We start from the raw sequence: 55,039 nt of genomic DNA on the forward strand, positions 1-55,039 counted from the left end.
AGACGAGTTCAAACTTGAGAATCATCTGTCGGAGAAGGATTGGGCTAATAGCTCCGCCGCTCTAAGCAGGCTCAAGCTTCAAGATGATAGGATTCTTGATACTCTGACGGCGGCGGAGGGTGTTGGTCGCGAAGTTGCTAATTCGATCTTCGATTTTGCCCACGATCGCCAGCAAATGGATGCGTTAGCGCGACTGCTGGATGAGATAACGGTGCTTGCATCAGAACGGCCTAGTCATGTTCAATCTGCAATTTCCGGCAAAACCGTCGTCTTCACCGGCACGCTGGAAAAGATGACCCGCGCCGAGGCCAAGGCGCGGGCCGAGGCGTTGGGGGCCAAGGTGGCGGGTTCGGTGTCGAAAAAGACCGACCTGGTGGTGGCCGGTCCCGGCGCGGGGTCCAAGGCAAAGAAGGCCGAGGACCTGGGTATCGAGACCGTTGACGAAGATGGCTGGCTGGCCCTGATCGGCGACGCATGAGCGGACGGCCAGACATCCTGTTTCCGCTGTTCGGCGCGTTGGAAAAGCTGGACGGCATCGGGCCCAAGACCGCACGCGCGCTGGCCCAGATCGACATCGAGAAACCGCGCGACCTGCTGTTGACGCTGCCCCATTCCGGCGTCGACCGCCGCCGCCGGGCGACCCTGCGCGAGGTGCCGCCGGGCGAGGTTGCGACCGTCGAGATCGAGGTCTTGCGCCACGATCCGCCGAAAACGCGCGGCCGGCCCTGGCGGGTGCAGGTGCAGGATGCCGAAACGACCTTCACGCTGGTGTTCTTTCACGCCAAGGGCGACTATCTGCGGCGGCTCTTGCCCGAAGGCGCGCGCCGCGTGATCTCGGGCAAGGTGGAACATTTCGACGGCATGATCCAGATCGCCCATCCCGACCACGTCCTGCCCCCCGACGAGGCCGAGGCGATCCCCGAATACGAACCTGTCTACCCGCTGACCGCGGGCGTCAGCCTGAAGGTGATGGCCAAGGCGGTGCACTCCGCTCTTGACCGGTTGCCCGACCTTCCGGAATGGATCGACCCGGCATTGCGCGCGCGCGAGGGCTGGCCGGGCTGGGCGGCGGCGCTGAGGATGGTGCATGAACCGCTGAGCGCGCGCGAGATCGCCGCCACCGCCCCGGCACGCCAGCGGCTCGCCTATGACGAATTGCTGGCCCACCAGCTGACGCTGGCGCTGGCCCGCGCTTCGGTTCGGCGTGGGAAGGGCCGTGCGACCACGGGCGATGGCCGGCTTCGGCGCAAGGTCCTGGCCGCGCTGCCCTACACCCCGACCGGCGCGCAGGCCCGCGCGATGGACGAAATCGCCGCCGACATGGCCCAGCCCACGCGCATGACGCGGCTTTTGCAGGGCGATGTCGGTGCGGGCAAGACGCTGGTCGCGTTCATGGCGTTGCTGGTCGCGGTCGAGGCGGGCGGGCAGGGGGTGATGATGGCGCCCACCGAAATCCTTGCGCGCCAGCATCTTCAGAGCCTGCGCCCGCTGGCGGAAGAGGCGGGCGTTGTGCTGGAGATCCTGACCGGCCGCGACAAGGGCGCCGAGCGGCGGGCCAAACTGGCCGCGCTGGCTGCCGGTGACATCCATATTCTCGTGGGCACCCACGCCTTGTTCCAGAAGGACGTGGCGTTTCAAGACCTGCGCCTTGCCATCGTCGACGAACAGCATCGCTTTGGCGTGACCCAGCGGATGGAACTTTCATCCAAGGGGCACGGCGCGGATGTGCTGGTGATGACCGCGACGCCGATCCCGCGCAGCCTGGCGCTGGCCACCCATGGTGACATGGACGTATCGGTGCTGGACGAGAAACCGCCGGGCCGCACACCGGTCAAGACGGCGCTGGTCTCGGCCGGCCGCATGGACGAAGTGGTCGATCACCTGAAACGCGCCATTACCGAGGGGCGTCAGGCCTATTGGGTTTGTCCCCTGGTCGAGGAATCCGAGGCCGTCGACCTGACCGCCGCCGAGGACCGGTTCAAGCGCCTGCGCGCCGCTCTCGGCGAGGGTCGGGTGGGGCTGGTGCATGGCCAGATGCCCGCGCCCGAAAAGGATGCCGCCATGGCCCGGTTTCAGGCAGGCGAAACCGCGGTGCTGGTCGCGACCACGGTGATCGAGGTGGGCGTCGACGTGCCGAACGCCTCGATCATGGTGATCGAACGGGCCGACTGGTTCGGGTTGGCCCAATTGCACCAGTTGCGCGGCCGGGTGGGGCGGGGCGCGGCGGCGTCGACCTGCCTGTTGATGTATCAGCCGCCGCTGACCGAAACCGCCCGTCGCCGGCTGGAAATCCTGCGCGAAACCGAGGACGGCTTTCGCATCGCCGAAGAAGATCTGGCGATGCGTGGTGCGGGCGACCTGATCGGCACGGCGCAATCCGGCCTGCCGCGGTTCCGCATCGCGGATCTGGAACGCCAGTCCGCGCTTATGGCGCTGGCGCAAAGCGATGCGCGAAAGCTGCTGGTTGACGATCCAACGCTGGAAAGCGACCGCGGAAAGGCGGCACGCATCCTGTTGTGGCTGATGGAACAGGACCGCGCGATTCGCCTGATAAAGGTCGGTTAAGGCCGTTCGTGCCCGAACGTTCGCGAATGTTCTTAAAAAGTTCTTTACAATTGTCTCGAAAAGGAGAACAAAGAAGGAACATTCCGACGCAGCAGGAGGTTGCCCCCATGATAAGCGAACTGACCGACGCCCTGTCCCGCACCCGTGCCACGCTCTGGCAGGACGCACTGGGGGCCGCTGCGCTGATGGTCACGCTGTTCGCGGGGCTGCACCTGCCCGCGCTGTTCTAAGGTTTCACTGCCCGCTGTCTGTGCCTTCGCCCCGCCCCAAGGGGGTAAGGAACCTGCCTCTTCCTGTCCTGATGCACGGACGCATACCTGCCGCCGCCTCCGACCACGGAGCGCGGCGGTTTTTTTGTCTGAAACGAAAAACGTCGTCAGGCGCAGGCCGCGGCCTCGGCGGCATCGAACGCCTCCAGCGTCGCCTCCAGCGCAAGCAGGATCGAGGCATGGCGGTTCTTGTAGTCGCGCGCGGGGGCCAACACTTCCAGCCCGTCAAAGGGCGGTGCAGGTGGCGGCCCGTTTTCCTTGAGCATGGCGCGCAACTGATCGCGCGCGGCTTCGACTTCGGCGCGTGTGCAGCCAATGACATTCGCACCGACAACTGCGGCGGCCGCCTGCCCCAAGGCGCAGGCCTTGACGTCCTGCCCGAACCGGGTGATCCGTCCGTCCTCGACATCCAGGTCCACGCTGACTGTCGACCCGCAGAGAGGCGAGCGTTTGCGCGCGCTGGCCATTGGCGTGTCGAGCCGTTCGAGATGCGGAATATCGGCCGCCAGCGCCAGGATGCGCTGGGAATACAGCTTGATCAGGTCGGTCTCGGCGGTCATGGCGTTCCCTTCAGCCCGCGTCTGGCATAGATAACGCGGACGCATCCGATTTTCAAAGGAGTTCGGCCCATGTCCTTCGATCCGGCAAGCCTGACCTATAACGACGCCGGGCTGATTCCCGCGATTGCCCAGGACAGGGACGGCACGGTGCTGATGCTGGCCTGGATGAACGCCGAAAGCGTGACGCGCACGCTGCAGACCGGGCGCGTCACCTACTGGTCGCGGTCCCGGGCGGCGTTCTGGGTCAAGGGCGAGTCCAGCGGCCATGTGCAGCGCCTGGTCGAGATGCGCGTCGATTGCGACCGCGATTGCCTGTTGGTGATCGTGGAGCAGACAGGCCCGGCCTGCCACACCAACCGGCGCAGTTGCTTCTACACCGCGATCCGTGACGGCGCCGAGGTTGAGATCATGGCGCCCGAGCCGGACTGAGGCCGACAAGCGCGCGAATATCCGCGGGCGTGGCCCCCTCTTCGCGATAGCGCGCGATGGCGCGGGCGTCGTCGCGTTTGGCAAGCCGCTTGCCGGTGTCGTCGGTGATCAGGCGGTGATGGTGGTAGGTGGGTGAGGAAAGACCAAGAAGATCCTGCAAAATAATGTTAATCGGCGTGACTTCGAACAGATCCTCACCGCGGACCACCTCGGTGATGCGCTGGAACGCGTCATCCACCACGACAGCGATGTGATAGGATGTGCCGATGTCGCGCCGGGCCAGCACGACGTCGCCCACCTCGTGGATCAGCGCCGCTTCGGACAGGTGGTGGCGGCCTTCATGGGCGGGGCCGGTTTCGGTGAACGCGGGCAGGGCATCCAGCCGTGCAAGCGCCCGGGCCATGTCCAACCGGATCGCATCTTCCGGCCCGGCCTCGGCCATGGGCCGACCACGGCAGGTGCCCGGATAGACCAGCCCATCCGGTCCCAGAACCGGTGCCCCGGCTTGCGGCGCCGACAACGCCGCGCGAATGTCGGACCGCCGACAGCGGCAGGGATAGACCAGCCCCATTTCCGCCAAACGGTCGAGAGCCGCGCCATAGGCCGGCAGGCGCGTGGATTGACGCAGCACGGGCCGTGACCAGTCGAGCCCCAGCCAGGCCAGGTCGTCCAGGATCATGGCCTCCCATTCTGGCTTGCAACGGGCGGTGTCGATATCCTCGATCCGCAGCAGCATCTCGCCCCCCACGGCCCGCGCCCGCTCGAACGCGGTCAGCGCCGAGAAGGCGTGGCCCAGGTGCAGCGGCCCCGTGGGCGAGGGGGCGAAACGCGTGCGCGCACGCGGCTCAGCCATGGCCAAGCCAGACGCTCCAATCGGTCTTGGCGCGGTCGGTATAGGCCTTGTAGCGGTCGCGGCGTCCGCGCCGACCACCGCGCAGGCCCTCGACCGGGGGAAACAGGCCGAAATTGACGTTCATTGGCTGAAAGGTCTTGGCCTCGGCACCGCCCGTGATGTGGCTGACCAGGGCACCTGTCGCCGTGGTCGCCGGCACAGGGGGTAAGGTGCGGCCCTGCATCTCGGCCGCGGCGAGGCGCCCGGCCAGCAAGCCCATCGCCGCGGATTCCACGTACCCTTCCACCCCGGTGATCTGGCCCGCGAACCGGATATTCGGGCGCGACCTTAACCGAAGCTGGTCGTCCAGCAGGGTCGGCGCGTTCAGGAAGGTGTTGCGGTGGATCCCGCCAAGGCGTGCAAACCGCGCCTGTTCCAGGCCGGGTATCATACGAAAAACATCAACTTGCGCGCCATACTTCATCTTGGTCTGGAAGCCGACGATATTGTACAGCGTTCCCAGCGCGTTGTCGCGGCGCAGTTGCACCACGGCGTGGGGCTTGACCTCGGGGGCGTGCGGGTTGGTCAGTCCGACCGGTTTCATCGGCCCGTGGCGCAGCGTTTCGCGGCCGCGTTCCGCCATCACCTCAATCGGCAGGCAGCCATCGAAATAGCCGGCCGTCTCACCCTCGTGAAAGGTGGTCTTGTCGGCGGCCAGCAGCGCGTCGATGAACGCGTCGTAGGTGGCGCGGTCCATCGGACAGTTCAGATAGGCGGTGCGCTCCTCCTCGGTTTCGCCCTTGTCATAGCGCGACTGGAACCAGGCCTTGGTCAGGTCCACGCTGTCGGCATAGACGATGGGCGCGATGGCATCGAAAAAGGCCAGGGCATCGGTGCCGGTCTCGGCGGCGATCGCCCGGCCAAGCGCGTCCGAGGTCAGCGGCCCGGTCGCGATGATCCAGCGGCCTTCGGTGGGAAGTGACGTGATTTCAGTTCGTTCTAACGCGATCTTCGGATGGGAAAGCAGCCGGTCCGTCACCGCCCGGGCGAACGCATCTCGGTCGACAGCCAAGGCGCCGCCCGCCGGCAGGCGGTGAGCATCGGCCATTTCCATGACCAGCCCGCAGGCCGCACGCATTTCCCAATGCAGCAAGCCGACCGCGTTCTGTTCGTCATCGTCGGAACGGAACGAGTTCGAGCAGACCATCTCGGCCAGCTGATCGGTTTGATGGGCAAAGGTGCCGGTTGCCGGCCGCATTTCGTGGATGACCACGTCGATCCCGGCGCTAGCGGCCTGCCAGGCGGCCTCGGCCCCGGCCATGCCGCCGCCGACGATGTCAAGGATGTTGTCCGTCATGGCCCCGATCTAGCGGGCGCGGCGGGCAAAGGAAAGGGTGCTCAGGCGGACTTTCGCAATGCCGCGGGGGCGTATGAGATCACGGTTTCGCTGGCCTGGATCTCGGCCAGCGCAGCGCGCGTCGCCGCCAGTTCCAGCCGGGTCCGCGACAGTTCATCGTCGCGGTCGGCCTGGGTCCCCATCCCGTCGCGCGACAGGGGGCATTCCGAGATCCGGGCGGTCAGCGCGATCAGGCTGAGCGCGCCGACCATCGCGATCTCGACCCATAAAGTCTGGTGCGCGATGGGGGCGGCAAACAGGCCGGCATGGGACACCAGCGCGGAAACGACCGTGTAAAGGCCAAGGATCAATGCCGCGGGCCGGACGATCCGCCCCACGAAAAGCGCCACACCGGTCAGCCAGACGACGGTGATCGTCGCCCAGGAGGCGACCGTCGCCGTGTCGGTTCGCGGCACGAAGTCAATCCCGTCGGGAACGACGATCACGCCCGTTGCGTGGGCGATGAAATACGAGGCGACCAACATGCGTGCCGCGGCCAGCGCGCGGCACGAGGTCGCCTGCACAAGGGGTGGTTTGCCAGGCAGCATGGCAGCAATCCCTTCCATGGCAGTCGAGATGTTCGCTCGGAGTCGAACTAGGCAGAGAATTCCGGCTTCTTCTTGACAGAATCCTGACGCCGCATCGCAACATGCGTCGAAAACCGCGCGATGGCGTGAATTTCTGGTGCCGTGGTAAAGGAAGTCTTTCGCGCGGGCGTTACTCGCCCGACGGTTCGCCCGCGCCCTGTGCCTCGTCCTCGCCCTGATCGGCGATCCAGGCGACCGAGACCACTTCCTCGCCCTTCGCGGTGTTGAACACCCGCACCCCGCCCGCGCTGCGCGAGCGGAACGAGATATCCTCGACCGGGCAGCGGATCGACTGGCCGGTCGAGGTGACCAGCATGATCTGGTCGTCGATCTCGACCGGGAAACACGCCACCAGTGGCCCGCCCCGCAGGCCCTTGTCGATCGCCTGCACACCCTGGCCGCCACGCCCGCGCACCGGATAATCGTGGCTGGACGACAATTTGCCAGTGCCGCGAGTGGTGATCGTCAGGATCAGGTCCTCAGCCGCCGACATCTCGGCATAGCGCTCGGGCGACAGCTGGCCGCCGGCAATCGCCTCGTCCTCGTCGTCGGGCTCTTCCTCGTCGGTCAGCCCGGCCATCAGGCGCCTTTGTTTCAGATAGGCGGTGCGTTCCTCGGAACTGGCCTCGAAATGGCGGATCACCGACATCGACACCACGCGGTCGCCCTCGGCTAGGCGGATGCCGCGCACGCCCACGGAACTGCGGCTGTTGAACACGCGTACATCGGTGGTGGGGAAACGGATCGCCCGGCCAAGCGCCGTCACCAGCATCACGTCCTCGTCCTCGGAACAGATGCGTGCGTTGATCAGCCTTGTATCCGCGTTTTCGTCCTCGAATTTCATCGCGATCTTGCCGTTGCGCATCACGTTGGTGAAATCCGACAACCGGTTGCGCCGCACGCTGCCCGCAGACGTGGCGAACACGATCTGCAATTCGTCCCAATCCTTTTCGGGGCGGTCCACGGGCATGATCGCAGCGATCGAGACGCCGGTCGCAATGGGCAGGATGTTGACGATGGCCTTGCCCTTCGAGGTGCGCCCCCCCTGCGGCAGGCGCCAGCATTTCAGCTTGTAGACCATCCCGTCGGTCGTAAAGAACAGCAAGGGCGTGTGGGTGTTGGCCACGAACAGCGTGGTGACCACGTCCTCTTCCTTGGTTTGCATCCCCGACAGGCCCTTGCCGCCGCGCCGCTGGGCGCGGAATTCGACCAGGGGCGTGCGCTTGATATAGCCGGACTGGGTGATCGTCACGACCATGTCCTCGCGCTCGATCAGGTCCTCGTCCTCCATGTCGCCGGACCAGTCGGCGATCTCGGTACGGCGGGGCACGGCGAACTGGTCGCGGACCTCTTTCAGCTCGTTCGCGATGATCTCCATGATCCGGTCGCGCGACCGAAGAATATCGAGGTAATCCTTGATCTTGGCGGCCAGGTCTTCAAGTTCGTCGGTAACTTCCTTTACGCCCAGCTGGGTCAGGCGTTGCAGGCGCAGATCGAGGATTGCACGGGCCTGCGTTTCGGACAGGTTATAGGTGCCGTCCTCGTTCATCTTGTGGGTCGGGTCGTCGATCAGGCGGATGTAATCGGCGATGTCGGCGGCGGGCCAGCGCCGGCCCATCAGTTTTTCCCGTGCCTCGGCGGCATCGGCAGAGGCGCGGATGGTGGCGACCACCTCGTCCACGTTCGACACGGCCACGGCCAGACCGCACAGGATATGGCTGCGTTCGCGCGCCTTGCGCAGTTCGAACGCCGTGCGACGCGCGACAACCTCCTCACGGAAGTCTATGAAAGCGGTAAGGAATTTCCGCAGCGTCAGGGTTTCCGGCCGACCGCCATTCAGCGCCAGCATGTTGCACCCGAACGAGGTCTGCATCGGCGTAAAGCGGAACAACTGGTTCAGCACGACATCGGGTGTGGCGTCGCGTTTCAGTTCCACCACCACGCGCACGCCGACGCGGTCGGATTCGTCCTGGACGTGAGCGATGCCTTCGATCCGCTTGTCTCGCGCGGCCTCGGCGATCTTTTCGATCATCGTGGCCTTGTTCACCTGGTAAGGGATCTCGTCGATGACGATGGCATACCGATCCTTGCGGATTTCCTCGATCCGGGTCTTTGCGCGGATGATGACCGAACCGCGCCCTTCCAGATAGGCCTTGCGCGCGCCGGACCGGCCCAGGATCAGCCCGCCCGTCGGGAAATCGGGGGCGGGGATGTATTCCATCAGCTGTTCGACGGAAAGGTCCGGGTCTTCGATCAGCGCCAGCGTGGCGTCGACGACTTCGCCCAGGTTGTGGGGCGGGATGTTTGTGGCCATGCCGACCGCGATGCCGCCCGCACCGTTGACCAGCATGTTCGGGAATCGCGCGGGCAGGACGGTGGGTTCCAGGTCCTTGCCGTCGTAATTGTCCTGAAAATCAACGGTATCCTTGTCGATATCGGCCAGAAGTGCGGCGGCGGGCTTGTCCATGCGCACTTCGGTATAGCGCATGGCGGCGGGGTTATCGCCGTCCATCGAGCCGAAATTCCCCTGACCGTCCAGCAAGGGCAGGGACATCGAGAAATCCTGCGCCATGCGCACCAGGGCGTCGTAGATCGCGGAATCGCCGTGCGGGTGGTATTTCCCCATCACGTCGCCTACCGGGCGGGCGGATTTCCGATAGGGCTTGTCGTGGGTATTGCCGGTTTCGTGCATCGCGTAGAGGATGCGACGGTGCACGGGTTTCAGCCCGTCGCGCAGATCGGGGATCGCGCGCGAGACGATGACGCTCATCGCGTAATCGAGATAGGAGGTCTGCATCTCCTGCTCGATGGCGATGGTCGGCCCGTCATAGGCGGGCCGCTCGGGCGCGCCGCTGGGGCCATTTTCGTCTTTGTTCTCAGGGGGTTCCGGCGTTTCGCTCACGTTGATGCCCGGCCTTTCGCGCCTGCTCAATATCTAGTTGGCGTCAGTCTATCAGAACCTTCATGTGGGGTGCAATGGCCCAGGCGCCAACACGTTGGCAGCCCCCACACCAGAGTGCCAACATACTGTTTTCATTGAAAATCAACCGCGGTTTGGCATCATCGAGTCGTTAACGCGACCAGGAGGTTCCAACCGTGCACCAGTCCGAGACGGAATTGATGCTGAAGGGCTATGGCCTGACGACGGCCGAATTCTTTTACCGGATGCCCGATTACCAGAGCGTTCTGAACAGTTTCATCTGGCAGGACTACGACATCGCGCCCGATCATCCGCGGCTATTCAAGTTCATCGAGTTCTGGCAGGAGCAGATCGAGGGGCCGCTGCACTCGGTGCGGTTCACCCATCGCAAGATGATCTCGCCCGGGGAATGGCGCAACGTGGTGGGCGAGTTCACCCTGCACTGAGACGCCGTTTCGCGGCATATGAATCGCATATGAATTCCATATGAATTCCATATGAGTTTTTGACGGAGTCCAAACCGCGCCCCGCGACGCGATCCGGGGTCAAAACCTATGCCCCCGGGCGGTCAAACGGCCGGGGCGCGCGCGGGCCGGCGGACCGGGCGCCGTCAGCGCCCCGGGTGGCTGTTGGCATAGGCCCACAGCCAAAGCCCGACCAGCGCGGCGGACATCAGCGCGTTGTAGCTGGCCATCGACAGGCCGAACAGCGTCCACTGCACCTGGTCGCACAGCACGACCGGCTGGACCTGCGTGGGGTCGAGCAGCTGTTCCGGGGTCATCCCGCGGAACGCCGCCACATCGCCCGAACAGGACGAGGGGCCGGGCCACCATTTCCGCTCGACCCCGGTGTGATAGGCCCCCAGCCCGGCCGAGACCGCCATCGTGACCAGGCCCGCCACCGGCAGCATCCGCCCGCCGATGGCGATCGCGGCCATGCCGAGGATGGGCGCGACGGCATGCGGCCAGCGCTGCCACAGGCACAGCTTGCAGGGCGCAAGGCCGACAACATACTGGAACCAGTACCCCGCGAGCAGGATCGCCAGCGAGGCGAAGGCGGCGAGGAAGATCGCCTGGTTCCGGGTCGGTCTCACAGGAATTTCACCGCGTAGAAGCCGCCGATCAGCAGGACGACGAACAAGGTGAACAACAACCCGAGATAGCGTTCGATGAAGGCGCGGATCGGGGCGCCGAGTTTCCACAACAGCGCGGCCAGCACGAAGAACCGGATCCCGCGCGCGATCACGCTGGCCACCATGAACACGCCCAGGTTCAGCCCGGTCGAGCCCGACAGGATCGTGATGACCTTGTAGGGAAACGGCGTGATCCCGGCGATCAGCACCGCCCAGGCGCCGTAGTCGTTGTAGCGCGCCGAGAAGTCGTCGAAATAGGCGTCCTTGCCGTAGAATTCCAAAACCGGGCGGCCCAGCGTTTCGAAAAAGCCCCAGCCGATGACATAGCCCATCAGCCCGCCCAAGACCGAGCCGACCAGCGCCACCCCGGCGATCAGCCAGGCGCGCGAGGGGCGGGCCAGGATCATCGGGATCATCAGCACGTCGGGCGGAATCGGGAAGACCGAGCTTTCGATGAAGGCGACCACGAACAGGGCACGCAACGCGTGCGGGCTGTCGGCCAGCGACAGGGTCCAGTCGTACAGGCGGCGAAGCATCGTCGGGCGGCCCCTTGTTCGGTCCCGGCCCACAAGCCACGGGCCGCGCCCCGCGTCAAGACGCAGGGGCCCTGCGCCGCCGCACCGATTGGTGATGGGGCGGGTGCGTGACGGGTATGATTGACCGGCGCGCGGACGCGCGCTAAGGGGGGCGCGTGGCCCGAGTGGCGAAATGGTAGACGCAGGGGATTCAAAATCCCCCGCCGCAAGGCGTGTCGGTTCGAGTCCGACCTCGGGCACCAGCCATCCCAAGTGACCCTGTGATTCGCTGGCCGGGCGGGGCGGATCGGTTCCGGCCCGGTATGCAATCACCGCTTTTCCACGCCATTGGTGCGGCCCCAAGCGACGGCGGCGGCCCGCGTTCGCCGAACGGTTAACGTGTGGGCCGGGACGGTGGGGTGGAAACAATCCCGCCGGTGATCGGGTCGGCAGGCTGCAACGATGGGTCGAACCCGGCGCGGTTTGTTGCCAGCTGCGAAACGGTCGGGGTCCGGGCCGGTTCCGCCATGGCAACGATCGCCATCAGCGCCGGTGGCCGGAGGGCGCGAAATGTGGCGGGCACGTCCGGGTCTTGCCGTGATTCCGCCGGATTTTCCTTTGGTGCGCCCGGGGCATCCCATATCCTGATCGTGCCTTGCTGGGGGCAGGGGCATCGGGTGCGGTCCAATGGGGGTTGGCCGCATGAAAGGCCGGGGCATCGTTCCGCATCGGAACCTGCGTATTGTGGCAGGCGTCCGGGCGGGTGAAACGCGGTGTTCCGGCCGATTTTCGAAGGGGAACGGGGCTTTCCCGCCGGCGCGGCCCCAGGGCGGCCCATAACGTCGCACCGTCTGGACAGCCGGGCAGCCTTGGGGGCAGGCTGGGGCGACGGCCATGGGCCAGCACGGGGACGGCGATGAGCGACGAGACGGAGACCTGGCACCTGATGCCGGTGGCGATCCTGGCGATCCTCTGGAACCTTGCGGGCTGTGCCGATTACGTGATGACGCAATATGGCGCGGCGTCTTACCTGCAGATCTTCACCCAGAGCCAGGCCCAGTATTTCAACGCGCTGCCCGCCATGGTGGACGGCGCCTGGGCGACCGCGGTCTGGGGCGGGTTGGCGGGGTCGGTGATGCTGTTCCTGCGGCTGGGCGCGGCGCCCTGGGTGCTGGGCGTCGCGGCGCTGGCGATGCTGGGCTGCGCGGGCTGGCTGATCGTTTTGGCCACGCCGCCGCTGATCGCGGTGTCGGGCGCGTTCGGCGTGGCGATGATCGCGGGCGCGGCGGCGATGTCGGTGGTGTTCTACCTGTATGCCCGGCAGATGCGGGTTGCCGGGGCGTTGAGCTAGGGCGCCCGGGCGTGCCAGGCGGCCCAGTCTTCGGGGGTATCCAGATCGGTCAGCGCGCGCCGGCCCGGCAGCGGGCAGGGGCGGACGGTCTCGCCGGCCAGAACGGCGCGGCCCCCGGTATCGCCCGTGACCGCCGCCAGCGCGTCGAAGCAGCGCGCGGGAAAGATCACCGGGTGCCCCGGCTCGCCGGTCTCGGCGGTGGCGCGCAGCGCGGTGTCGGGCGCCTCGTCGAACTGGCGCAGCATCAGTGCGATGTCGGCCGTGACGATCTCGGGCATGTCGGGCAGCAGCACCATCAGCCCCGCGGCCCCCGCGGCGCGCGCCGCCTGCGCCCCGGCGCGCAAGGACGCGGCCATGCCCTCGGCCCCGTCGACATAGGTGGCGCGAAAGCCTTGCAGCCCCTCCAGAATCTCGGCGCGGGGTCCACCCGCGTGCCGGGGCAGGGTCACCAGCACCGGCGCGTGGGTGGCCAGCGCGGCGCACATCTGACGGCGCAACAGTGCCTCGCCCTCGACTGGTTCCAGAAGCTTGTCGCGCCCGCGCATCCGGGACGATGTCCCGGCCGCGGGCACGAGGATCAGCACCTTGCCCATGGTCCCAGACTAGGCCCTGCGCGGCGCGGGTGCAAATCCGCCCCTGCGGCGCCCCCGTCTAGCGTTCCGGGATCAGCCCGCGCGGGCTGAAGCGCAGCACCAGGAGCAGGATCACGCCCATGGTCAGCAGCCGCATATGGGCAACGCTGTCCAGAAGATGCGCGCGCAGCGCCGAATCCTCGGCCATGCCGCTGGTCAGCACGCCCATCAGGAACGCGCCCAGGGGTTCGACCTGCACCCAGAGGAACCAGATCAGGAAGCCGCCCAGCACCGCGCCCCAGTTGTTGCCCGACCCGCCCACGATCACCATCACCCACACAAGGAAGGTAAAGCGCAGCGGCTGGTAGGAGGACGGCGTCAGCTGGCTGTCATAGGTGACCATCATGGCGCCCGCGAGGCCGCAGATGGCAGAGCCGAGGATGAAGACCTGCAGGTGGCGGCGCTTGACGTCCTTGCCCATGGCCTCGGCCGCGACCTCGTTGTCGCGGATCGCGCGCATCATCCGCCCCCAGGGCGAATTCAGCGCGGTCTGCGTCAGCCAGATCAGCGCGATCAGCACGGTCGCGAAGAGGCCGGTATAGGCAAGCTTGACGAAAAGCGTCGAGGCGGTGACCGGGTCGAGGCCCAGCGCATCGGCCCGTGCCACGAAGGCCGCGCTTTGCTGAAGGTCGACCTCGTAGGGGACGGGGCGGGGAACGCCGATGACGTTCTTGACGCCGCGGCTGAGCCAGTCCTCGTTCTTGAGCACGGCGATGACGATCTCGGCGATGCCCAGCGTGGCGATGGCCAGGTAGTCCGAGCGCAGCCCCAGCGCGGTCTTGCCGATCACCCAGGCGGCCCCGGCGGCCAGCAGCCCGCCCACCGGCCAGCCGATCAGCACCGGCAGGCCGAGACCGCCCAGATAGCCGGTCGCGGCCGGGTTCACGGCCTCGATCGCGGCGACGCCCGGGTCGAACACGGCGCGGAAAAGGAAGAAGCCCGCCACCAGCCAGCCGATCATCGCCAGCGCCCGCACCCGGCCGCGGCCGAGGCGCCGCCAGATCAGGACCGCGCCCAGGATCACGCCCAGCCCCAGCGCCAGACCGCCGAGCGCGCGCAATCCGCCCGCGGCCCAGGCCTCGCCCACGGGGGGCATGGCGACGATCACCGCGCCCAGCCCGCCCAGCGCGACGAAGCCCATGACGCCCACGTTGAACAGGCCCGCATAGCCCCACTGCATGTTCACGCCCAGCGCCATGACCGCCGAGATCAGCCCGTAGTTCAGGATGAACAGCGCCGCGTTCCAGCTTTGGACCACGCCGGTGCCCAGGATCAGCAATGCCACGAGGGCGAACAGGCCCATTTCCCTGAGTGTCATACCGCTTTCCCCCGGAACAGGCCCGTGGGCCGGAACAAAAGCACGATCACGAGGATCACGAAGCTGACCGCGAACTTGTAATCGGTCGACAGAAGCTGCACGAGCCCGTCCGGTTCAAGAGAGTCGGGCAGCAGGTAGACCAGCACCTTTTTCCAGGCATAGGTGATCGTCACCTCGGAAAACGCGATCACGAAGCCGCCGGCGATGGCGCCCAGCGGGCTGCCCAGCCCGCCGACGATGGCGGCGGCAAAGATCGGCAGCAGAAGCTGGAAATAGGTGAAGGGTTTGAACGACTTGTCGAGGCCGTACAGAACACCGGCCACGGTCGCCAGTACCGCGACGATGATCCAGGTGATCGCCACCACACGTTCGGGGTTGATGCCGGACAACAGCGCGAGATCCTCGTTGTCGGAAAAGGCGCGCATCGATTTGCCGGTGCGGGTATAGGTCAGGAACCAGAACAGCGCGGCCACCACGATGATCGCGGTCACGATGGTCAGCCCTTGCGTGCTGCGGATCGCCAGCCCCTCGGCCAGGCCCGTCATCTCCTTGAAATCGCGGGCCGAGACGATGAACCGTTCGCCATCGGCGAAGCGCTGGTCGTCGGGCCCGATGATGAAGCGCACAAGCCCGTTGAGGATGAACATCACCCCCATCGAGACGATCACCAGGATCACCGGTTTCGCCTTCTGCTCGCGGTAGAAGCGGTAGACCACCCGGTCCGTCGCCAGCAGCAGCAGCGCGGTTGCCGCGATCCCCGCGGGCAGGGCCAAGAGCGCGGTCGGCAGCGGCCCCAGCGTGACACCCAGCGATTGCAGCCACCAGGTCACGAGGATCGTCACCATCGTGCCGAACGCCATCGTGTCGCCATGGGCGAAGTTCGAGAAGCGCAGGATGCCATAGATCAGCGTCACCCCCAGCGCGCCCAGCGCCAGCTGCGCGCCATAGGCGGTGGCGGGGATCAGAACGAAATTGGCAAAGGCCACAAGGGCGTTCAGCAGGTCCATCACTCGCAGGTTCCGAAATAGCTGACAGAGGCAGGCCCGGCGGCCAGGTGAACGGTATAACGCGCAGCACTGCCGGCGACCGCCAGGTAATGGCGCACGGCGCCGTCGCCGCCCTGCAGGAACAGCGCCCCGGCGCCCCGGGTCCCGAAGGTGTCGACATCGCCCGAGACCGAGCTGAGCGTGGCGCGCGCCAGCATCACACCGGCACCCAGCCCGCCGACCCGGCCCTCGACCGACAGCGCGAAATCGGTGTCGGCGCAGGGCTCGGTTTCATAGCATTCCTGCACGAAGCTGCAGGACAGGGTGAAATCGTTCCCGGTGGTCCCGGCCTCTTGCTGGGCCAGGGCCGGATGCGATGCGGTGACCAGCAAGGCCACGACGAGGGGCAGAAAACGGTCAGTCGGCATGGGCAGTCCTCCTGGGCGCAGCGCGCCGGGCCCGGCCTGCGGGATGTCGCGGGGTTCGGGGGGCGGGGCGGGGCTTGCGGCTCATTCCGCCTCCTCGCAGCGGCCGTGAATGGAAATCGAGACGGGCATCCTCTCGTCGGGATCGGCCGCGCCGGGCAACAGCGCGTGGCGCGTCAGCAGGAAGGACAGGTCGTCGAAAACCGTCATCGCGCCCGCGCCCTGTCCGGCCTCCAGCGCGCCGCCCGCGCCCTGCACGCGCACCCCCTCGGCCTTGGGCAGCCGCCGGAATTCATAGGACCGCTCGCCCTCCTCGGTGGTCATCACCAGCTTGTCGCCGACCTCCTTGCCGGGATCGAGGGAATAGACCACCTCGATCGCCTCGCAGGTGGCCTCGAACCCGGCCAGGCAGACCCGCTCGGCCGTGCAATCCAGCGGCGCGGCACCGGCAAGCGCCGGCCAGGCCAGAAACAGCGCGCTCCAGATCCGCATCCTACCCCCCCAGGAATGTCCGGCGCACCTCGGGGTCCGCCAGCAAGGCCTTGCCGGTGTCGGTATAGGCGTTGCGCCCCTGCACCAGCACGTACCCCTTGTCCGCGATCTCCAGCGCCTGGCGCGCGTTCTGTTCCACCATCAGGATGGAAATGCCGGTGCGCGCCACCTCGATGATCCGGTCGAACAGCTCGTCCATCACGATCGGGCTGACCCCCGCGGTCGGTTCGTCCAGCATCAGAACGCTGGGCCGGGTCATCAGCGCGCGGCCGACGGCGACCTGCTGGCGCTGCCCGCCCGACAGCTCGCCCGCCGCCTGGCGGCGCTTTTCCTTCAGGATCGGGAACAGGTGATAGACCTCGTCCATCGTACCCGAAATGTCGTCGCGGCGCAGGAAGGCGCCCATCTCCAGGTTCTCCTCGACACTCATCGAGGTGAAGATGTTGTTCGTCTGCGGCACGAAGGCCATGCCCTTGGCCACGCGGGCCTGGGGCGTCAAGGCGGTGATATCCTCGCCATCCAGTCGAACGCTTCCCGAATGGATGTTCAGCATCCCGAACACCGCCTTCATCGCGGTGGATTTTCCCGCGCCGTTCGGACCCACGATCACCGCGATCTCGCCCCGGTCCACCGACACGGTGCAGCCATGCAGGATATCCGCGCCGCGCCCGTAGCCGCCGGTCATCCGGTCGCCGATCAGAAAGGGCTCTGACATGCCCGCGCCCCTGTCTTTTTCTTGGCAAAAATACTCAAATCCCGCCCCGTCCATCGGCGCCCACGCCCGCTCAGGCGTGCCCGGCCTTCATCTTGTTCTTCAGCCCCGTGCCCAGATAGGCCTCGATCACCGCCTCGTTCTGCATGATCTCGTCGGCCTTGCCCCTGGCCAGTACCTTGCCCTCGGCCATCACGATCACCGGGTCGCACAGCCGACCGATGAAATCCATGTCATGCTCGATCACGCAAAAGGTATAGCCGCGCTCGCGGTTCAGCCGCACGATGGCGTCACCGATGGTGTTCAGCAGGGTCCGGTTCACGCCCGCGCCCACCTCGTCGAGGAACACCACCTTGGCATCGACCATCATCGTGCGGCCCAGTTCCAGCAGTTTCTTCTGCCCGCCCGACAGGTTCCCGGCCTTTTCGTCGGCCAAATGGTCGATGGTCAGGAACTCCAGCACCTCGTCGGCCTTCGCGGCCAGCGCGCGTTCCTCGGCCGCGATCCGGCGGCGGGCGAACCAGGCATGCCACAGCGCCTCGCCCGACTGGCCCGAGGGCACCATCATCAGGTTCTCGCGCACGGTCATCGAACTGAACTCATGCGCGATCTGGAAGGTGCGCAACAGCCCCTTGTGGAACAAGTCATGCGGCGGCAGGCCGGTGATGTCCTCGCCGTCCATGGTCACGCGGCCGCTGGTCGGCGGCAGCACGCCCGCGATCACGTTGAACAGCGTCGACTTGCCCGCGCCGTTCGGCCCGATCAAGCCGGTGATCGACCCGGTCTCGATCTCGATCGAGGCGCCGTCCACCGCGTGGAAGCCGCCGAAATGCCTGTGAAGGTTCTCTACCCGGATCACGTGTCGGTCCCCAACAGTCTGGCCCCGCAAATCCGGCGCCTGCGTTCTGGCGCGCGTCCTTAGCGGAAAGAAACGGCCCGGAAAAGCCCCGGGCCGCCCTTTGGTTCGAAATGGGATGCCAGGCCGCGGCCTAGCGGTAGCCCACCACTTTCAGTTCGCCGCCCTCGAAGGCGACTTCGCGATAGGCACCCGCGCCCTCGCCGGGGCCGATCAGTTCCACCGCCGAGGCGCCCACGTAATCCACGTCGCCCCCCGCCGCGAGGATTTCCAGCGCCTTGGCCAGTTCGCCGGGCAGGATCGGCTCGCCCGGGGCGTTGGCCACGTCCATGATCTTGTCCTTGTAGACCTGCGGATCGGCCGACCCGGCCGCCTGCATCGCCAGCACCATCAGCGCGCCCGCGTCATAGGCCTCGGCCGAGAAGGCCGAGCTGCCGTCGAACCCGGCCTCGGTCGCCATGGCGGCGAACATGTCGCGGCCTTCGCCCGGCGCGGCGGGGTTCTGGCCGAACGAGCCGTCGATATCGGCACCGAAATTCGCCACCAGCGCGTCGCCCACCATGCCGTCGGGGAACACGAAGGTGTCGAAGGCGCCGGTATCCAGCGCGGCCTGCACGATGCCCGACCCGCCCTGGTCGACATAGCCCACCACGACCAGCGCGTCGCCGCCCGCAGAGGCCAGCGCGCCGACCTCGGCCGCGTAATCGGCCTTGCCGTCCTCATGCGCGGCGTTCAGCGTCACGGTGCCGCCCTTCTCGGCGAAGGAGGCGGCAAAGCTGTCGGCCAGGCCCTTGCCGTAGTCGTTGTTCGTGTAGCTGACCGCGACCGTATCGATGCCCTTTTCCAGGATGATGTCGGCCATCACCTCGCCCTGGCGGGCATCCGACGGCGCGGTGCGGAAGAACAGGCCGTTATCCTCGATGGTCGACAGCGCCGGCGAGGTCGCCGAGGCCGAGATCGTCACGATGCCGTTGGGCACCGACACGTTCTGCACCACCGCGCCCGTCGCGCCCGAGCACATCGGCCCCAGAAGCCCCGCGACCCGGTCCGAGGTCACAAGCCGTTCGGCCGCGGCGGTGGCGGCGGCGGCATCGACGCAGGTCGAGTCGCCGCGGATCGCGGTGATCGTGCTGCCGCCGAGGAACAGGCCCGACTCGCTGGCCTCCTTCAGGGCCAGTTCATGCCCGTCGGCGATCGGGGGCGCGAGCGATTCCAGCGGCCCGGTAAAGGCCGCGAGCACGCCGATCTTGACCTCTTCGGCCGTGCCCGCGCCGGCCATCAGGCCAAGGGCCGCGGTGGCCATAAGCAGCTTTTTCATGGTTCAACTCCCGTGTTGGAACGAAATCCGCGGCGCAGCCTAGTGGCGGCGACCGGAAAAGGGAAGGGCATCCGCGCGGCGCCGGGGGCGCGCGGGCTTGGCTCTGTGCGGGCCCGCCCTAGCTTTGCCACCATGACACCTGTTGCGACATCCGCCCTTGCCCGCGTTGCGATGGCGGCCCTGCTGCTGGGCCTCGCCGCGCTGCCCGTCCGCGCGCTGGACAGCTCGGCCGGACCGCTGCGGATCGAGACCCTGGCCAGCGGGCTGAACGAACCCTGGGCGATCGGATTCCTGCCCGGCGGCAGGGTGCTGGTGACCGAGCGCGGCGGGCGGCTGTTGCACCTGTCGGACGGCCGGGCGAGCGAGGTGGCGGGCGTGCCCCGGGTGGCGGCGGTCGGGCAGGGCGGCCTGCTGGACGTGATGGTGCCGCGCGATTTCGCCGAAACCCGCGAGGTCTTCCTCAGCTACGCCAAACCACAGGGCCGGGGCGAGGGCACCGCGCTGGGCGTGGGCCGGCTGTCGGCGGACGCCACCCGGCTCGAGGGGTTCCGCGAGATCTTCGAGATCGCGCCCGGATCGTCGGGGGGGCGGCATTTCGGCTCGCGCATCGTCGAGGGACCCGGGGGATACCTGTTCCTGACCGTGGGCGACCGCGGCGACCGGCCCGCGGCGCAGGACCTGGCGCGCCACGAGGGATCCGTCTTGCGGCTGAACCGCGACGGGTCGGTGCCGGCGGACAACCCCTTCGTCGGCCAGCACGGCGCACGGCCCGAGATCTGGTCCCATGGCCACCGCAACCCGCAGGGCGCGGCGCTCGGCCCCGACGGCACCTTGTGGGTGAACGAACATGGCGCGCGCGGCGGGGACGAGGTGAACCGCATCGAGAAGGGCGCCAATTACGGATGGCCGGTGATTTCCTATGGCCGGCATTACTCGGGGCGCAAGATCGGCGAGGGCGCCGTCAAGCCGGGGATGGAACAGCCCGCGCATTACTGGGACCCGTCGATCGCGCCCTCGGGGATGATGGTCTATTCCGGCGCGCTCTGGCCCGACTGGCGCGGGGATATCTTCTCGGGCAGCCTGAAATTCGGCCTGATCTCGCGGCTGGACCCCGAGACCGGCTTCGCAGAAGAGCGCCTGAAGGCGCCCGAAACCGGCCGCGTGCGCGACATCGCCGAAGGGCCCGACGGGACGATCTGGTTTCTCAGCGTGACCAACGGCGCGCTCTACCGGCTCCTGCCCGACTAGGTGCCTGGATATTTTCAGCCAGAAGAAGCAGCATCCTCCTTCTTCTGGCGTGAAATATCCCGGGGGGCGGCCGAAGGCCGGGGGGCAGCGCCCCCCCCTGGCGACATCGCTACACGGGCGTGCCCCGAAAATCCCGGATCACGCCCCGCCACGCCCGCCCCGGCTGCCGCGTTCGCGATAGGGGGTGGTGTTGTAATGCGCCCGGTAGCATTTCGAGAAATGGCTGGGCGAGGCGAAGCCGCAGGCCAGCGCCACGTTGATCACGCTCATGTCGGTCTGCATCAGCAGGTTGCGCGCCTTGGACAGCCGCAATTCCATGTAATAGCGTTTCGGCGAGCGGTTGAGGTAGCGGCGGAACAGCCGTTCCAGCTGGCGTGTGGACATGCCCACGTCGCGGGCCAGGATCGCCGGCGAGATCGGGTCCTCGAGGTTTTTTTCCATCACCTGGATCACCTGCGACAGCTTGGGGTGGCGCACCCCGATCCGGGTCGGGATCGACAGCCGCTGGGTGTCCTGGTCAGTGCGGATCGAGGAATAGATCAGCTGGTCGGCCACGGCATTGGCCAGGTCCTCGCCATGGGTCTCGGCGATCATCGTCAGCGCAAGGTCGATCGAGGCCGTGCCGCCCGCCGTCGTCATCCGGTTGCCGTCGACCACGAACACCGACTTGGTCAGTTCGATCTCGGGGAACTCCTCGAGGAAACTGTCCTGGTTTTCCCAGTGGATCGTGGCGCGCCGCCCTTCCAGAAGCCCGGCGCGGGCCAGCGCATGGGCGGCGGTGCACAGCCCCGCGATGGCGCGGCCCTTGCGGGCCTCGCGCCGCAGCCAGCCCACCAGCCGCCGGGTCGTCGCCGCCTGCACGTTCAAGCCGCCGCAGACCAGAACGATCTCGTCGCGGCCGAGATCGCCCAGGTCGATATCCAGCGCCACCTGCGTGCCGTTGGAGCAGGTCGCCCATTCCCCGCCTTCGCCGGCCAGGCGCCAGCGATAAAGCGTCTTGCCCGACATGCGGTTGGCGATGCGGAACGGTTCGATCGCCCCCGCGAAACTGAGCATGGTGAACTGGTCGAGCAGCACGAACACCAGATCCTGCGGGCGGCTGCCATCGGCGGCCACCTCGATGAGGTCGGATTCCCGGGCGCGTTCCGCCAAATGTCCCTCCGCGCGTGCTGTCCGGACAGCGAAAACAGGTTTGCCCGGACGGATCAAGGCCAAGCGGACGCCGGGGCCGGGATTTGCGGTGGCAGGCGCGGGCGCTTGCCCCTATAAGGCCGCATCGAAAGACGACGACCTGCGGAGCGAGAACGATGACCACGTGGCAGAAATCGGATTGGCGGTCCCGGCCCCGGGTGCAGATGCCCGATTACACGGATGCCGAGGCGCTGGCCGCCGTCGAGGCGCAGTTGGCCAAGTATCCGCCGCTGGTCTTTGCCGGCGAGGCGCGCAAGCTGACCGCCAAGCTGGGCGAGGCGGCCCAGGGCAAGGCGTTCCTGCTGCAGGGCGGCGATTGCGCCGAGAGTTTCAGCGAGTTCTCGGCCGACACGATCCGCGACACCTTCAAGGTGCTGTTGCAGATGGCCGTCGTGCTGACCTATGGCGCCAAGCTGCCGATCATCAAGGTGGGCCGGATGGCCGGGCAGTTCGCCAAGCCGCGCTCGGCGCCGACCGAGGTGGTGAACGGCGTGGAACTGCCCAGCTATCGCGGGGACATCATCAACGGGTTCGAGTTCACGCCCGAGGCGCGCATCCCCGACCCGAACCGCATGTTGCAGGCCTATACCCAGGCCGCGGCCTCGCTGAACCTGTTGCGCGCGTTCTCCAAGGGCGGGTTCGCCGATATCCACCGGGTGCATTCCTGGACGCTGGGATTCACCGACAGCGACGAGGCCGAGAAATACCGCGACATGGCGAACCGGATCAGCGACACGCTGGCCTTCATGACGGCCGCGGGCGTGAACGGCGACACGATGAATTCACTGTCGGTGGTGGATTTCTTCACCTCGCACGAGGCGCTGCTGCTGGAATACGAAGAGGCGCTGTGCCGGGTGGATTCGACATCGGGCAACTGGATCGCGGGGTCGGGTCACATGATCTGGATCGGCGACCGCACCCGGCAGATCGGCGGCGCGCATGTGGAATTCTGCAAGGGGGTGATGAACCCGATCGGGCTGAAATGCGGCCCCTCGATCAGCGAGGACGACCTGAGGACGCTGATCGAGACGCTGAACCCCAAGAACGTGCCGGGGCGGCTGACGCTGATCTCGCGGTTCGGCGCGGGCACGGTGGGCGACCACCTGCCGCGGCTGATCAAGGTCGTGCGCGACATGGGCGCGAACGTGGTGTGGACCTGCGATCCGATGCACGGCAACACGATCAAGTCGGCGAGCGGATACAAGACGCGCCCGTTCGAGTCGGTGCTGCGCGAAGTGCAGGAATTCTTTGCCGTCCACGCGGCCGAGGGCACGATCCCGGGCGGCGTGCATTTCGAGATGACCGGCAAGGACGTGACCGAATGCACCGGCGGGGTGCGGGCCGTGACCGACGAGGACCTGTCCTCGCGCTATCACACCGCCTGCGACCCGCGGCTGAATGCCAGCCAGGCGCTGGAGCTGGCCTTCCTGGTGGCCGAGGAACTGGCCAACCGGAATGGCGATGCGGCCGCCGCGGCGGCGCTTTGATCTCTGACTGCGTGAAGAAGGCGGCCTAACCGCCTTCTTTTGCCTTGTCTTTTGCTGGATGATGACGGGTCACGCGCGGCCCGAAAGCCCGCCTTCGATCACCTGCAGTTGCGGCCGGCCGGTCACGGTGGCGGTCGGACGGTCGCTTTCGGCGGCGCCGAGGATGCGGAACCGGCGCGGTGCGCGGCCCGGCTTGCCCACGGTGGCGAAGCCGCCCAGCATGCGCTGCGGGGCGCCCGCCTCGTTGCGCAGCGGCAACAGCACCATGCCGCCGTAAAGCGCCGGATGGCCGAAACGGGGCGGGGCGAACAGGTTGATCCGCAGCGGCGTCGCCTGGCCGGCCAGCGCATCGCCCAGCATCCGTTCCAGAAGCGGCCGCGAGTCGGGCAGGATCAGCGCCGAGAGCGGCATGCCGCGCATGTCCATGCCCATCACCTCGCCCAGGTGCTGGCCGGTCAGGCGCAGGCGCAGGTGGCGGGGCGTGATCGCCTCGGCCACGAAGCAGTTCGACAGGGCCTTGGAGAAGCCGCGCGGGTCGAGTTCGGCCCGGCTGGGCGCGACGCCCTGCTGTTCCAGAAGGCCGCGCCAATAGGATTCGATCACGTCCAGTGCGGCCAGGCCGCTGCCCCCGCGATACCCCGCCAGCGCGATGACGGCGGCTCTCAGACTCTTGTCGTTCTCGGACATCTCGTCACCTCGGTCCACACCAACCCAAGCCGTCCGACGCCGCCGCCGGGCGTTGTCGACCCCGGCGGGAAGTGCTAGTGCGGAACAGCCCCTCACGGGCACGACAATGCCACAAAATCGCCACGAGTCAGAGGAAAGTCTTTACCGATGGTTAACGACGATGCCTAACTCGATGACCGCGTTCGCCGCGCAAAGCGGGCAGGGGCACGGCCATGCCTGGACCTGGGAGCTGCGGGGGGTCAACGGCAAGGGGCTGGATTTGCGGTTGCGCCTGCCCGACTGGCTGCCCGGGCTGGAGCAGGCGGCGCGGGCGGCGGTGCAGCGACGCATCGCGCGCGGCAGCGTGACGCTGGGGCTGAAGATCGCGCGCGAGGCGGGCGCGGGGGGCGCGGTGGCGCTGGACCCGCGGGCGCTGGAGGCGGCGATCACCATGATCAAGCAGGTCGAGGCCGCGGCGGCGGAACACAACCTGCGCCTGGCCACACCGACGGCGACCGATATCCTGTCCCTGCGGGGCGTGGCCGACGCGAGCCTGCCCGAGGCCGAGACCGAGGCGCTGATCGCCACGCTTCTGGCCGACCTCGATGGGGTGATCGACGCCTTCGTGGCGATGCGTGCCGCCGAGGGCGAGGCGCTGGAGGCGGTGCTGCGCGACCACCTGGCCGAGATCGCCGAACTGACCGGGGCCGCGCGCGACGAGGCCGAAGCGCGGCGCGCGCAGGTGGCCGAGACGCTGAAGGCGAACCTTGCGCGCGTGCTGGACAATTCCGAAGGCGCCGACCCGGACCGGGTGGCGCAGGAGCTGGCGATGCTGGCGGTCAAGGCGGACGTGCGCGAGGAGCTTGACCGGCTGGCCGCCCATGTCGAGGCCGCGCGCGCGCTGCTGGACGCGGACGGGCCGGTGGGCCGCAAGCTGGATTTCCTGATGCAGGAGTTCAACCGCGAGGCCAACACCCTGTGTTCGAAATCCCAAGCCACCCCGCTGACCCGCATCGGGCTCGATCTCAAGCACGTGATCGACCAGATGCGCGAGCAGGTGCAGAACGTGGAGTAGGCGATGGACGACCGCCGCGGCCTTTTGATCATCCTGTCCTCGCCGTCCGGCGCGGGGAAATCGACGCTGGCGCGCCGGTTGCGCGACTGGGATCCGGGCATCGTGTTCTCGGTATCGGCCACCACGCGCCCGCCGCGCCCGGGCGAGGTGGAGGGGCAGGATTACCATTTCCTGACCGAACCCGCCTTCAAGGCCGAGGTGGCCAGGGGCGCGATGCTGGAACATGCCTTTGTCTTCGGCAATTTCTACGGCTCGCCCGAGGGGCCGGTGCGCGCCGCCATCGAGGACGGGCGCGACGTGCTGTTCGATATCGACTGGCAGGGGGCACAGCAGATCCGGAACTCGGCGCTTGGGCAGCACACGCTGTCGATCTTCCTTCTGCCGCCGTCGATCGCGGAGCTGCGCCGCCGGCTGGAGGCGCGCGGCCAGGACAACGCGGATACCATCGCCAAGCGGATGCAGAAAAGCTGGGACGAGATAAGCCACTGGGATGGCTATGATTTCGTGCTGGTCAATGACGACCTGGACGCCACCGAGGAAAAGCTGAAGACCATCCTGACCGCAACCCGCCTGCGGCGCAGCCAGCAGCCCGGCCTGACCGAGCATGTGCGCGCATTGCAGGCCGAATTCGAGGCCCTGCCATGACTTTGTACACGCTTGACGGCATCGCACCGGCCCTGCCCGAGGATGGCGATTTCTGGGTCGCGCCCGACGCCAACCTGATCGGCAAGGTGATCCTGGAGGCGGGCGCGTCGGTGTGGTTCGGCGCGACGCTGCGCGGCGACAACGAGCCGATCACGGTGGGGGCGGGGACGAACATCCAGGAAAACACCGTCTGCCATACCGATATGGGCTATCCGCTGGTGATCGGGGCGGGCTGCACCATCGGGCACAAGGCGATGCTGCATGGCTGCGTGATCGGGGAGAATTCGCTGGTGGGCATGGGGGCCACGATCCTGAACGGGGCGAAGATCGGGAAGAACTGCCTGATCGGGGCCTGTGCGCTGATCACCGAGGGCAAGGAGATCCCCGACGGCTCGCTGGTGATGGGCAGCCCGGGCAAGGTGGTGCGCCAGTTGGACGAGGCCGCCATCGCGAGCCTGCGCAAATCCGCGCGCCACTACCAGGAAAACATGCGCCGTTACCGCGATGGCCTGACGGTGGCGTGACGCGACGACGTCCTGCAAGGGCCTTCCCGCCAAGTTCCTGAACCAATATGCGACCGGAGTAACGATGACCGACCCGACCCTTCGCCGCCCGGCCTGGCCCGCCTCGCAGGTGCGCCCGCTGGTCAGCCCGCTGCAGCCCTCGGTCGTCTATGTCTCGCCCGATCCCGACACGCTGGACGCGCAATACGAGGGCCGCGTGCCCGGCCATGTCTATGCGCGCGAGGGGCATCCGAATGCCGATGTGCTGGCAGGCATGATCGACCGTCTGGAAGGTGCGACGGGCGGCGTGGTGACCGGGTCGGGGATGGCGGCGGTGGGCATCGCGATGCTGGCCGCGCTGAAGGCGGGCGATCACGTGGTGGGCGGCGATCAGCTGTACGGGCGCAGCCTGCGGATGCTGTCCGAGGATTTGCCGCGCTTCGGCATCACGACCAGCCTGGCCGACCCGACCGACCTGGCCGCCATCGAGGCGGCGCTGCGCCCCGAGACGCGGCTGATCCTGATCGAGGTCGTTTCCAACCCCACGCTGCGGGTGGCCGACCTGGACGGGATCGCGCGGCTGGCGCGCGCGCGCGGCATCCTTCTGGCGGTGGACAACACCTTTACCACGCCGCGCGGGATCCGGCCGCTGGCGCATGGCGCCGATATCGTGATCCATTCGGTGACCAAGCTGCTGGCGGGCCATGCGGATGCGACGCTGGGCTATGCGGTGGCGCGCGACCCGGCACTGAACGCGGCAATGAAGGTTGCGGCGACGACCTGGGGCACGACGGCCAGCCCGTTTGACTGCTGGCTGGCCGAGCGGGGGCTCTTGTCCTTCGAGCTGCGCTATGACCGGGCCGAGGAGACCGCCGCGCGGCTGGCCGATCACCTGGCGGGGCAGCCGGGCGTGCGGCGCGTGCTGTATCCCGGCCGCGCCGACCACCCCGACCACAATCGGGCCGGCGCGCTTCTGGCCGGGCGGTTCGGCAATATGCTGAGTTTCGAACTGGAAGGCGGTCGGGCCGCGGCCAATGCCTTTACCCGTGCCTGTCCGGGACTGGCCTTTGCGCCGACGCTGGGCGACGTGGCGACGACGCTGTCGCATCCGGCCTCGTCCTCGCACCGGGCCTTGACGTCCGAGGCGCGCGCGGCGCTGGGAATATCCGAGGGGTTCTTCCGGGTGTCGGTGGGAATCGAGCCGCTGGACGCGCTGATCGCCGAGGTCGATGCGGGGCTGGCGTCGGCGCGGGAGGCCGCGGAGGCGGAATGCTAGATTCGGGCGCGGGGAATCAGTTCGACCGTCAGGCCGGGGCAAAGCTGCTCGATCTCTTCGCGGATGATGTCGGGTTCGGGCAGGGCCGGGGTCACGACGATATAGCGCCCGCGATAGCCCGCAAGCGCCAGTTGCACCGCAAGGTCCAGCGCGTCGAACTGTTCGGTCAAAAGCGGCGAAACGACGTAGTCGGTCGCCGGTGCGCAGGCCAGCGCCGCGTGCAGCAACGCATAGGGCAGGCTTTCGCAGCGTGCGCCGGCAAACGGCATGCCAAGTTCCGGCCGTTCGTCGCGATGAAACCCGACCATAAGTGCCAACGACGGGCCGATCTGGCGGCAGACCGCAGTGTCGGCGTGAATCTGGCGGTGCTCCATCCCAGGTTCTCCGCTGCACGACCAGCTTGTAGACGCTGCGCCGCGAATCAATCAAAACGTGTCAACCTGCATTTTCAGTCAGGTGCTACTGGCTCGTTTATATTTTGAATTAAGCCCGCAGGCAATTCCGTATCACGATACGACTGAGTTTCCGTAACGTCGCCTTTTTCGTAACAACGCCCGCTGAGACCAGCGTCGCAGCCCCTGTCCGGAGCATCGCCCATGCCGGCCGATCTTGTCACCTCGATCATCGCAGGCGTACCGCTGCCCACGCTTATCGTCGACCGAGACGAACGGGTGAAGGCGATGAACGCCTCGGCCGCGGCGATGTTCGGCGCAGCCGGCACGGGGCGGCATTACGTGACCGTGCTGCGCCAGCCCGCGCTTCTGGACTGCGTCGAGGAGGCGCTGCGCCTGCGGCAGGCGCGTAAGGCCCGGTATTTGACCACGGATCTGGCGCGCGAGGCGACCTATGACGTGATCGCCAGCCCCCTGGGCAGCGATGGCGGGCAGGGGGTGGTGGTGGTGTTCACCGACATCACCGAGCGCGAGCAGATGGGCCAGATCCGCCGCGATTTCGTCGCCAATGTCAGCCACGAACTGAAGACGCCGCTGACCGCGCTGTTGGGATTCATCGAGACGCTGAAGGGCCCCGCGCGCGAGGATGCCGCCGCGCGCGAAAGGTTCCTGGAGATCATGGGCCGCGAGGCGGAGCGGATGAACCGGCTGGTCAGCGACCTTCTGTCGCTAAGCCGGGTCGAGGCCGAGGAACGGATGCGCCCCGAGAAGCGGGTCGACGTCGCGGCGCTGTTGCGCAGTTCGGTTCAGGCGCTGCGCCCGCTGGCCGTCGATTCGCGGGTCGAGATGGTTCTGGAGGGCGCCGAGGGCGCGGTGCATGTGCTGGGCGATGCCGACCAGCTGACCCAGGTGTTTCACAACCTCATCGAGAACGGCATCAAGTATGGCGGCACCGGTGGCGTTCTGCGGGTGGAGATGACCGAAAGCCCGCGCGAACTGGCGTTTCGCGGCCCCGGCGTGCGCATCGATGTGATCGACCGGGGCGAGGGGTTCGACCCGGTGCACATCCCGCGACTCACCGAGCGGTTCTACCGGGTCGACAGCCACCGGTCGCGCGAGATGGGCGGCACCGGTCTGGGCCTGGCGATCGTGAAGCATATCGTGAACCGCCATCGCGGGCGGTTCCGGATCGACAGCGAACCGGGCAAGGGCAGCACGTTTTCCGTCATGTTGCCAGTGGCTTGACCCCGGTACAGGCGTCGGCGCACCGGGGCGCCGGGCCGGGACGGGGCGGATCGGGGCGCGGGCTGTCATGAAACCGTTACACAACTGTCACAAAAGCTTGGCCCGAGGTTAATAGGACGCGCCCCGAGGCCGCCCGACACGCGGCCAGGACAACCAACCAGGAGCTATCCATGTCCCTTGCGAAACTGACCGCCTCCGCGCTGGCGATCGCTGCCGTTTCCGCCACCGCCGCCGCCGCGCGCGACAACGTCCAGGTCGCCGGGTCCTCGACCGTGCTGCCCTATGCCTCGATCGTGGCCGAGCTGTTCGGCGAGAATTTCGACTTCCCGACCCCGGTCGTGGAATCGGGCGGGTCCTCGGCCGGCCTGAAGCGGTTCTGCGAAGGCGTGGGCGAGACCACCATCGACATCGCCAACGCGTCCCGCGCGATCCGTGAGAAGGAAATCAAGGCCTGTGCCGAGAACGGCGTGACCGACATCATCGAGGTCCGCATCGGCTATGACGGCATCGTCTTCGCCAGCCAGATCAACGGCCCGGCCTTCACCGCGTTCGAGCCCGCCGACTGGTACAACGCGCTGGCGCCCAAGGTGGTCAAGGACGGCGAACTGGTCGACAACCCCTACACCAAGTGGTCGGACTTCAACGCCGATCTGCCGGACGCCGAAATCGCCGCCTTCATCCCCGGCACCAAGCACGGCACCCGCGAAGTGTTCGAGGAAAAGGTTCTGGCGGCGGGCTGTGAAGCCACCGGCGCGCTTGAGGCGATGGTCGCCGCCGGCATGTCCGAGGACGACGCCGAGGACGCCTGCATCGCGGTGCGCACCGACGGTCTGTCGGTCGATATCGACGGCGACTACACCGAGACGCTGGCCCGGATCGACGCCAACCCGAACGGCGTCGGCGTGTTCGGCCTGGCGTTCTACGAGAACAACACCGACAAGCTGAAAGTCGCCACCATGTCGGGCGTCGCGCCCTCGACCGAGACGATCTCCACCGGCGAATACCCGGTCTCGCGCCCGCTGTTCTTCTACATCAAGAAGGCGCATATCGGCGTGATCCCGGGCCTGAAGGAATTCGCCGAATTCTTCGTCGCCGACGAGATCGCCGGCCCCGACGGCCCGCTGGCCGAATACGGCCTGGTGGCCGACCCGGAACTGGCCGCGACGCAAGCCAAGATCGCCGGCGAAGAGACCATGAGCAACTGAGCGCCCCGGCGCTGATCGGCGGGCGGCCCCTGCGGGCCGCCCGTCTTTTGCCCTGACCGGGCGGATTTTCCTGAACACGGAGCGGACATGCCCCTATTCTGGCTCGTGCTGATCGTGCTTGGCCTGGCCGTGGCTGGCTATGTGGCGGGGCGGGGCAGGGCGCTGCGGCTGGCCGGCGGCGATAGCCGCGTGCTGCATTCGTTGCCGTCCTATTACGGGGCGCATGTCGCGTTGCTGACGCTGGTGCCGGCCTTTGCGATCCTGTGCCTTTGGGTCCTGATCCAGCCGCTGGTGATCGAGAATAGGATCAGCGCCAAGCTGCCCGAAACCGCGATCGCGGAGTCGAGCACGCGCGCGCTGGTGATGAGCGATGTGCGCCGGGTGGCCGAGGGGCTGGATGTCGCGGTGGCGGCGGGGGCGATGACCGCGGACGAGGCGGCGCATATGCGCAGCGAGTTGACCGACGTGCGCAACCGGCTGGGCGCGGTCGGCGTTGCGCTGGGCTCGGACGTGGGGCCCGAGGTGCTGCGCGCGGCGCAGGCCTACCGTGCGCTGGCCGCGCGCGGGCACCTGGCGATGACGCTGGTGGTGCTGACCGCGGCGCTGGGGGGGGCGGGCCTGGGGATCGCGCGGTCGCGCGCCGACTTCCGCGCGCGCAACGTGGTCGAGACCGCGGTGCGTTACCTGCTGATCTTCGCCGCGACGGTCGCGATCCTGACGACGATCGGCATCGTGCTGTCGCTGGTGTTCAACACGATCGAGTTCTTCAAGCTGTACCCGGCGCGCGACTTCTTCTTCGGCACGACCTGGGCGCCCAGTTTCGGCGGCGGGTCGGAGCTGGGGATCCTGCCGCTGCTGTGGGGCACGTTCTATATCTCGCTGATCGCGCTGGCGGTGGCGGTGCCCATCGGACTGTTCGCGGCGGTCTACCTGTCGGAATACGCCTCGGGCCATACCCGCGCCATCGCCAAGCCGCTGATCGAGGTGCTGGCAGGCATCCCGACCATCGTCTACGGGCTGTTCGCGCTGCTGACGGTGGGGCCGCTGTTGATACGGGTGTTCGGCGCCGACGGCGTGGGCATCATGCAGGCGGGCACGGCGGTGATGACCGCGGGGCTGGTGATGGGCATCATGCTGATCCCCTTCGTCAGTTCGCTGTCGGACGACATCATCAACGCGGTGCCGCAGTCGATGCGTGACGGTAGCCTGGGTCTGGGGGCCACACGGTCGGAAACCGTGAAACAGGTGGTGCTGCCCGCGGCCCTGCCGGGCATCGTGGGGGCGATCCTGCTGGCGGCGTCGCGCGCCATCGGCGAGACGATGATCGTGGTGCTGGGCGCCGGGGCGGCGGCGCGGCTGTCGATGAACCCGTTCGACGCGATGACCACCGTGACCGCCAAGATCGTCAGCCAGCTGACGGGTGACGCCGATTTCGCCAGCCCCGAGGCGCTGGTGGCCTTTGCCCTGGGCATGACGCTGTTCGTCATCACGCTGGGGCTGAACGTCTTTGCCCTTTACATCGTGCGCAAGTACCGGGAGCAGTACGAATGACCGACGCGACGATCCCCGCGGCCACCGGTGCCACCGGTTCGCTGCTGGAACCCGATGCGCGCACCCGCCGCCGCAACGCCGCCGAGGCGCGGTTCCGGCTGTACGGGCTGATCGCGGTGGGTATCGGGCTGTTCTTCCTGGCGGCGCTGATGATCTCGATCTTCATGAACGGGGCAGGGGCGTTCCAGCAAACCGCCTATACGCTGCCGATCGAGTTCCGGCAGGACGTTCTGGACAAGAACGGCACCGGCGATATCGAGACGATCAAATCGGTCAAGACATTCGCCTACAAGCCGCTGATCCGCGAGGCGATCCTGCGCGAGATCTACCGGCTGGATATCGAGACGCCGCTGGCCGGGGCCAAGGTAAAGGGGTTTTCCTCGGACCTGGACAACCTGTTTTCGGACGGGGCGCCGGCGACGTTGCGCGACATGGTGCTCTCCGATCCTGGACTGATCGGCCAGACGGTGACGGTCAAGCTGATCGCCTCGAGCCGGGTCGACGGCTATCTCAAGGGGCGGGTCAGCCGCGAGTCGATCGCCCGCGACAAGAACCTGGATGCCGTCCACCTGGACCTGGTGGACGAGCTGCGCGCGGCGGGCGTGGTGGCCAAGGGGTTCAACCTGGCCTTCATCACCGGCCCCGACGCATCGGATGCGCGGCCTGAACAGGCGGGGATGGGCGTGGCGATGCTGGGCTCGTTCTTCATGATGCTGGTGGTGCTGCTGCTCAGCCTGCCGATCGGGGTCGCGGCCTCGATCTACCTGGAGGAGTTCGCGCCGAAGAACCGGATCACCGACCTGATCGAGGTCAACATCTCGAACCTGGCCGCGGTGCCGTCCATCGTGTTCGGTATCCTGGGGCTGGCGGTGTTCATCCAGGTGATGCACCTGCCGCAATCGGCGCCGCTGGTGGGCGGGCTGGTGCTGACGCTGATGACGCTGCCCACGATCATCATCTCGACGCGGGCCTCGCTGAAATCGGTGCCGCCGTCGATCCGCGACGCGGCCCTGGGGGTTGGGGCGTCCAAGATGCAGGCGGTGTTCCACCACGTGCTGCCGCTGGCCATGCCCGGCATCCTGACCGGCACGATCATCGGGCTGGCGCAGGCGCTGGGGGAAACCGCGCCGCTGTTGCTGATCGGGATGGTGGGTTATATCGCGTCGAACTATCCCGACGGGGTGGCCTCGGGCTTTCTGGACCCGAACTCGGCGATGCCCGCGCAGATCTTCGAATGGGCGAAACGCGCCGACCCGGCCTTTTACGAACGCGCCTGGGGCGGGATCATCATCCTGCTGGTCTTCCTGATGACCATGAACATCATCGCCATTCTGCTGCGCCGCCGCTTCGAGCGCCGCTGGTAGGGCCGCGAAAGGACCCCTAAGATGTACGACAATCCACTGACGAAGAGGCAAACATTGACCCAGGAGGTGAAATTCTCGGCCCGCGGGGTCAACGTGTTCTACGGCGACTCCCACGCCATCAAGGGCGTGGACGTGGATATCGAGGACAAGACCGTCACCGCCTTCATCGGGCCGTCGGGCTGTGGCAAGTCGACCTTCCTGCGCTGCCTTAACCGGATGAACGACACGATCGACGTCTGTCGTGTCGAGGGCCGGATCACGCTGGACGGCGAGGATATCTACGACCCCCGCGTCGACCCGGTGCAGCTGCGCGCGCGGGTGGGCATGGTGTTCCAGAAGCCGAACCCGTTCCCCAAGTCGATCTACGACAACGTGGCCTACGGCCCCAAGATCCACGGCATGGCGCGGTCGCGCGCCGAACTAGACGAGATCGTGGAACGCGCGTTGCGCCGCGGCGCCATCTGGGACGAGGTCAAGGACCGTCTGGACGCGCCGGGCACCGGGCTGTCGGGCGGCCAGCAACAGCGGCTGTGCATCGCGCGCGCGGTGGCGACCGAACCCGAGGTGCTGTTGATGGACGAGCCCTGTTCCGCGCTCGACCCGATCGCGACGGCGCAGGTCGAGGAACTGATCGACGAGCTGCGGCAGGATTACTCGGTGGTGATCGTGACCCATTCCATGCAGCAGGCCGCGCGCGTCAGCCAGAAGACCGCGTTTTTCCATCTCGGCAATCTGGTCGAGTTCGGCGAGACCGGGCAGATCTTCACCAACCCGCGCGACCCGCGCACCGAAAGCTATATCACCGGCCGGATCGGCTGAGAAGGAATTGCCCATGCCCGACCGTCATATAGTCAAGTCCTACGACCGCGATCTCGAGGCGATCCAGGCGCTCATCATGAAGATGGGCGGCATGGTCGAGACCGCGATTCTGGAGGCCTCGCAATCGCTGGAGAACCGCGACGAGGAACTGGCCGAGCGCGTGCGCGCGAACGACAGCGCCGTCGACGAGCTGGAAGAGCGCGTCAACGAAGAGGCCGCGCGGATGCTGGCGCTGCGCCAGCCCTCGGCGGGCGATCTGAGGACCGTTCTGACGGTGATGAAGATCTCGGCCAACCTGGAACGGGTGGGCGATTACGCCAAGAACATGGCCAAGCGGACCGGCGTTCTGCTGCAGATGGCCCCGATCGACGGGTCCTCGGGGGCGATCCGGCGGATGTCGATGGCGGTGGGCGGCATGCTGAAGGATGCGCTGGACGCCTATATCCAGCGCGATGCGGAACTGGCAGAGGACGTGCGGCTGCGCGACCACGAGGTCGACCAGATGTACAACGCGCTGTTCCGCGAGTTCCTGACCTTCATGATGGAGGATCCGCGCAACATCACCGCCTGCATGCACCTGCATTTCATCGCCAAGAACATCGAGCGGATGGGCGACCACGTCACCTCGATCGCCGAACAGGTGATCTACCTGGTGACCGGCGAGATGCCCGAGGACGACCGGCCCAAGGCCGATCGCACCGCGATCGAAGCGCCGAAGGTCTGAGCCGATGTCGCCCGCCGAACAGCCCACAGTCCTGATCGTCGAGGACGAGCCCGCGCAGCGCGAGGTGCTGGCCTACAACCTGGAGGCCGAGGGGTTCCGCGTCGCCCGCGCCGAAACCGGCGACGAGGCGCTGATGCTGGTCGACGAACTGGCGCCGGACCTTGTGGTGCTGGACTGGATGCTGCCATCGGTGTCGGGGATCGAGGTCTGCCGCCAGCTGAAGACGCGCAGCGAGACGCGCAGCCTGCCGATCATCATGCTGTCGGCCCGCGCCGAGGAGGTGGACCGGGTGCGGGGGCTGGAGACCGGCGCCGACGACTATGTCGTGAAACCCTATTCGGTGGTCGAGCTGATGGCACGGGTGCGTGCGCTGTTGCGCCGGACGCGGCCCGCGGCGGTGGGCCAGCGGCTGGAATTCGAGGATATCGTTCTGGATTCCGAGACGCACAAGGTGTTCCGCTCGGGCAAGCCGCTGAAGCTGGGGCCGACCGAGTTCCGGCTGTTGTCGACCTTCATGGAGAAACCCGGCCGGGTCTGGAGCCGCGAGCAATTGCTGGACCGGGTCTGGGGGCGCGACATCTATGTCGACACGCGCACGGTCGACGTTCATATCGGACGGCTGCGCAAAGCGCTGTGCCAGCAAGGCGGCGACGACCCGGTGCGCACGGTGCGCGGCGCGGGCTATGCGCTGGGCTGAGGATCAGCCGCGCGCGTGAAAGGTTTCCAGAAGTTCGTCGACCGCGGCCAGAACCTCGGCCCGGACGATGGCCAGCGGCGTGAGATGCAGCGCGTCGATTTCCTCGGACGGGTGCGCTGCGTGATGGCAGTCGGCGCATGTGCCGTTGCAGCCTGCGGCGGGACGGGGGGATCGGGACGGGGTGGCCATGTCGGGTCTCCTTGGCGGGACGCACCGCGGTCAAGGTTAACCGATCAGCCTTTCCAGGCGCTTAACGCCGATGGGGCACTATACGTGATGCCGATAATCAGTATTATGTAAAGGCGTGATGCAATGGCCCAGCGGCACCCTTGCGGGAGCGTCGCGCATACCGGCGGGTTTTCAACGCCTTGATCCAGGCTTCTCATGCTTCCCCTCAGCTTTCACAGGATGTGCCCGCCGCGCAGGCCGGCGCATCCTCTCGACAGAACGGCGTGTCGTCGCGTATTGGAATGGCCTGCCGAAACGCATGGAGGCGCCATGACGCTCGATCATGTTCGAGCCATCGTCGCGACGCGAACCGTCGAGGAGCTGTGGTCTCTGCATACCCGCAAGATGGCCGAGTTCGGGTTCGACCGGCTGATCTATGGCTTTACCCGGTTCCGCACCGCGAATTCGTTCGGCGACAGGGACGACTTTTTCGTGCTGTCCAACCTGAGCGAAGACTACATGCGCACCTTCATCGACGACGGGATGTATCGCGATGCGCCGATGGTGCGCTGGGCGGCCGAGCACGAGGGAGCGTGCAGCTGGCGCGAACTGAAGGACCGTTATGCCCGCGGAGAATTGACGCCGGCCGAGGTGCGCGTCGTGGAATTCAACCGTTCCATGGGCATGAGTGCCGGCTACTCGATTGCTTTTTCGGATATTTCCGTCCGCGCCAAGGGGGCGATCGGGCTGGTGGCACGCTGTGGAATGGACCAGGATGCGGTCGATGCGATGTGGGACAGGCATGGCAGCGAAATCCTGTTGATGAACGACGTGATGCATCTGAAAGTGCAGAACCTGCCCTGTAGCTCGACCCGGCCGCCGCTGACTCCGCGCCAGCGCGAGGTGCTGGAATGGGTCGGCGATGGCAAGACCGCGCAGGACATCGCCACGATCCTGGGCGTGACGCCGGCCACCGTGGAAAAGCACCTGCGGCTGGCACGCGAGACGCTGGATGTCGAAACGACGGCGCAGGCGGTGCTGAAAGCGTGGTTCCAGAACCAGATCTTCAGCGCGCGGCCCTGAGGGCCCATACGATTCGCGGTGCACACACCTAGGCGTTTTTTATGCGAAAGTAGGGATTCCCTTACTTTCGTCACCCTGCGTTAATCGGCAACATTTTGCCTGTTCCGTGAGTGGTGGCCTTAGGCCAGGGAACGTTGGGTGGGCGCGACCAGGCGATTTCCGATGGCGTGTTCATCCCCCGGTGATCCGGGATCCGCAGGGGCGGCCTATATTCGGAGCGTTCCTGTGCACCACTTCGCGCGGCTCGACCTCTTTGCGGGGGGAACGTGGGAAGTATCGGGGCGGTGTGGCCGAGGGGTGGTCACGCCGCCCCATTTCGTTTCGCCCACAGCCGGTTCATCGCCGGCACGAAAAAGGGGCGGTGTGGGCCCCTGCCCGCACCGCCCCCTTCGGATTTGGCGTATGTTCGCCGGGATTAGCCCTGGGCCGCCTTGGCGACCTCGGCGGCGAAATCCTCTTCTTCCTTCTCGATGCCTTCGCCCACCTCGAGCCGGACAAAGCCGGTGATCGTGGCGCCGGCTTCCTTGGCGGCCTGTTCCACGGTCAGGTCGGGATTGACCACGAAGGCCTGGTTCAGAAGCGTGATCTCGGCGAGGAACTTCTTCATCCGGCCCTCGATCATCTTCTCGATGACCTGCTCGGGCTTGCCGCTTTCGCGGGCGATGTCGATCTGGACCTGGCGTTCCTTCTCGACGATCGCGGGATCGAGATCGTCGGCATTCAGCGCCTGCGGACGCGGGTCGGCGGCGGCCACGTGCATGGCGACCTGCTTGCCGAAGGCCTCGTCACCGCCGGTCATCGCCACCAGCACGCCGATCTTGCCCATGCCGGGGGCGGCGGCGTTGTGGATGTAGAACACCACGTTCTCGCCCTCGATCGTCGCCATGCGGCGCAGGGTCATGTTCTCGCCGATGGTGGCGATCTTGTCGGTGATGGTGTCGGCGACGCTCTTGCCGCCCAGGTCGGCCGCTTTCAGCGCCTCGACATCCGACGCGCCCATCGCCGCCTTGGCGATCTGGGCAACCATCCCCTGGAATTCGGCGTTCTTGGCGACGAAATCGGTTTCCGAGTTCACCTCGACGGCGACCCCCTTGCCACCCTCGACCTCGACGGCCACCAGGCCCTCGGCGGCGGTGCGGCCCGATTTCTTGGCGGCCTTGGCCAGACCCTTGGTGCGCAGCCAGTCGACCGCGGCCTCCATGTCGCCGTTGTTCTCGGTCAGCGCCTTCTTGGCGTCCATCATGCCCGCGCCGGTCTTGTCGCGCAGCTCCTTCACCATGCTCGCGGTGATTGCCATGGCTCGGCTCTCCTCGATTGTCGAATACGTGTGATGGGCGCGGACCTAGCCGCGCCCTGTGTCGGTTCCGTGACAGGCGGGGCGTATCAGGCCCCGGCCTGCTCCTCGGCGGGTGCTTCGGCTTCGGCCGCCAGTTCCTCGGCGGGCGCCTCTTCCAGCGCGCCGATATCGACGCCGGCGGCATCCATCTGCGCGCTCATCCCGTCGAGCGCGGCCCGGCTGGCCAGGTCGCAATAGAGCGCGATGGCGCGCGCGGCGTCATCGTTGCCGGGGATGATGTAATCCACACCTTCGGGCGAACAGTTGGTGTCGACCACGGCCACCACGGGAATGCCCAGTTTGCGGGCCTCGAGGATGGCGAGGTCTTCCTTGTTCACGTCGATCACGAACAACAGGTCAGGCAGGCCGCCCATTTCGCGGATGCCGCCAAGGCTGGCCTGCAGCTTGGCCTGCTCGCGTTCCATCCCGAGGCGTTCCTTCTTGGTCAGACCCTCGGCGCCGGCGGCCATCTGCTCGTCGATCTCGTTCAGACGCTTGATCGACTGGCTGACGGTCTTCCAGTTGGTCAGCGTGCCGCCCAGCCAGCGGTGGTTCATGTAGTACTGCGCGCAGCGCTCGGCGGCCTCGGCGATCGGGCGCTGGGCCTGGCGCTTGGTGCCGACGAACAGGATGCGGCCGCCGCGGGCGACGGTTTCGCGGATGACGTTCAGCGCCGCGTCCAGCATGGGCACGGTCTGCGTGAGGTCGAGGATGTGGATGCCGTTGCGGTCACCGTAGATGAATTCGCCCATGCGGGGGTTCCACCGCTGGGTCTGGTGACCAAAGTGAACGCCAGCTTCGAGAAGCTGACGCATCGAGAATTCAGGAAGCGCCATATCGTTTTCCTTTCCGGTTTGCGCCTGGGCGGGGCATAAGGGCATGTGCCCAACCGGCGGACCGCAAGCGGGATGTCTCCCCGCGGGGGCCCATCCCCACCTGTCGAAGTGGCGCGCGCTTACCGCGTTTCCGGCGCCGGTGCAAGCCCCCTGCCCCGTTTGGCGCCACGCGGCCCGGCGCGGGGACTTGCACCGCGCGGCGCAAGGGCCGAGACTGCCGCCCATGACCCCGGATCCGAAACATGCCGACGTGGTGCTGTGCATCGGTGCCGTCCTTTGGGACGTGATCGGCCGCAGCCGCGGCGCGATGGCGTTGGGCGATGACCTGCCGGGGCGGATCATCCGGCGACCCGGGGGCGTGGCGCTGAACGTGGCGGCGGCGCTGGCGCGCGAGGGGATGCGCCCGGTGTTGCTGGGCGCGATCGGCGAGGATGCCGAGGGCCACGCCCTGTGCGCGGTTTGCGACGGGATGGGGATCGAGACGGCCCACCTGCACCGCGCGCCGCTGCACCCCACCGACATCTATATCGCCATCGAGGCCGACCAGGGACTGGCGGGCGCGGTGGCCGACACCGCCGGGCTGGAGGCGGCGGGGGCCGCGATCCTGGCGCCGCTGGGCGATGGGCGGCTGGGCGCGGACGGGGCGCCGTTCCGCGGCATCGCGGTGGTGGACGGCAACTTGCCCGAAGCGCTGTTGGCCGAGATCGCCGCCGGGCCGGCGCTGGCGCGCGCCGATCTGAGGCTGGCGCCCGCAAGCCCGGCCAAGGCGCGGCGCATCGCGCCGTTGGTGGGCGACGGGCGGGTCACGCTGTATCTGAACCGCGCCGAGGCGGGGGTGCTGCTGGGCCGGGTGTTTCCCGACGCCGCCAGCGCCGCCGGGGCCTTGCGCGCGGCGGGCGTGCGTCGCGCGCTGGTCACCGACGGGCAGGACCCGGCGGTGTTCGCCGCCGAGGACGGCATGTTCGAGCGCCGGCCAGCGACGCTGGCACCGGTGCATGTGACCGGGGCGGGCGACGCGCTTATGGCGGGCCATATCGCGGCGGAACGTGCCGGGGCGGACCCGGCCACGGCGCTGGCCGCCGCGCTGGACGCGGCGGCGCGCCATGTCGGAGGGGGGATCGCACGATGACACTGCCGCTGGTTTTCGCCCCCGAGGTCGCCACCGCGCGTAGGGCCGGTGCGCCGCTGGTCGCGCTGGAAAGCACCATCATCACCCATGGCATGCCCTGGCCGCGCAACCTGGAAACCGCCCGCGCGGTCGAGGACGAGGTGCGCGCCGCGGGTGCCGTGCCCGCCACCATCGCGGTGATGGGCGGCGCGATCCGCGTCGGGCTGGACGACGCGGCGCTGGGCGACCTGGCCCGTGCCAGGGACGTGGCCAAGCTGAGCCGGGCCGACCTGGCGGTGGCGCTGGCCGCGGGTCGCACCGGGTCGACCACGGTCGCGGCGACGATGATCTGCGCCCATCTGGCCGGCATCGAGGTGTTCGCCACGGGCGGGATCGGCGGCGTGCACCGCGGCGCCGAGACCAGTTTCGACATCTCGGCCGACCTGCGGGAACTGGCGCACACCCCGGTCACGGTGGTGGCCGCGGGGGCCAAGGCGATCCTCGATCTGCCCAAGACGCTGGAAGTGCTGGAAACCCTGGGCGTGCCGGTGATCGGCTATCGCAGCGACGATTTCCCCGCGTTCTGGTCGCGCGCCTCGGGCCTGCCGGTGCCGCTGAGGATGGACAGCGCCGACCAGGTTGCGGCGGCGCACCGGATGCGTGCGCGGCTAGGGCTGGGGGGCGGACAACTGGTTGCAAACCCGATCCCCGAGGCAGACGAAATCCCCCGTGCCGAGATCGCGCCAGTGGTCGAACGCGCCCTGGCCGACACCGCCCACCTGTCGGCCAAGGCGGTCACCCCCGCGCTGCTGGCGCGCATTTTCGAGTTGACCGAGGGCCGGTCACTGAGCGCGAATATCGCGCTGGTGCGTAACAACGCGCGCCTGGCCTCGGCGATCGCCCGCGCGCTGGCCTGACGCGGCGTCGCTGCGGCGATGGGCGGGCTTGGGCCCCGGCCCGGAGACGCGGCACGATCGAAACGGCACAGGCCCGTGTCCCGCAGGAGGTTCGCCATGATCCGCATCCCCGTTCTGCCGCTGCTGGTCGCCGCCGCCCTGCCCGCGGCCGCGCAGGTGCCCGACATGCCGATCCTGCCCGAAGGCTGGGACATCCCCAACATCGCCCCCCTGCCCGAGGGGCAGCGCGCCGAGGACCCGGCCACCCTGTCGATCTCGGGGGCGTGGATCTATGCCACCTCGAAACACACGCTGCTGGCCTGCGATTTCCCGGCCTCGCCGGGCGAGCCGATGTCCGGCCACATGGAAATCGCTGAACATGACGGAGGCGTGACCGTCACGCTGGTGACCGGGGGGCGGTGCGATCCGGCCTCGATGTGCATCTTCGAGGGCGGCATCGCGGGCACGATCCTGGCGGTCGCCAACAGCGACACGGTGGATGGCGAGGGCGGCATCGCGGCCAACGGCTGGGCGGTGGTCTTTACCGGGACGGCCAATGGCACCGGGTCGGGCACCTCGTCCTATGTTCACCCCAAGGGCTATCGCTGCGCCTGGTCCTACCGGGTCGACCTGCGCCGCCCGGCCGAGGGCGAGCTGGACTGAACGCCCCGCCGCGGAACCGGGCAGGCCGCGCCCGATCCGCCCGGAAACGGGGCAGGCGCGGTGAAAAAACCCCGCCGCCCCGGCCCGCACTATTGTAGAGTGCGGGACCCGCGACTAGCTATGGTCCAGACACAGGACCGCGACGGATGTTCGAGAAAAACGACCCCCCCCAGAGCCCCGATCCGCTCGCCGGCGAACCGCGCCCGTTCTGGCGCTCGCTGATCGCGCGGCTACGGAACAACTTCCTCGCGGGGCTGGTGGTGATCGCACCGATCGGGCTGACGCTGTGGATGATCTGGACGGTGACGGGCTGGATCGACGGTTTCGTCCTGCCGCTGGTGCCGAACAAGTTCCAGCCCGAGCAATATATCGGCATCGACATCCGCGGCCTCGGCGTCATCTTCTTCCTGCTGTTCACGCTGTTCGTGGGCTACATGGCCAAGGGCATGGTGGGCCGGTCGTTCATCCATTGGGGCGAACGCATGGTCGGTCGCATGCCGGTGGTCCGCTCGATCTACAACGGTCTGAAACAGATTGCCGAAACCGTCTTCGCCCAGTCCGAGACCAGCTTCGACCGCGCCTGCCTGGTGGAATATCCGCGCAAGGGGCTCTGGGCGATCGCCTTCGTCTCGACCCGCGCCAAGGGCGAGGTCAACCGGCGCATCCCGCGCGACGACCAGTTGATCGCGGTGTTCCTGCCGACCACCCCGAACCCGACCTCGGGCTTTCTGCTGTTCGTGCCGCAAAGCGATGTGATCGAGCTGGAGATGAGCGTCGAGGAAGCGGCCAAGCTGGTGATCTCGGCCGGGCTCGTCTCGCCCGAGGAAAAGATCGCGCCCGCCCCCGAACCGCTTCAGGAAATCGCCCGCCGGCACAAGATCGGCGCGTGATCCTCAGGTGTCGGCCGCCGCACTGACAGGGTTCGCGACCGCATTCTCTCTTATTCTCGCCATCGGTGCGCAAAACGCCTTCGTGCTGCGCCAGGGGCTGATCGGTACGCATGTCTTTGCGCTGTGCCTGTTCTGCGCGCTGTCCGACGCGGTGCTGATCGCGGCGGGCGTGTCGGGGTTCGGCGCGCTGACCTCGGCCCTGCCCTGGCTGCCCGCGGCGCTGACGCTGGGCGGCGCGGCCTTCCTGATCGCCTATGGCGCGCTGCGGTTCCGCGCCGCGTTCCGCGGCGGCCATGCGCTGGCCGCCGACCGCGCCTGCGGCACGCTCTGGTCCGTGCTGGGCACGGCGGCAGCGATCACCTGGCTCAACCCCCATGTCTATCTCGACACGCTCGCGCTGATCGGCGCGGTGTCGACCCGGTTCGACCCGGGCACGCCCAGAACGGCCTTCGCGTTCGGGGCGATCTCGGCCTCGTTCAGCTTCTTCTTCGCGCTGGGCTATGGTGCCCGCCTGCTGGCCCCGGTGATGGCCAGCCCGCGGGCCTGGCGCCTGCTCGACCTGGGCATCGGCGTGGTGATGTGGACCATCGCCGCCGGGCTGGTCGCGGCGCTGTGATCACCTGCCGGGGCGCTCGTTGCCTTTTTTCCTGGGCCAAATACTCCAAGGGTCTGGGGGCAGAGCCCCCAGCCGGTCGCCTTGGCGACAGCCAAGGCGAAACCCCATCCATCCCTAGTCACACAGCCGCTTTAGATCGACCGTCCCCTCGCGGCCCAGCCTTGGCGCCATCTCGTCCAGGAACCGCTCGGCCGCCGCGCGCCCGGCCGCCTTCAACTCTCCCAGGACGACGGGGCTGGGCAGCAATTTGGTCGCCACGTTCAACTGCCGCATCAGCCCGTCATCGGCCACCATATGCACCCGCAATGCCTTCATCGAGCCGCGTGCCAGGCGGCCCTCGGCGATCAGGTCCTCCACCAGCCGGATCGAGCGCAACTCGCGCAGCAGCGACGAGTTGAAGCTGATCTCGTTGATCCGGTTCTGGATCTCCTGACCGGTCACCGGCACCTCGTCCCGCTCCAGCGGGTTGATCGAGACCACCACGATATCCTCGGGCAGTTCGGGCGCGAACAGCGGGAACAGCGCGGGGTTGCCGGTAAAGCCGCCGTCCCAATAGGCATCGGTCTGGCCGGTCTCGGGATCGGTCACCTCGACCGCCTGGAACAGGGTGGGCAGGCAGGCCGAGGCCAGGATCGCCTCGGTGGTGATCGCGCGGCCCTCGAAAACCTTGATCTTGCCGGTCCGCACATTGGTCGCGCCCACGAACAGCGCGGGCGCGCTGTCGGCGCAGACCAGGTCGAAATCGAACCGCTCGACCACGCGTTCCAGAGGGTTGCGGTAGAACGGCCCATAGGCATAGGGGCTGACCAGGCGGCTGGCCGCGTCGCTCAGCGACCAGGGCAGGGCCGTCTCCAGCATCCGCGCCACGAGCCCGGCCCCGGGCGTGAAGGCCGCCATCCAGTGGGTCAGGCGGAGATCGCCCACCGCGCCCACGTTTTCCCACAGCCAGTCCAGGTTCTCGCGGGCGGCCGCGCGCCCGCCCGCGACCAGGCCCGCCTTGAGCGCCGCCCCGTTCAGCGCCCCCGCCGAGGTGCCCGAGATCCCCGCGATCTCGATCTCGGGTTCCTCGAGCAGCCGATCCAGAACGCCCCAGGTGAACGCGCCATGCGCCCCGCCGCCTTGCAGCGCGAGGTTGATGCGTACCGGGTGCCCCACCCCGCCCCGCCCGCGGCGCGACGTGGTCACAGCGCGGTCCAGCCGCCGTCGACGCTGATCGTGGTGCCGGTGATCTGGGTCGCGGCGTCCGAGCACAGGAACACGGTGGTGCCGCCGATCTGTTCCACGGTGGCGAATTCCTTGGAGGGCTGGCGGGCCAGCATCACCTCGCGCACCACGGTGTCGCGGTCCATGTCATGCGCCTTCATCTGGTCGGGGATCTGTGCCTCGACCAACGGCGTCAGCACGTAGCCCGGGCAGATCGCGTTGCAGGTGATCGGCTCTTCGGCGGTTTCCAGCGCGACGGTCTTGGACAGCCCGACGATGCCGTGCTTGGCGGCGATATAGGCGGATTTGTAGGGGCTGGCGGTCAGCCCGTGGGCCGAGGCGATGTTGACGATGCGGCCCCAGCCGGCCTTGCGCATCATCGGCAGGGCGGCCGCCGTGGTGTGAAAGGCCGAGGTCAGGTTGATCGCGATGATCGCGTCCCATTTCTCGACCGGGAAGGCCTCGATGGCGGCGACATGCTGGATGCCGGCATTGTTCACCAGGATGTCACAGGCCCCCGCCTGTTCGATCAGCGCGCGGCAGTCATCGCCCCGGGACATGTCCGCCTGGATGTAGCGGACGTTGACGCCGAATTCCTGCGACAGCTCGGCGGCCAGCGCGTGGTCCTCGTCGCGGTCGGTGAAGGAGTTCAACACCACGTCGGCCCCGGCCCGGGCCAGTTCCCGGGCGATGCCCAGCCCGATGCCCGAATTCGATCCCGTGACGATGGCGGTCTTTCCGGTAAGCGACATGGCGCCCCTCGCGATAGATGCTGCGGATGCACGGAGCCTACATGCTGCGACAGCATGGTGAAAGCGCCGAGCGCTCACACCGGCGAGAGGGATTCGGCCCGCCGGAACGCCCAAAAAAAACGCCCGCACGAGGCGGGCGTTAAGTTATTGAGGCAGGTTTCATACAGGCAAGAAACCTATCGAGCAGTGAGTTATTAATACGCGATCCGGCGCCGGGGTCCAAGCTAAAAGTTTGAAAAATTTGGACGTCGCACCTAGGGTTGGTGCAAGCAAAACAAGGCACCGAGCAGGATTGTTGCCGATATGAGACCCGAATTCCTCGTCCGCGCCCGGATCGCGGCGGCAGCCGCGCTGGTGCTTGGTGCCGCCGGATTCGCCCGTGCCGAACCGGCCCATGGCATCGCTATGTATGGCGGCCCCGCCCTGCCACCGGATTTTGTGTCACTGCCTTACGTGAACCCCGATGCGCCGCGCGGCGGGCGGATCGTGCTGGGCGAAACCGGCGGTTTTGACAGCCTCAACCCGTTCATCCTGAAAGGCAACGCGCCCTGGGGGCTGCGCAGCCTGGGCTATGAAAGCCTGATGGGCCGATCCTGGGACGAACCCTTCACCCTGTACGGGCTGCTGGCCGATTCGGTCCAGACCGGGCCGAATCGAGACTGGGTGGAATTCACGCTGCGCGACGGGGCGCGGTTCTCGGACGGTTCTGCGGTAACGGTCGAGGACGTGCTTTGGTCGTTCGAAACGCTGGGCGAACGCGGGCATCCGCGCTATCGCGGCGCCTGGGCGAAGGTGGCCTCGGCCGAGGCGGTGGGCCCGCGCACGGTGCGGTTCACCTTCAATACCGAGGACCGCGAACTGCCGCTGATCCTGGGCCTGCGCCCGGTGCTGAAGAAGGCGCAGTGGGAGGGGCGCGATTTCACCGAAAGCGGGCTGGAACCGCCGATCGGATCGGGGCCTTACGTGGTCGCGGATCACGAACCGGGGCGCTACCTTGTTCTGAAGCAGGACCCCGACTGGTGGGGGCGCGATCTGCCGTTCAACCGCGGCCAGCACAATTTCGATGAAATCCGCTACGAGTTCTTCGGCGATGGCGACGTGGTGTTCGAAGCTTTCCGGGGCGGCGCCATCGACGTGTACCGCGAGGCAAGCGCGGCCAAGTGGGACAGCGCCTATGACTTTCCGGCGGTCGCCGCGGGCGAGATCGTGAAGGCGGAAATCCCCCATGCCCGCCCCTCGGGGATCGCGGGATTCGTGATGAACACGCGCCGGCCCGTCTTTGCCGACTGGCGGGTGCGCGACGCGATGCTGCACGCGTTCAATTTCGAGTTCATCAACGCCACGCTGACCGGCGGCACCCTGCCGCGCATCACCTCGTATTTCTCGAATTCCGACCTTGGGATGCGGCCGGGTCCCGCCGAGGGCCGCGTGCGTGACTTGCTGGCACCCTTCGCCGATAGCCTGCTGCCCGGCGCGCTGGAGGGCTATGCGCTGCCCGCTTCGGATGGGCGGCAATCGAACCGGGGCAACCTGCGGACGGCCTTTGCGCGGCTGGAGGAGGCGGGCTGGCGCGTGGACGATGCGGGTGTACTGCGCAACGCCGCCGGCGTGCCCTTCAGCTTCGAGATCCTGCTGCGGCAGGGCGCGACCGAGACCCAGAAGATCGTCGACATCTTCGCCGAGGGGCTGCGGCGGCTGGGAATCGCGGTGCGGGTCACCGCGGTGGACAGCGCGCAATATACCGAGCGCACCGACGCCTATGATTTCGACATGACCTTCTACACGGTCGCGCTGTCGCTGTCGCCGGGCAACGAGCAGCGGCTGTATTGGGGCCGGGACGGTGTAACCAGGCCCGGCACGCGCAACTGGATGGGCATGGACAGCCCCGCCGCCGAGGCGATGATCGATGCGATGCTGACCGCCGACGGGCGCGAGGCGTTCGTCGCGGCGACCCGCGCGCTGGACCGGGTGCTGACCACGGGGCGCTATGTGATCCCGATCTGGTATGCGCCCAGGTCGCTGATTGCGCACCGGGCGCGGCTGAAGTATCCGGAAACCGTGCCGATCTATGGCGACTGGATCGGCTTTCTGCCCGACATCTGGTGGACCGAGGAGAACTGAGCCATGGCCCGCATCCTGTTCATCGCCATCACCCTGACGCTGGCCGGCTGCGGCACGATCGAGGGGATGGGCGAAGACATATCGGCAAGCGCCCGCGCGGTGCGCAACGCGCTGTAACGGCGGTGCGTGCGACACGGTCCTAGTCGAGGGCGGTGACCCACAGGATCGTCGCATCCTCCTGGCTGACCGAAACGACGTTATGGCCCATCGTGGCGTCGTAATAGGCGCTGTCGCCGCGGCGCATTTCGACCGGGGCGTAATGTTCGGTGTAAAGCCGGATCACCCCGGTCAGCACGTAAAGGAATTCCTCGCCTTCGTGGCGCACCCAGCCGTCGAACTCGGCCACGTCGCGGGCACGGACCCGGGTGCGGTAGGGCAGCATCCTCTTGCGTGCCAGCGCGCCCGCCATCAGTTCGTGTTCATAGGTCGCCGTGGCATGCGCCGCCCCTTCGCCGGTGCGGGTCACCGCCATCCGCCCGCCCGCACGCGGCCCGCGCATCGGCGTGAACAACTGCGGCACGGACACGCCCAGCCCCGTGGCCAGCTTTTTCAGCGCATCATAGGTGGGCGACATCTGGTCGTTTTCGATCTTCGACAGCGTCGAGCGCGCCAGCCCCGCCCGTTGCGCGGCCTGTTCCAGCGTCCAGCCGCGGGCGGTGCGCAATTCGCGCACCCTCTGGCCGAGATCCAGCGGTTCGGGTGTCTCGTCTGCGCCATCCGCCCGGTCGACCCGGATCAGATCGTGTTCGTGGTCGCGTGCCATTCCGACCGCTTCTAGGACCAGACCCTTGCAACCGCAAGGCAGCAGGGCTAGCACGCGGCCATGCACGCATTGTTTGACGAGGGGGCCCCGCCCCCCTGCCCCGCCCCGTTCAACCTGGCCGCCTATGTGCTGGCCCCGGCCGCGGCCCACCCGGAAAAGGTGGCGCTGGCGGTGATCGGCCCGCATGGCGCCGAACGCTGGAGCTATGGCCGGCTGGAGGCCGCGGTGCGCGGGTTGGCGGCGGGGCTGGCAGGGATGGGGCTGGCGCCCGGGGCGCGGGTTCTGCTGCGGCTGGGCAACGGGGTCGAGTTCCCGATCGGCTATCTGGCAGCGATCGCCGCGGGGCTGGTGCCGGTGCCGACCTCGGCGCTGTTGACGGTGCCCGAGATCACCAAGCTGGCCCACGAGATCGAGCCCGCGGCGATCCTGGCCGGCCCGAATGTGGCGCTGCCCGAAGGCTGCGCCGCCCAGGTGCTGGATATCGACGCGCAGCGCGCCCATTACGAGCGCGCCCCGGCGGATTTCGTCCTGGGCGACCCGGACCGGCCGGCCTATGTCGTCTACACCTCGGGCACCTCGGGCAATCCGCGGGGCGTGATCCATGCCCATCGCGCGGTCTGGGCGCGGCGAATGATGTGGGAGGGCTGGTACGGCCTGACCGAGGAAGACCGGCTGTTGCATGCGGGCGCGTTCAACTGGACCTATACGCTGGGCACCGGGCTGCTGGACCCCTGGTCGGTCGGCGCGACCGCGCTGATCCCGGCGCCGGGGGTTCGGCCCGGGCAGCTGCCGCTGTTGCTGAAACGGTTCGACGCCACGATCTTTGCCGCCGCCCCGGGTGTCTATCGGCAGATGCTGCGCGAACATCCGCACCTTGTGCTGCCTCGGCTGCGCCATGGTCTGTCGGCGGGCGAAAAGATGCCCGAGGCGACGCGCGCGGCCTGGACGGAAGCGACCGGCACGATGGTCTACGAGGCGCTGGGCATGTCGGAATGTTCGACCTTCATCTCGGGCAGTCCGGCGCGCCCTGCGCCGCTGCCCGCCTCGGGCTATCCGCAGCCCGGCCGCCGCGTCGCGGTTCTGGGGCCGGACCTGGAGCCGGTGCAGCGTGGTGAACCGGGGCAGTTGGCCGTGTCGCGCCGCGATCCGGGGCTGATGCTGGGCTATCTGAAGGCCGAGGCGGAAACCGCTGCGCGGTTCCACGGCGAATGGTTCCTGACCGGCGACATGGTCGAGATGGCCGCGGACGGTGCGGTGACCTATCTGGGCCGGTCCGATGACATGCTGAACGCGGGCGGTGTGCGGGTCTCGCCGCTTGAGGTCGAGCGCGCGTTGATGGAACACCCGGCGATCCACGAGGTCGCCGCGACCGAGATCGCGGTCAAGGCCGACACCACGGTAATCGCGGCGTTCTATACCGGCGAAGCGGTGGCAGACGACGCGCTTCAGGCCTTTGCCGCGGAACGGCTGGCCCGCTACAAGCAGCCGCGCCTTTACGTGCACATGGGCGAGTTGCCGAAGAACCCGAACGGCAAGCTCAATCGCCGCCTGATCCGCCAGACCTACGAGGCCGCGCATGATCCGGCTTGATATCCTGGCCGACCCGATCTGCCCCTGGTGCCTGATCGGCAAGCGGTTGCTGGACAATGCGCTGGACGCGCGGCCCGACCACCCCTTCGTGATCGCGTGGCACCCGTTCCAGCTGAACCCCGAGATGCCGGCGGGCGGGATGGACCGGCGCGCCTATCTGGAGGCCAAGTTCGGCGGCAAGGCCGAAGCTGCGCGGGCCTATGCCGAGATCGACGAAAAGGCGCGTGCCACGGGGATCGAACTGAACCTGTCGGCGATCGCCCGCACGCCGAACACGCTGGATGCGCACCGGCTGATCCATTGGGCGGGGATAGAGCACCGGCAGGGTGCGGTGGTGGCCGCCCTGTTCGACGCCTATTTCCTGGAAGGCCGCGATATCGGCGACCGCGGCGAACTGGCCCGGATCGCGGCGGGCACGGGGATGGATGGCGACATGGTGGCCCGGTTGCTGGACACGGATGCCGATATCGCCACGATCCGAGACCGCGATGCCCATGCGCGCGCCCGCGGCGTAACCGGTGTGCCGACTTTCATCGTCGCCGATCAGCATGTCGTGGTCGGCGCCCAGCCCACCGAGCTGTGGGCCAGCGTGATCGCGGAACTGGCCGGCGATCCGGGCGCCGGGCCGCTTCAGTAAGCGCTGGCCTGAAGGATCGCTTCGACCTCGTCCAGCGGCACGTGCTTGATCGCCAGAAGCGGCATGTCATCCTCGTAGGAGAAGATGAAGATGCTGCCCGAGGTTTCGGTGGTGGCGAAGCGGCAGAAGACCACGTCGGGGTCGAATTCCTGCGGGCATTCGGACAGGTCGGTATGGGCAACGCTGGCCTCGAACACGTCATAGGTGAAGGCGCCCCGCTCCAGGTAGGAGGTTTGCCCGCCGGGCGCGACCTCGTCGTCGCAGGCAAGGACGGGGCCTGCGGCCAGCGCGGCGGCGAGGGCAAGGGAAACAAGACGGGGCATCGGATCACTCCTGCGTCGGATTCTTTTTCCAAGTAATTTACTCGGGTTTTATCCGCTGGTGCAAGCCCTCAATCTGTCGCAAGAGGGGCGCACCCTGAAATGGCCCAAAGAACAGGCAGAAAGCATGCAGGACCGACGCCTTTCGCGTCCGGAATTCATCGCGATGATGGCGCTGTTGTTCGCGACGGTGGCGTTTTCCATCGACGCGATGCTGCCCGCACTTCCCCGAATCGGCGGTGAACTGACGCCGGACGCGCCCAACCATGCGCAATTCGTCATCACCGTCTTCGTGGCCAGCATGGGTCTGGGCACCTTGTTCGCGGGGCCGTTGTCGGACGCGCTGGGGCGCAAGCCTGTGATCCTGGGCGGCGCTGCGCTGTACCTGGGGGGCGCGGTGCTGGCGGGGCTGGGTCAGACGCTGGAGCTGATGCTGCTGGGCCGCGCGCTTCAGGGGCTGGGGGCGGCGGGGCCAAGGGTGGTGGCGCTGGCGGTGGTGCGCGATCTCTATGCCGGGCGGGACATGGCGCGGATCGTGTCCTTCGTGATGATGATCTTCACGCTTTTGCCCGCAATCGCGCCGCTGGTGGGCGCGGGGATCATCGCGCTGGCGGGCTGGCGGGCGATCTTTGCGGCCTTCGTGCTGTTTTCCGTGCTGTCGGTCAGCTGGTACGCCCTGCGCCAGCCCGAAACGCTGCCCCCCGAGCGCCGCCGCCCGCTGCATCCGCAGGCACTGCTGGCCGCCGCCCGCGAGGTCTTTGCCGAGCCGGTGGCCCGGGTTGCGGTGATGGTGCAGACGCTTGTCTTTTCGGTGCTGTTCATGGTGCTGACCTCTATCCAGCAGGTGTTCGACATCCATTTCGGCCGCGGCGACAGTTTTCCCCTGTGGTTCGGGCTGATCGCGGTGATCGCGGGGAGTGCCAGTTTCACGAACGCGATGCTGGTGGGCCGGCTCGGGATGCGGTTCCTGATCCGCAAGACACTGACCGCGCAGATGATTCTGGCGTGCATCATGGCGGCGGTGTTCTGGAGCGGGATTTTACCGGCAGGCGGCGAATTCGCGGCCTTCATCCTGTGGGCGATCACGCTGTTCGGGATGATCGGGCTGACGATCGGCAACCTGAACGCGCTGGCGATGGAGCCTTTGGGCCATATCGCGGGGATGGCCGCGTCGATCATCGGGGCGCTGGCCACCGTGTTCTCGGCGCTGCTGGCCGCACCGGTGGGCCAGGCGTTCGACGGCACGCCGCGGCCGCTGGCCACCGGCATCGTCCTGGCCGTGACCGGCGCGGTGCTGTTGATGCGGCGCATGCCGGAGCGATAGCGGCGCGTTGCGCCGCAAAGCCCCGGCGTTATGCCGCGCGCACCTTTTCGGCCAGGTCGCGGGCGATGGCGAAGGCGCCCTTGATCTTGTCGCTGTCCTTTGTCCAGTCGCGGCGCAGGATGATCTTGTTGTCCTTGACCTTGGCCATTCCCTGCTGGGACTGGATGAATTCCACCAGCCCCGCGGGATTGGCGAACTTGTCGTTGTGGAACTGGATCGTCGCACCCTTGGGCCCGCCATCGAGCCGGGCGATGCCCGCGCGTTTGCACATCGCCTTGATGCGCACGATCAGGAGCAGCGTGTTGACCTCTTTCGGCAGTTTCCCGAACCGGTCGATGAGTTCCGCGGCGAAACCTTCGAGTTCAACCTTGGTGGACAGCCCCGAGAGGCGACGGTAAAGGCCCAGCCGCACGTCGAGATCGGGCACGTAATCGTCGGGGATCAGGACCGGGACACCGAGGTTGAGCTGCGGCGACCAGTCGGAATCGGTTTCGGCCAGCCCATCCATCTCGCCCGCCTTGATCCGGGCGATCGCCTCTTCGAGCATGGATTGATACAACTCGAAGCCGACCTCGCGGACATGGCCCGACTGTTCCTCGCCGATGAGGTTGCCGGCGCCGCGAATGTCGAGGTCCTGGGAGGCCAGCGTGAAGCCCGCGCCGAGCGTGTCGAGCGAGCCCAGAACGCGGAGGCGTTTCTGCGCCTGGGGGGTGAGCGGCGCGCGGGGTTTCGTCGTGAGATAGGCATAGGCCCGCGTCTTCGACCGCCCCACCCGGCCACGGATCTGGTAGAGCTGCGCCAGCCCGAACATGTCGGCGCGGTGGATGATCATCGTGTTGGCGGTGGGGATGTCGAGGCCGGATTCCACAATGGTGGTGGCCAGCAACACGTCGTACTTGCCGTCGTAGAAGGCGTTCATGCGATCGTCGAGGTCGCCCGCGGCCATCTGGCCATGGGCCACGACGAAGGACACTTCGGGGACGTGGTCGCGCAGGAAAGCCTCCATCTCGGGCAGGTCCTTGATGCGCGGGACCACGAAGAAGCTTTGGCCGCCGCGGTAATGTTCCCGCAACAGCGCCTCGCGCACGGTGACGGTGTCGAACTCGCTGACATAGGTGCGGATCGAGAGGCGGTCGACGGGGGGCGTGCCGATGATCGAAAGGTCGCGCACGCCGGTCAGGCTCATCTGAAGGGTGCGGGGGATGGGCGTCGCGGTCAGCGTCAGGACGTGTACGTCGCTGCGCATCTGCTTGAGCCGTTCCTTGTGGTTCACGCCGAAATGCTGTTCCTCGTCGATGATGAGCAGGCCGAGGTTCTTGAACCGGACCCCCTTGGCAAGAAGCGCGTGGGTGCCGATACAGATATCGACCGTGCCATCGGCGAGGCCCGCGCGCGTGTCGGCGGCCTGTTTCGCGCTGACGAAACGGGACAGCTGGCGCACCTCGACGGGGAAGCCGCGGAACCGGTCCATGAACCCCTTGGCGTGCTGGCGGGCCAGAAGCGTGGTCGGCGCGATCACCGCGACCTGAACGCCCGACATGGCGGCGACGAAGGCCGCGCGCATCGCCACCTCGGTCTTGCCGAAGCCGACATCGCCGCAGATCAGCCTGTCCATCGGGGTGCCGGAGGCCATGTCGCTCAGCACGTCCGCGATGGCGGCCAGCTGGTCGTCGGTTTCCTGGTAGGGAAAGCGCGCGCTGAACGCTTCCCACATGTGGTGGTTGGGTTCGAGAATGGGCGCGGTGCGCAGGTGGCGTTCGGCGGCGACACGGATCAGCTTGTCGGCGATCTCGCGGATGCGCTGTTTCAGCTTGGCCTTCTTGGCCTGCCAGGCACCGCCGCCAAGCTTGTCGAGCAGCCCCTCTTCATGGCCGTAGCGCGACAGGAGTTCGATGTTCTCGACGGGCAGGAACAGCCGGTCGCCGCCGGCGTATTCCAGCGCAAGGCATTCATGCGGCGCACCGGCGGCGGTGATGGTTTCCAGCCCGTTGTACCGCCCCACCCCGTGTTCGACATGCACCACAAGGTCGCCGGGCGAGAGCGACTGTGCCTCGGTCAGGAAATTCTCGGCCTTGCGGCGCTTTTTCGGGCCGCGGATCAGCCGGTCGCCCAGCACGTCCTGTTCCGAGATCACCGTCAGCCCCGGCCCCTCGAACCCGTGTTCCAGCGCCCAGACGGTCAGGTACAACCCCTTGTCCTGGCCCACGTCACGGATATCTGCGGCCAGCCGGGCGTCGGTCACGCCCTCGTCCTCCAAAAGGCCCTTGAGGCGTTCGCGCGCGCCTTCGGAATAGGACGCAACGACCACCGCGCCCTCGGCGCGGCGGGCTTGAACATGATCCTTCAGGGCGCTGAAAAGACTGACCTGTTCCAGCTTGCGTTCGGGGGCAAAGTTGCGACCGATCCGGCCGCCCGCGTCGATCACGCCAGGCCCGGTGCCCTGGGGCAGCGGCGCCAGTTGCACCACGCGGTGCCCGGCGATGGCGTCCACCCACGCGGCGTCATCCAGGTACATCAACCCCGGCGGGCAGGGTTTGTAGACGGTGTCGATCCGGCCTTTCTGCGCCATCGCCTCGCGCCGGGTCTGGTACTGGTCCTCGATGCTTTCCCAGCGGGACAGGCGCGAGGGCGTCACCTGGTCGTCGAGAAAGACGCTTGCATCGGGCAGGTAGTCGAACAGGGTTTCCAGACGGTCGTGGAAGAACGGCAGCCAATGTTCCGCGCCCGCGTGTTTGCGCCCGGCGCTGACGGCCTCGTAGAGCGGGTCGTCGGTGCCGGCGGCGCCGAACTCGATCCGGTAATTCTGCCGGAACCGGGTAATCGCGGCATCGTCGAGGATGACCTCGGAGACCGGGGCAAGCTCGATGGTGGTCAGTTTTTCCGTGGTGCGCTGGGTCGCGGGGTCGAACCGCCGCGCGCCGTCCAGCACGTCGCCGAACAGGTCCAGCCGCACCGGGCCGGATTCGCCGGGCGGGTAGATGTCGATGATGCCGCCCCGGACCGCGTAATCGCCCGGTTCCATGACCGTGGGCGCCTGCGTGAAGCCCATCCGCACCAGGAACGCCTTGAGCGCATCCTCGTCGATCTGCGCGCCCACCTGCGCAGTGAAGGACGCCTCGCGCAGCAGGTCGCGGGCGGGCACTCGCTGGGTCGCGGCGTTCAGCGTGGTCAGCAGGATGAACGGCCCCGGTATCCCCGCCACGAGCGCGGCCAGCGTCGCCATGCGCGCGGCCTCGACATCGGGATTGGGCGAGACCCGGTCATAGGGCAGGCAATCCCAGGCGGGAAAATCCAGCACCACGGCGTCCGGCGCAAAGAAGGAAAGCGCGGCGTGCATCGCCGCCAGCCGC

56 protein-coding genes and 1 tRNA gene (2 of these 57 cut by a window edge) are annotated in these 55,039 nt (G+C 67.4%); 31 read left to right on the top strand and 26 right to left on the bottom strand.

All coding sequences use genetic code 11. The features are described 5' to 3' along the window. The 3 genes from ligA to EV662_RS20050 form a co-directional block, all read left to right on the top strand. Positions 1-478, top strand: partial view of an NAD-dependent DNA ligase LigA gene (ligA, locus tag EV662_RS11055; protein ID WP_132462219.1) — the final stretch only. 2,075 nt of this gene lie to the left of the window's left edge; only the last 478 of its 2,553 coding nucleotides appear in the window; its start codon lies beyond the left edge, outside the window; the stop codon is at positions 476-478. Further along, positions 475-2,565: an ATP-dependent DNA helicase RecG gene (gene recG / locus EV662_RS11060; protein WP_132462220.1), complete on the top strand. Its 2,091-nt coding sequence runs from the start codon at positions 475-477 to the stop codon at positions 2,563-2,565. The genes ligA and recG overlap by 4 nt, the downstream gene beginning before the upstream one ends. Positions 2,566-2,672: 107 nt before the next feature. Next, on the top strand, positions 2,673-2,795 hold the full coding sequence (locus EV662_RS20050; protein ID WP_279533253.1) for a hypothetical protein: 123 nt from the start codon (positions 2,673-2,675) through the stop codon (positions 2,793-2,795). Between the two features lie 146 nt (positions 2,796-2,941). Here the strand turns inward: EV662_RS20050 and EV662_RS11065 are convergent, their stop codons facing one another. After that, the gene (locus tag EV662_RS11065; protein ID WP_132462221.1) at positions 2,942-3,394 is read right to left on the bottom strand and encodes an iron-sulfur cluster assembly scaffold protein; all 453 of its coding nucleotides are present in this window, start codon (positions 3,392-3,394) and stop codon (positions 2,942-2,944) included. Between the two features lie 69 nt (positions 3,395-3,463). Between EV662_RS11065 and hisI the strand changes: the two genes are divergently transcribed. Next, positions 3,464-3,823 carry a phosphoribosyl-AMP cyclohydrolase gene (hisI, locus tag EV662_RS11070; protein WP_132462222.1) on the top strand — a complete coding sequence of 120 codons (360 nt, stop codon included), beginning with the start codon at positions 3,464-3,466 and terminating at the stop codon, positions 3,821-3,823. Here hisI and gluQRS read toward each other — a convergent pair. The 4 genes from gluQRS to gyrA form a co-directional block, all read right to left on the bottom strand. Next, positions 3,801-4,676 carry a tRNA glutamyl-Q(34) synthetase GluQRS gene (gene gluQRS / locus EV662_RS11075; protein WP_132462223.1) on the bottom strand — a complete coding sequence of 292 codons (876 nt, stop codon included), beginning with the start codon at positions 4,674-4,676 and terminating at the stop codon, positions 3,801-3,803. The two genes, hisI and gluQRS, sit on opposite strands and share 23 nt — an antisense overlap. After that, entirely contained in the window at positions 4,669-6,012 is a 1,344-nt protein-coding gene (gene trmFO, locus EV662_RS11080) for a methylenetetrahydrofolate--tRNA-(uracil(54)-C(5))-methyltransferase (FADH(2)-oxidizing) TrmFO (RefSeq protein WP_132462224.1), read from the bottom strand. Before trmFO ends, gluQRS begins: the two co-directional genes overlap by 8 nt. 41 nt (positions 6,013-6,053) lie before the next feature. Then, a complete protein-coding gene (locus tag EV662_RS11085) occupies positions 6,054-6,599 on the bottom strand; it encodes a DoxX family membrane protein (RefSeq protein WP_132462225.1) in 546 nt (181 codons plus the stop codon). A 169-nt stretch (positions 6,600-6,768) separates the two neighbouring features. Next, positions 6,769-9,540: a DNA gyrase subunit A gene (gene gyrA / locus EV662_RS11090; RefSeq protein ID WP_132462226.1), complete on the bottom strand. Its 2,772-nt coding sequence runs from the start codon at positions 9,538-9,540 to the stop codon at positions 6,769-6,771. Positions 9,541-9,734: 194 nt separating this feature from the next. On the opposite strand from gyrA, the gene EV662_RS11095 reads away from it, so the two are divergent. After that, positions 9,735-10,004: an usg protein gene (locus tag EV662_RS11095; RefSeq protein ID WP_132462227.1), complete on the top strand. Its 270-nt coding sequence runs from the start codon at positions 9,735-9,737 to the stop codon at positions 10,002-10,004. Positions 10,005-10,168: 164 nt separating this feature from the next. On the opposite strand, the gene EV662_RS11100 is transcribed toward EV662_RS11095, so the two are convergent. Further along, on the bottom strand, positions 10,169-10,651 hold the full coding sequence (locus EV662_RS11100) for a disulfide bond formation protein B (RefSeq protein ID WP_132462228.1): 483 nt from the start codon (positions 10,649-10,651) through the stop codon (positions 10,169-10,171). Further along, entirely contained in the window at positions 10,648-11,226 is a 579-nt protein-coding gene (locus EV662_RS11105) for a YqaA family protein (protein WP_132462229.1), read from the bottom strand. The genes EV662_RS11100 and EV662_RS11105 overlap by 4 nt, the downstream gene beginning before the upstream one ends. Positions 11,227-11,384: 158 nt before the next feature. On the opposite strand from EV662_RS11105, the gene EV662_RS11110 reads away from it, so the two are divergent. Both EV662_RS11110 and EV662_RS11115 read left to right on the top strand, forming a co-directional pair. Next, positions 11,385-11,468: transfer RNA gene (locus tag EV662_RS11110), tRNA-Leu, on the top strand. Positions 11,469-12,121: 653 nt separating this feature from the next. Further along, entirely contained in the window at positions 12,122-12,556 is a 435-nt protein-coding gene (locus EV662_RS11115) for a hypothetical protein (RefSeq protein WP_132462230.1), read from the top strand. Here the strand turns inward: EV662_RS11115 and EV662_RS11120 are convergent. From EV662_RS11120 to EV662_RS11155, 8 genes are all read right to left on the bottom strand, one after another. Next, complete coding sequence (locus EV662_RS11120; protein ID WP_132462231.1) at positions 12,553-13,149, bottom strand: nucleotidyltransferase family protein; 597 nt, start codon at positions 13,147-13,149, stop codon at positions 12,553-12,555. The genes EV662_RS11115 and EV662_RS11120 overlap by 4 nt on opposite strands. Before the next feature lie 58 nt (positions 13,150-13,207). After that, complete coding sequence (locus EV662_RS11125; RefSeq protein ID WP_132462232.1) at positions 13,208-14,506, bottom strand: branched-chain amino acid ABC transporter permease; 1,299 nt, start codon at positions 14,504-14,506, stop codon at positions 13,208-13,210. Next, the gene (locus tag EV662_RS11130) at positions 14,503-15,513 is read right to left on the bottom strand and encodes a branched-chain amino acid ABC transporter permease (protein ID WP_132462233.1); all 1,011 of its coding nucleotides are present in this window, start codon (positions 15,511-15,513) and stop codon (positions 14,503-14,505) included. Before EV662_RS11130 ends, EV662_RS11125 begins: the two co-directional genes overlap by 4 nt. Further along, positions 15,513-15,920: a hypothetical protein gene (locus EV662_RS11135; RefSeq protein ID WP_132462234.1), complete on the bottom strand. Its 408-nt coding sequence runs from the start codon at positions 15,918-15,920 to the stop codon at positions 15,513-15,515. Before EV662_RS11135 ends, EV662_RS11130 begins: the two co-directional genes overlap by 1 nt. Positions 15,921-16,001: 81 nt before the next feature. Beyond that, positions 16,002-16,409, bottom strand: a complete 408-nt coding sequence (locus tag EV662_RS11140; RefSeq protein WP_132462235.1) for a hypothetical protein — start codon at positions 16,407-16,409, stop codon at positions 16,002-16,004. Between the two features lies 1 nt (position 16,410). After that, the gene (locus EV662_RS11145) at positions 16,411-17,124 is read right to left on the bottom strand and encodes an ABC transporter ATP-binding protein (protein ID WP_132462236.1); all 714 of its coding nucleotides are present in this window, start codon (positions 17,122-17,124) and stop codon (positions 16,411-16,413) included. Positions 17,125-17,194: 70 nt separating this feature from the next. Then, positions 17,195-17,980 carry an ABC transporter ATP-binding protein gene (locus EV662_RS11150; RefSeq protein ID WP_132462237.1) on the bottom strand — a complete coding sequence of 262 codons (786 nt, stop codon included), beginning with the start codon at positions 17,978-17,980 and terminating at the stop codon, positions 17,195-17,197. A gap of 130 nt (positions 17,981-18,110) precedes the next feature. Next, complete coding sequence (locus tag EV662_RS11155; protein ID WP_132462238.1) at positions 18,111-19,295, bottom strand: ABC transporter substrate-binding protein; 1,185 nt, start codon at positions 19,293-19,295, stop codon at positions 18,111-18,113. Between the two features lie 132 nt (positions 19,296-19,427). On the opposite strand from EV662_RS11155, the gene EV662_RS11160 reads away from it, so the two are divergent. Further along, positions 19,428-20,543, top strand: coding sequence for a PQQ-dependent sugar dehydrogenase (locus tag EV662_RS11160; RefSeq protein ID WP_425057007.1), 1,116 nt, complete (start codon positions 19,428-19,430; stop codon positions 20,541-20,543). Positions 20,544-20,681: 138 nt separating this feature from the next. Here EV662_RS11160 and EV662_RS11165 read toward each other — a convergent pair whose 3' ends face one another. Further along, positions 20,682-21,599 (bottom strand): GlxA family transcriptional regulator, encoded by a 918-nt coding sequence (locus EV662_RS11165; protein ID WP_132462334.1) that lies wholly within the window; start codon positions 21,597-21,599, stop codon positions 20,682-20,684. Positions 21,600-21,850: 251 nt separating this feature from the next. Here EV662_RS11165 and EV662_RS11170 point away from each other — a divergent pair, with 251 nt between their 5' ends. Further along, a complete protein-coding gene (locus EV662_RS11170; RefSeq protein WP_132462239.1) occupies positions 21,851-23,221 on the top strand; it encodes a class II 3-deoxy-7-phosphoheptulonate synthase in 1,371 nt (456 codons plus the stop codon). 69 nt (positions 23,222-23,290) lie between these two features. Here the strand turns inward: EV662_RS11170 and EV662_RS11175 are convergent, their stop codons facing one another. Further along, on the bottom strand, positions 23,291-23,908 hold the full coding sequence (locus EV662_RS11175) for a PAS domain-containing protein (protein ID WP_132462240.1): 618 nt from the start codon (positions 23,906-23,908) through the stop codon (positions 23,291-23,293). Between the two features lie 172 nt (positions 23,909-24,080). Here EV662_RS11175 and EV662_RS11180 point away from each other — a divergent pair, with 172 nt between their 5' ends. From EV662_RS11180 to EV662_RS11195, 4 genes are all read left to right on the top strand, one after another. After that, positions 24,081-24,962, top strand: coding sequence for a YicC/YloC family endoribonuclease (locus EV662_RS11180; protein ID WP_243695827.1), 882 nt, complete (start codon positions 24,081-24,083; stop codon positions 24,960-24,962). A gap of 3 nt (positions 24,963-24,965) precedes the next feature. After that, on the top strand, positions 24,966-25,607 hold the full coding sequence (gmk, locus tag EV662_RS11185) for a guanylate kinase (protein ID WP_132462242.1): 642 nt from the start codon (positions 24,966-24,968) through the stop codon (positions 25,605-25,607). After that, complete coding sequence (locus tag EV662_RS11190; protein WP_132462243.1) at positions 25,604-26,131, top strand: gamma carbonic anhydrase family protein; 528 nt, start codon at positions 25,604-25,606, stop codon at positions 26,129-26,131. The genes gmk and EV662_RS11190 overlap by 4 nt, the downstream gene beginning before the upstream one ends. A 64-nt stretch (positions 26,132-26,195) precedes the next feature. Then, a complete protein-coding gene (locus EV662_RS11195) occupies positions 26,196-27,386 on the top strand; it encodes a trans-sulfuration enzyme family protein (protein ID WP_132462244.1) in 1,191 nt (396 codons plus the stop codon). On the opposite strand, the gene EV662_RS11200 is transcribed toward EV662_RS11195, so the two are convergent. Next, entirely contained in the window at positions 27,383-27,760 is a 378-nt protein-coding gene (locus tag EV662_RS11200) for a hypothetical protein (protein WP_132462245.1), read from the bottom strand. The genes EV662_RS11195 and EV662_RS11200 overlap by 4 nt on opposite strands. Before the next feature lie 222 nt (positions 27,761-27,982). Between EV662_RS11200 and EV662_RS11205 the strand changes: the two genes are divergently transcribed. The 7 genes from EV662_RS11205 to phoB all read left to right on the top strand — a co-directional run bounded on the left by EV662_RS11205 (position 27,983) and on the right by phoB (position 35,383). Then, positions 27,983-29,023: a sensor histidine kinase gene (locus EV662_RS11205; protein WP_132462246.1), complete on the top strand. Its 1,041-nt coding sequence runs from the start codon at positions 27,983-27,985 to the stop codon at positions 29,021-29,023. 170 nt (positions 29,024-29,193) lie between these two features. Then, positions 29,194-30,228 carry a substrate-binding domain-containing protein gene (locus EV662_RS11210; protein WP_132462247.1) on the top strand — a complete coding sequence of 345 codons (1,035 nt, stop codon included), beginning with the start codon at positions 29,194-29,196 and terminating at the stop codon, positions 30,226-30,228. A gap of 87 nt (positions 30,229-30,315) precedes the next feature. Continuing rightward, entirely contained in the window at positions 30,316-31,779 is a 1,464-nt protein-coding gene (gene pstC / locus EV662_RS11215) for a phosphate ABC transporter permease subunit PstC (RefSeq protein WP_132462249.1), read from the top strand. Beyond that, positions 31,776-33,143 (top strand): phosphate ABC transporter permease PstA, encoded by a 1,368-nt coding sequence (gene pstA / locus EV662_RS11220; RefSeq protein WP_132462251.1) that lies wholly within the window; start codon positions 31,776-31,778, stop codon positions 33,141-33,143. The genes pstC and pstA overlap by 4 nt, the downstream gene beginning before the upstream one ends. A 21-nt stretch (positions 33,144-33,164) precedes the next feature. Beyond that, positions 33,165-33,962, top strand: coding sequence for a phosphate ABC transporter ATP-binding protein PstB (pstB, locus tag EV662_RS11225; protein WP_132462253.1), 798 nt, complete (start codon positions 33,165-33,167; stop codon positions 33,960-33,962). Between the two features lie 13 nt (positions 33,963-33,975). Further along, positions 33,976-34,686 (top strand): phosphate signaling complex protein PhoU, encoded by a 711-nt coding sequence (phoU, locus tag EV662_RS11230; RefSeq protein ID WP_132462255.1) that lies wholly within the window; start codon positions 33,976-33,978, stop codon positions 34,684-34,686. Positions 34,687-34,690: 4 nt separating this feature from the next. Beyond that, on the top strand, positions 34,691-35,383 hold the full coding sequence (gene phoB, locus EV662_RS11235; RefSeq protein ID WP_132462257.1) for a phosphate regulon transcriptional regulator PhoB: 693 nt from the start codon (positions 34,691-34,693) through the stop codon (positions 35,381-35,383). 3 nt (positions 35,384-35,386) lie between these two features. Here the strand turns inward: phoB and EV662_RS11240 are convergent, their stop codons facing one another. Continuing rightward, on the bottom strand, positions 35,387-35,572 hold the full coding sequence (locus EV662_RS11240; RefSeq protein WP_132462259.1) for a hypothetical protein: 186 nt from the start codon (positions 35,570-35,572) through the stop codon (positions 35,387-35,389). 309 nt (positions 35,573-35,881) lie between these two features. Here EV662_RS11240 and EV662_RS11245 point away from each other — a divergent pair, with 309 nt between their 5' ends. Then, the gene (locus EV662_RS11245) at positions 35,882-36,634 is read left to right on the top strand and encodes a LuxR family transcriptional regulator (protein ID WP_132462261.1); all 753 of its coding nucleotides are present in this window, start codon (positions 35,882-35,884) and stop codon (positions 36,632-36,634) included. Between the two features lie 415 nt (positions 36,635-37,049). On the opposite strand, the gene tsf is transcribed toward EV662_RS11245, so the two are convergent. Beyond that, positions 37,050-37,931 (bottom strand): translation elongation factor Ts, encoded by an 882-nt coding sequence (tsf, locus tag EV662_RS11250; protein ID WP_132462263.1) that lies wholly within the window; start codon positions 37,929-37,931, stop codon positions 37,050-37,052. Positions 37,932-38,017: 86 nt separating this feature from the next. Further along, complete coding sequence (gene rpsB, locus EV662_RS11255; RefSeq protein ID WP_132462265.1) at positions 38,018-38,806, bottom strand: 30S ribosomal protein S2; 789 nt, start codon at positions 38,804-38,806, stop codon at positions 38,018-38,020. 223 nt (positions 38,807-39,029) lie between these two features. Here rpsB and EV662_RS11260 point away from each other — a divergent pair, with 223 nt between their 5' ends. The 5 genes from EV662_RS11260 to EV662_RS11280 all read left to right on the top strand — a co-directional run bounded on the left by EV662_RS11260 (position 39,030) and on the right by EV662_RS11280 (position 42,979). Continuing rightward, positions 39,030-39,935 (top strand): PfkB family carbohydrate kinase, encoded by a 906-nt coding sequence (locus EV662_RS11260; RefSeq protein WP_132462267.1) that lies wholly within the window; start codon positions 39,030-39,032, stop codon positions 39,933-39,935. Continuing rightward, positions 39,932-40,831, top strand: a complete 900-nt coding sequence (locus tag EV662_RS11265; protein WP_132462269.1) for a pseudouridine-5'-phosphate glycosidase — start codon at positions 39,932-39,934, stop codon at positions 40,829-40,831. The genes EV662_RS11260 and EV662_RS11265 overlap by 4 nt, the downstream gene beginning before the upstream one ends. Positions 40,832-40,927: 96 nt before the next feature. Continuing rightward, entirely contained in the window at positions 40,928-41,473 is a 546-nt protein-coding gene (locus EV662_RS11270) for a hypothetical protein (protein WP_132462271.1), read from the top strand. A 146-nt stretch (positions 41,474-41,619) separates the two neighbouring features. After that, a complete protein-coding gene (locus tag EV662_RS11275) occupies positions 41,620-42,363 on the top strand; it encodes a DUF502 domain-containing protein (protein WP_132462273.1) in 744 nt (247 codons plus the stop codon). 7 nt (positions 42,364-42,370) lie between these two features. After that, positions 42,371-42,979 (top strand): LysE/ArgO family amino acid transporter, encoded by a 609-nt coding sequence (locus EV662_RS11280; protein ID WP_132462275.1) that lies wholly within the window; start codon positions 42,371-42,373, stop codon positions 42,977-42,979. A gap of 114 nt (positions 42,980-43,093) precedes the next feature. Here EV662_RS11280 and EV662_RS11285 read toward each other — a convergent pair whose 3' ends face one another. Then, positions 43,094-44,164, bottom strand: a complete 1,071-nt coding sequence (locus EV662_RS11285) for a patatin-like phospholipase family protein (RefSeq protein ID WP_243695828.1) — start codon at positions 44,162-44,164, stop codon at positions 43,094-43,096. Continuing rightward, positions 44,161-44,934, bottom strand: coding sequence for a 3-hydroxybutyrate dehydrogenase (locus EV662_RS11290; RefSeq protein ID WP_132462277.1), 774 nt, complete (start codon positions 44,932-44,934; stop codon positions 44,161-44,163). Before EV662_RS11290 ends, EV662_RS11285 begins: the two co-directional genes overlap by 4 nt. A gap of 303 nt (positions 44,935-45,237) precedes the next feature. Between EV662_RS11290 and EV662_RS11295 the strand changes: the two genes are divergently transcribed. Both EV662_RS11295 and EV662_RS19730 read left to right on the top strand, forming a co-directional pair. Continuing rightward, positions 45,238-47,055, top strand: coding sequence for an extracellular solute-binding protein (locus EV662_RS11295; RefSeq protein WP_132462279.1), 1,818 nt, complete (start codon positions 45,238-45,240; stop codon positions 47,053-47,055). A gap of 3 nt (positions 47,056-47,058) precedes the next feature. Next, on the top strand, positions 47,059-47,172 hold the full coding sequence (locus tag EV662_RS19730; RefSeq protein WP_207903613.1) for an entericidin EcnA/B family protein: 114 nt from the start codon (positions 47,059-47,061) through the stop codon (positions 47,170-47,172). A 22-nt stretch (positions 47,173-47,194) separates the two neighbouring features. Here EV662_RS19730 and EV662_RS11300 read toward each other — a convergent pair whose 3' ends face one another. Beyond that, positions 47,195-47,818: a helix-turn-helix domain-containing protein gene (locus EV662_RS11300; RefSeq protein WP_132462281.1), complete on the bottom strand. Its 624-nt coding sequence runs from the start codon at positions 47,816-47,818 to the stop codon at positions 47,195-47,197. Between the two features lie 60 nt (positions 47,819-47,878). Between EV662_RS11300 and EV662_RS11305 the strand changes: the two genes are divergently transcribed. Further along, positions 47,879-49,408: a class I adenylate-forming enzyme family protein gene (locus EV662_RS11305; protein ID WP_132462283.1), complete on the top strand. Its 1,530-nt coding sequence runs from the start codon at positions 47,879-47,881 to the stop codon at positions 49,406-49,408. Next, positions 49,395-50,045 (top strand): DsbA family oxidoreductase, encoded by a 651-nt coding sequence (locus tag EV662_RS11310; protein ID WP_132462285.1) that lies wholly within the window; start codon positions 49,395-49,397, stop codon positions 50,043-50,045. Before EV662_RS11305 ends, EV662_RS11310 begins: the two co-directional genes overlap by 14 nt. Here EV662_RS11310 and EV662_RS11315 read toward each other — a convergent pair. Further along, on the bottom strand, positions 50,039-50,368 hold the full coding sequence (locus EV662_RS11315; protein ID WP_132462287.1) for a hypothetical protein: 330 nt from the start codon (positions 50,366-50,368) through the stop codon (positions 50,039-50,041). The genes EV662_RS11310 and EV662_RS11315 overlap by 7 nt on opposite strands. 124 nt (positions 50,369-50,492) lie before the next feature. Here EV662_RS11315 and EV662_RS11320 point away from each other — a divergent pair, with 124 nt between their 5' ends. Further along, complete coding sequence (locus EV662_RS11320) at positions 50,493-51,689, top strand: multidrug effflux MFS transporter (protein WP_132462289.1); 1,197 nt, start codon at positions 50,493-50,495, stop codon at positions 51,687-51,689. 28 nt (positions 51,690-51,717) lie between these two features. Here the strand turns inward: EV662_RS11320 and mfd are convergent, their stop codons facing one another. Then, on the bottom strand, positions 51,718-55,039 hold the 3' portion of the coding sequence (gene mfd, locus EV662_RS11325; protein ID WP_132462291.1) for a transcription-repair coupling factor. 119 nt of this gene lie beyond the right edge of the window; the window shows 3,322 of its 3,441 coding nt (coding positions 120-3,441); its start codon lies off the right edge, out of view; the stop codon is at positions 51,718-51,720.

This window comes from Rhodovulum marinum, from assembly GCF_004343075.1.
GTDB lineage: Bacteria > Pseudomonadota > Alphaproteobacteria > Rhodobacterales > Rhodobacteraceae > Rhodovulum > Rhodovulum marinum.

What these genes read in the sequence shown, in the direction of transcription:
- recG (WP_132462220.1), top strand. Translation starts at nt 475, where the DNA reads ATGAGCGGACGGCCAGACATCCTGTTTCCGCTGTTCGGCGCGTTGGAA.
- EV662_RS20050 (WP_279533253.1), top strand. Translation starts at nt 2,673, where the DNA reads ATGATAAGCGAACTGACCGACGCCCTGTCCCGCACCCGTGCCACGCTC.
- EV662_RS11065 (WP_132462221.1), bottom strand. Translation starts at nt 3,394, where the DNA reads ATGACCGCCGAGACCGACCTGATCAAGCTGTATTCCCAGCGCATCCTG.
- hisI (WP_132462222.1), top strand. Translation starts at nt 3,464, where the DNA reads ATGTCCTTCGATCCGGCAAGCCTGACCTATAACGACGCCGGGCTGATT.
- gluQRS (WP_132462223.1), bottom strand. Translation starts at nt 4,676, where the DNA reads ATGGCTGAGCCGCGTGCGCGCACGCGTTTCGCCCCCTCGCCCACGGGG.
- trmFO (WP_132462224.1), bottom strand. Translation starts at nt 6,012, where the DNA reads ATGACGGACAACATCCTTGACATCGTCGGCGGCGGCATGGCCGGGGCC.
- EV662_RS11085 (WP_132462225.1), bottom strand. Translation starts at nt 6,599, where the DNA reads ATGCTGCCTGGCAAACCACCCCTTGTGCAGGCGACCTCGTGCCGCGCG.
- EV662_RS11105 (WP_132462229.1), bottom strand. Translation starts at nt 11,226, where the DNA reads ATGCTTCGCCGCCTGTACGACTGGACCCTGTCGCTGGCCGACAGCCCG.
- EV662_RS11115 (WP_132462230.1), top strand. Translation starts at nt 12,122, where the DNA reads ATGAGCGACGAGACGGAGACCTGGCACCTGATGCCGGTGGCGATCCTG.
- EV662_RS11120 (WP_132462231.1), bottom strand. Translation starts at nt 13,149, where the DNA reads ATGGGCAAGGTGCTGATCCTCGTGCCCGCGGCCGGGACATCGTCCCGG.
- EV662_RS11125 (WP_132462232.1), bottom strand. Translation starts at nt 14,506, where the DNA reads ATGACACTCAGGGAAATGGGCCTGTTCGCCCTCGTGGCATTGCTGATC.
- EV662_RS11130 (WP_132462233.1), bottom strand. Translation starts at nt 15,513, where the DNA reads ATGGACCTGCTGAACGCCCTTGTGGCCTTTGCCAATTTCGTTCTGATC.
- EV662_RS11135 (WP_132462234.1), bottom strand. Translation starts at nt 15,920, where the DNA reads ATGCCGACTGACCGTTTTCTGCCCCTCGTCGTGGCCTTGCTGGTCACC.
- EV662_RS11140 (WP_132462235.1), bottom strand. Translation starts at nt 16,409, where the DNA reads ATGCGGATCTGGAGCGCGCTGTTTCTGGCCTGGCCGGCGCTTGCCGGT.
- EV662_RS11145 (WP_132462236.1), bottom strand. Translation starts at nt 17,124, where the DNA reads ATGTCAGAGCCCTTTCTGATCGGCGACCGGATGACCGGCGGCTACGGG.
- EV662_RS11155 (WP_132462238.1), bottom strand. Translation starts at nt 19,295, where the DNA reads ATGAAAAAGCTGCTTATGGCCACCGCGGCCCTTGGCCTGATGGCCGGC.
- EV662_RS11160 (WP_425057007.1), top strand. Translation starts at nt 19,428, where the DNA reads ATGACACCTGTTGCGACATCCGCCCTTGCCCGCGTTGCGATGGCGGCC.
- EV662_RS11165 (WP_132462334.1), bottom strand. Translation starts at nt 21,599, where the DNA reads ATGCTCAGTTTCGCGGGGGCGATCGAACCGTTCCGCATCGCCAACCGC.
- EV662_RS11170 (WP_132462239.1), top strand. Translation starts at nt 21,851, where the DNA reads ATGACCACGTGGCAGAAATCGGATTGGCGGTCCCGGCCCCGGGTGCAG.
- EV662_RS11175 (WP_132462240.1), bottom strand. Translation starts at nt 23,908, where the DNA reads ATGTCCGAGAACGACAAGAGTCTGAGAGCCGCCGTCATCGCGCTGGCG.
- EV662_RS11180 (WP_243695827.1), top strand. Translation starts at nt 24,081, where the DNA reads ATGACCGCGTTCGCCGCGCAAAGCGGGCAGGGGCACGGCCATGCCTGG.
- gmk (WP_132462242.1), top strand. Translation starts at nt 24,966, where the DNA reads ATGGACGACCGCCGCGGCCTTTTGATCATCCTGTCCTCGCCGTCCGGC.
- EV662_RS11190 (WP_132462243.1), top strand. Translation starts at nt 25,604, where the DNA reads ATGACTTTGTACACGCTTGACGGCATCGCACCGGCCCTGCCCGAGGAT.
- EV662_RS11195 (WP_132462244.1), top strand. Translation starts at nt 26,196, where the DNA reads ATGACCGACCCGACCCTTCGCCGCCCGGCCTGGCCCGCCTCGCAGGTG.
- EV662_RS11200 (WP_132462245.1), bottom strand. Translation starts at nt 27,760, where the DNA reads ATGGAGCACCGCCAGATTCACGCCGACACTGCGGTCTGCCGCCAGATC.
- EV662_RS11205 (WP_132462246.1), top strand. Translation starts at nt 27,983, where the DNA reads ATGCCGGCCGATCTTGTCACCTCGATCATCGCAGGCGTACCGCTGCCC.
- EV662_RS11210 (WP_132462247.1), top strand. Translation starts at nt 29,194, where the DNA reads ATGTCCCTTGCGAAACTGACCGCCTCCGCGCTGGCGATCGCTGCCGTT.
- pstC (WP_132462249.1), top strand. Translation starts at nt 30,316, where the DNA reads ATGCCCCTATTCTGGCTCGTGCTGATCGTGCTTGGCCTGGCCGTGGCT.
- pstA (WP_132462251.1), top strand. Translation starts at nt 31,776, where the DNA reads ATGACCGACGCGACGATCCCCGCGGCCACCGGTGCCACCGGTTCGCTG.
- pstB (WP_132462253.1), top strand. Translation starts at nt 33,165, where the DNA reads ATGTACGACAATCCACTGACGAAGAGGCAAACATTGACCCAGGAGGTG.
- phoU (WP_132462255.1), top strand. Translation starts at nt 33,976, where the DNA reads ATGCCCGACCGTCATATAGTCAAGTCCTACGACCGCGATCTCGAGGCG.
- phoB (WP_132462257.1), top strand. Translation starts at nt 34,691, where the DNA reads ATGTCGCCCGCCGAACAGCCCACAGTCCTGATCGTCGAGGACGAGCCC.
- EV662_RS11240 (WP_132462259.1), bottom strand. Translation starts at nt 35,572, where the DNA reads ATGGCCACCCCGTCCCGATCCCCCCGTCCCGCCGCAGGCTGCAACGGC.
- EV662_RS11245 (WP_132462261.1), top strand. Translation starts at nt 35,882, where the DNA reads ATGACGCTCGATCATGTTCGAGCCATCGTCGCGACGCGAACCGTCGAG.
- tsf (WP_132462263.1), bottom strand. Translation starts at nt 37,931, where the DNA reads ATGGCAATCACCGCGAGCATGGTGAAGGAGCTGCGCGACAAGACCGGC.
- rpsB (WP_132462265.1), bottom strand. Translation starts at nt 38,806, where the DNA reads ATGGCGCTTCCTGAATTCTCGATGCGTCAGCTTCTCGAAGCTGGCGTT.
- EV662_RS11260 (WP_132462267.1), top strand. Translation starts at nt 39,030, where the DNA reads ATGACCCCGGATCCGAAACATGCCGACGTGGTGCTGTGCATCGGTGCC.
- EV662_RS11265 (WP_132462269.1), top strand. Translation starts at nt 39,932, where the DNA reads ATGACACTGCCGCTGGTTTTCGCCCCCGAGGTCGCCACCGCGCGTAGG.
- EV662_RS11270 (WP_132462271.1), top strand. Translation starts at nt 40,928, where the DNA reads ATGATCCGCATCCCCGTTCTGCCGCTGCTGGTCGCCGCCGCCCTGCCC.
- EV662_RS11275 (WP_132462273.1), top strand. Translation starts at nt 41,620, where the DNA reads ATGTTCGAGAAAAACGACCCCCCCCAGAGCCCCGATCCGCTCGCCGGC.
- EV662_RS11290 (WP_132462277.1), bottom strand. Translation starts at nt 44,934, where the DNA reads ATGTCGCTTACCGGAAAGACCGCCATCGTCACGGGATCGAATTCGGGC.
- EV662_RS11295 (WP_132462279.1), top strand. Translation starts at nt 45,238, where the DNA reads ATGAGACCCGAATTCCTCGTCCGCGCCCGGATCGCGGCGGCAGCCGCG.
- EV662_RS19730 (WP_207903613.1), top strand. Translation starts at nt 47,059, where the DNA reads ATGGCCCGCATCCTGTTCATCGCCATCACCCTGACGCTGGCCGGCTGC.
- EV662_RS11300 (WP_132462281.1), bottom strand. Translation starts at nt 47,818, where the DNA reads ATGGCACGCGACCACGAACACGATCTGATCCGGGTCGACCGGGCGGAT.
- EV662_RS11305 (WP_132462283.1), top strand. Translation starts at nt 47,879, where the DNA reads ATGCACGCATTGTTTGACGAGGGGGCCCCGCCCCCCTGCCCCGCCCCG.
- EV662_RS11310 (WP_132462285.1), top strand. Translation starts at nt 49,395, where the DNA reads ATGATCCGGCTTGATATCCTGGCCGACCCGATCTGCCCCTGGTGCCTG.
- EV662_RS11315 (WP_132462287.1), bottom strand. Translation starts at nt 50,368, where the DNA reads ATGCCCCGTCTTGTTTCCCTTGCCCTCGCCGCCGCGCTGGCCGCAGGC.
- EV662_RS11320 (WP_132462289.1), top strand. Translation starts at nt 50,493, where the DNA reads ATGCAGGACCGACGCCTTTCGCGTCCGGAATTCATCGCGATGATGGCG.